Below are 56188 nucleotides of genomic sequence, written 5' to 3' on the forward strand. Positions count from 1 at the left end.
CCGGGCATATGGTTGCCCACCGTCGGGGCGAGACGCAGGATCGTCGCGGCGATGTCGGGCCGCCGGCGCGCCATTCCGCGCAGGTAGCCCTCGACCTCGATCATGTCGCGGGCGAAGGCGCCGGTCGGCCGCCGGCGCGCGCTCATCTCCTCGGTGAACTTCGCGGGGTCCTTCGCGCTCGAGCCGTACACCACCGACGACGAGCGCAGCACGACGCGCCGCACGGACGGGGTCTTCTGGCACACGGCGAACAACTGCATCGCGCCGAGGACGTTCATGTCCTTCATCGCGGCGCGGCTACCGGACTTGGGAGCCTTGGTGAGGGTCGACGCGTGGACGACGGTGTCGACGTCCATGTTCCGGATGACCTTGCCGATGAGGGGGTTGCGGATGTCGGCGAGCACGAACTCGGCGCGGCCCATGCGCCGCAGCATGTCCTTGGTGGGCGACTGGGTGTCGACCGCGATGACGCGCTCGACCGCCGGATGCTGCGCCAGCCGGGTGACCAGGTAGCCACCGAGGAATCGGCTCGCTCCGGTCACCAGGGCCACCCTCGGCGGGTCGATACCGTCGATCTCCGAACTCACCCACATACCCCCTGCCGTCACTCCGGTCTCTCACGATACGGTGACTTTCGCAACAAAGCATTACACCGGAGTAACCGATCACCGGAATGGCCCCTGTGCGGGACCTTCGGCCCCTCGGGCGCACACTCCGCATTCCGGCCGAACCGGACATTCCGCTCGCCGGCCGCCGACGAGCCGGCGGAAACGCTCGATGCCCGCCACCGCGGGGTGACGGGCATCGGGAGATCGATCTACTTGCCGAGTTTACGACGCTGCACTCGGGTGCGGCGGAGCAGCTTGCGGTGCTTCTTCTTCGACATGCGCTTGCGGCGCTTCTTGATCACAGAACCCATCTGGGTTTTCCCTCACGTTCTCTCTAGCGTTCCTGCGCGCACGCCGGTGACGTACGCCTGTTGTCGACGCTGGGCCTCGTGGTGACGAGCTCAGCGCCTCACGACACCGGGTGGCCGGTACGACGACAAGCAATCCTACCGGGGCGGGTTTCGATCGGTGAAACCGAGGTCCGCTCCGGGTTCGATTGCGGTCGTCGACCGCTCAGCCGACGTCGAAGTAGGACGTTTCCAGATAGTCGTGCACAGCCTTGGCGTGCACCCGGAACGAACGCCCCACTCGCACGGCGGGCAGTTCCCCGCTGTGCACCAGCCTGTACACGGTCATCTTCGACACCCGCATCAGCGCCGCCACCTCGGCGACGGTGAGGAACTGGGTGCCGGAGAGAACCGACTGACCGTCCTCGGGTTGACCCTTCGACGGTTTGCTTCCAGATACCATTACACACCTCCGGCACGTCCCGCGCCGCCGGCTTCCCCTCCGGCGGAACAGACACGCACGTGCTCGATCGAGCTTAGCGTGACCAATGGTTCCCGTGCGACGATGCGCGCGACGAATTTCCTCAATCCCCGGACGAACCGAGGGCCGCGGAGCGGTCCCGGGCCGCCGCGAGCGCCTCGTAGAACGCCGTCCGAACGCCGCCGCGCTCGAGTTCCCGGATCGCCGCCGCGGTGGTTCCGCCCGGCGATGTCACCGCTGCACGCAGGTCGGCGGCGTTCTCCCCCGACCGGGCGAGCATGGCCGCCGAACCGGTCATCGTCTGCACCACCAGCTCGGTGGTGGTCGCCCGCGTCAGGCCCAGAGCGACGCCCGCATCGATCATCGCCTCGGCGACGAGGAAGAAGTACGCCGGGCCGGAACCGGACACGGCGGTGACCGCGTCGATCTGGGACTCGGGAACCACCGTCACGGTACCCACGGACTCCAGGATCTCGCGCGCCAGCGCCAGATGGTCGGGCTTGACGTGCCGGCCGGCGGCGATCACGCTCGCACCCTCCCCCACCAGCATCGGGGTGTTGGGCATGACGCGCACGACCGGCGATCCGGCGGGCAGCTTGTTCTCGTACCGCGACGTGGGCACGCCGGCCACCAGCGACATCAGCAGCTTCTCGCGGTCGCTGTCCAGGTCGGCCTTGCCCAGGTCCGCGAGCACCACGTCCACGTCGCCCGGCTTGACCGCGATCACCAGCACGTCGGCGCCTTCGGCCGCGTCGGCGATCGAGTCGGTGACGCGGATCGAGTACTCGGTGGCCAGCTCCTCGGTCCGGGCCGGGAACTTCTCGACAACCACCAGATCCTTGGTCGCGAATCCACTCTGCAGCAGCCCCGAGACCAGCGCCTCGCCGATCCTGCCGCCACCGATCACCGCAATTCTCGTCATGGGCAACAGCCTGCCACGACCGTTGTCGTGCCCCGCATCGCCCCGACGATCAGCGCGGGATCATCGCGAGCTGGCGGCTCTGCACGACGACGGCGCCGGTGGCGTCGACGACGGTGTGGTCCTCCTCGAACCAGGCGTTGCCCAGGACCGTGCTGTCGGCCATGATCCGCAGCCAGCCGGGCGCCGGCAGTCGCCGCAGGTAGGCGGTGAGCTGCACGGTCGGAGCCCAGCCGAACAGGCCGCGGTTCATCGTGACCGGGGCCGAGATGTCCCCGGCCATCAGCGCGAACAGCACGGCGGTGTCGACGTCGGCCTCGTCCACCGGCCACGGCCGCGCCCACATCCGCACCACCGGTTCACCCTGCTCTCCCGCGAGGAAGCGGGCACTGGTCTCGTCCACGACGAGGTCGGCCCCGCCGCACAGGTTCACCACCTGCGCCATGGGATGGCCGGGACCGATGAGGGGCGCGCCGGCGGGCGGCTGCACCGGCAGCCCGGTGACCGGGTGCGGCGCGGTGTATCGCGGCTCGCCCGCGTCGGGCTGCCCGAGCGTCACCGAGGCACGGACCGCGATGCGGTCGCCCTGAGCCAGCTCCACGTCGACCAGACCGACCTGCTTGCCCAGCTTGCGGACGGTGGTGGTCAGCTGCACGTCGCCGGGGTCGGGGGCGGCGACGAACCCGGCACTCACCGCGAGGGGCTGCACGGCCGGATCGGACCCGGCGGCCTGCAGCGCCGACCGGGCCGCCGCGGCGCACACGGCGAGCATGCAACCGCCGTGCACCTTGGGGCCGATCGTCCAGACCGGGGCGATGTGGGCGAGCCAGCGATCGTCGCCGGCGGCGTCGAGTGTCGTCAGGTCGCGGAACGGGTGGTTCTCGGGATCGGGCACGGCGTCGGTCACTGCTGCTCCTGGGAATCGGCGACGGGGCTGTCGGGGGAACCGGGTGGGAAGAACTCGGTGAAGCGGCGGGCGGCAAGGTGCTGGTGCGCGAGGCGGCGCATCGCGGTGAGGACGGGTTCGTACAGGGCCGTGCCGAGGACCGCCGCCTCGACCGTCGCATCCCGGGACCGGGTGGGCAGCAGGTCGAGGTCGAGCTCGGCGATGCCCAGCACGTGCCGTCCGTAGACGTCGATGCGCTCGTCGCTCATCGCAAGGCCGGCGGATTCGAGGGCGGCCAGGGCTCGCTCGAGCTGCGCGACGGCCGCGAACCGCGGGTCGTAGAGCTGGCCGAGCCGCTCGAGGACGCGCCGGGCACGCGGATAGTCGCGGGGTTCGGGCGCGTCGTCGTCGGGCGGGTAGGGCGGCAGCGCGGCGATGGCCCGGCCGAGGGCGACGAACAGCGACTCGTCGGTGCCGTCGAGGAGACGGACGATCTCGCGGATGCGCGGCAGCGGCAGCCCCTGGGCGGCGAGCGCACGGATCAGGGCGAGGCGGCGGACGTGCCGCTCGTCGTACCGGGCCTGCGTGGCGCTGGTCGCCTCGCCCGGCATCAGCAGGCCCTCGCGCAGGTAGTACTTCACGGTCGCCAACGGGACGCCGGTGCGGGCCACCAGTTCCGAGATCCGCATTGCCACCTCCTCTTGACATCGGATAGTACAACTATCCAGTATTGGATATTGCAACTATCCAATTGTCTGCGAGGAGGACCTCGTGCATCCCGTACTCGTCATCGCCCTCGGCGCCACCCTGCTCACCGTCGCCGGGATCGCCTTCGGCGGCACGTTCCTGCTGCGCGTCACCGGCGGGCGGGTGCCGGCCAACGAGCTGCAGAAGGCCTTCTTCCGGGCCGGTCACGCCCACGCCGGCGTCCTCGTCACCCTGGGATTGCTCGTGGCGGTGCTCACCGACGCGGTCGGCGCCTCACCCGGATGGGCCGCGGCCGGCGCGCTCGCCGTGCTCGGCTCGGCGATCCTGATCCCGGCCGGATTCTTCCTGTCCGTGCTCGGCCCCGACCCCCGGCGGCCGGGCGCGATGATCGCCTCGGTGTGGCTCGGCGCCGCCGCCCTCGTCGCCGGGGTGACGATCTCAGGCGTCGTGGTTCTCGGCGCCGGGATCGGCGCCCTGGCCTGACGCGCGAACCTGCTCGATCGCCGTCGAACGCGGATGCTCGGGCCCGGTGGTGATCGCCAGTCGGGGGGCGCGGTGCAGATGCTCGCGCGCGAAGGCCAGCGCCTGGGCCAGCGCCCGTGCCCGCGCGGACCGGGTACGCGCCCCCTGGGTGCTGACCTCCAGGACGACGTGCCCGGAGAAGTCGCTCTCGGCGAGGAGCCGGCACACCTGCTCACACGGCTGGCCCCCCTCGCCCGGGAGCAGATGTTCGTCCGTCGAAGCACCGTGGCCGTCCGCGAGGTGCAGATGGGCCAGACCACCGCCCATGCGCTCGGCGAGCGCCACCGCGTCCATCCCCGCCGTGGCGGTGTGCGAGAGGTCCAGCGTGTAGTGCGCGAAGCCGGTGTCGGTGGGATCGATCGACGGGCTGTAGGCCGACACCGCCCGGCCCGGCCCGCCCCGCTTGCGCATGCGCTGGGCGGTCCGGTCGCGGCCGCCGAAAAACACGTCGGCGCGCATCGGGTACATGTTCTCCACCGCGACGACCACGTGACTGCGGTCCTCGAGGTCCGCCACCTGATCCGCGAAGCCGTCCGCGTAGCGGCGCTGCCACCGGAACGGCGGATGCACCACCACCGACGTGGCACCGAACGATTCCGCCGCCCGCACCGACCGCTCGAGCTTCGCGGCCGGGTCCGAGCCCCACACGCGTTGCGAGATCAGCAGGCACGGCACGTGCACCGCCAGCACCGGTACGCCGTACTTGCGCACCAGCGCCTGCACCGCCCGCACGTCCTGGCTCACCGACTCGGCCCAGATCATCAGCTCCACGCCGTCGTAGCCGAGTTCGGCCGCATAGCGGAAGGCCGCCTCGGTGTTCTCCGGATACACCGAGGCGGTCGACAACCCGACCAGGATCTCTCGCGAAAGGACGCTCATGACGACGTGCGGATCAGCCGGTGGGCAGCAGGAACAACAGCGGACCGAACGTCACGAAGGCGCCCACGGCGAGAGCGATGAGCTGGCTCGTGATGTCGTCGGTGCGGCGGAGGATGCGCACCATCGCCACCAGGCCGACAATGACCAGAAGTGCGAGCGCGAACGCCACCCACGGCAACGCGTCCCACAACTGTTCGAAGCCCTTGAACAGCAGCGCGCCCGCGATGATCGCGACGACGCCCTCGCCGATCAGCCGCACCCACTGACCGATCGCGCCGCGCGGCTCACCGGTGTCGGACGGGGCCTCGTCCGGCTCCGCCGCGGCCGGGGTCTCCGCCGGGGCGGCAGTGCCGCGGCGACGGCGTGACCGCGCGGACCGCTCCTCCGGCTTCTCCTCGTCCGGCTCGTCCGCGGCGACGGGCTCGCCGATCGTCTCGGTGTCGCCGTCGGCGGTGTCGTCACCGTTGCCCCGCAGGTCGCTCGCGGGCCCGGACAGCAGCCTCGGCTCGGGGGCGTCGGCGGGCCGCGCCGGCGCGCTCGCGGTCACCTCGGCGTGGGCCCGCGCCCGCCGCGGCAGGACGGCCGGGCGGATGATCTCGGTCGGCGACTCGACCTTCACCGGCTGCACCCGCTCGGCGGCTGCCGGCTCCTCGCGCGTCCGGGGCGGCGACGGCGGGACCTGGGTCTCCGGCTCGACCTTCGGCGCCTCGAGTGCGAGGGGCTCGACCTTCGGCGTCGCCGGCACCACGGGCCCCGCCTTCGCCGGCACGACGGGCTGCGCCTGTGCCGGCACCACGGGCCCCACCTTCGGCTTCGCCGGCACCACGGGCTCCGCCTTCGCCGGCACGAGGGACTCCGCCTTCGGCGCCGCAGGCGGGGCGGACACGGCCGGCTCGGCCACCGGAGCCTCGGCCTCCGGGGCCTCCGGGGCCTTCGTCTCCGGAGGCTCGGTCGGCTCGGGCTCCGGAATACTGACGGGAATCTCTCCGGTCAGTTCCGCGACCGAGATTCCCCCACTGACGCCGCGGCGGCGACGTCCGCCGGCGCGGGAATTCACCTTCTGGCCGTTCCGGGCCAGCAGCTCCGCGACGGAGATCTGCCCGGTGTCGGTGCTGTGACCGTCCGTCATTGCGAAACCACCATCAATTCGCCCCCCATCTCGGTGTCGAGTTTGCGGAGGATGAGCCCCTCTCGCAGGGCCCAGGGACAGATGTCGAGCGTCTCCACTCCCAGCGCGCGCATGGCGGCCTCCGCGACCAGCGCACCGGCGACGATCTGCTGCGACCGGTCGGAGCTCACGCCCTCGAGCTCGGCACGGTCCGCGGTCGTCATGCGGGAGATGAACGCGATGAGCTGACGCAGCCCGGCGGCGGTCAGGGTGCGCCGCACGCGCGGGCCCGCCGACGACGGGGCGGCACCGGTCAGCCGCGCCAGGGTGCGGAAGGTCTTCGAGCTTCCGACGCACAGGTCGGGAACGCCGGCCGCACGAAGCTCCTGGGCGGGCCGGACGAGCTCGGCGTCGAGCCAGTCCCGCAGCACCGCGACGCGCCGCTTGCCGGGCGGGTCCTCGCTCAGCCAGTCCCGGGTGAGGCGACCGGCGCCGAGCTGCAGCGAGAACGCGCAGTCCGGGTCCTCGTCGCCGCCGAAGGTCAGCTCGAGGGAGCCTCCGCCGATGTCGAGGCACAGGATGCGTCCCGCGCTCCAGCCGTACCAGCGCCGGACCGCCAGGAACGTCAGCCGGGCCTCGTCCACGCCGGAGAGCACCTCGAGTGCGACGCCGGTCTCGGCGCGGACGCGACGGAGAACCGCTTCGGAGTTGTTGGCGTCGCGCACCGCGGAGGTCGCGAAGGCCATCAGCTCCTCGCACCCGGAGGTGCGGGCGATGCCCGCGAAGTCGGCGACCGTCTCGACCAGCCGGTCGGCGCCCTGCGGGGTGATGTCGCCGCGGTCGTCCGTGTTCTCGGACAGGCGCAGGGTGGCCTTCGTCGAACTCATGGGGGTGGGATGGCCACCGCGATGAGCGTCCACCACGAGCAGATGGACGGTGTTGCTTCCGACGTCGAGTACCCCTAGGCGCACATACATACGGTACTGGGTCTACCGTCGGGTCCTGTGACAGCAGGTATGCCCGGCGCCGCACACAAGCAGGTCCCGGCCCCCGAAGTTCCCCTCGACTTCCCGCGCGAATGGGTCGAGTTCACCGACCCGGACAACAGCGAGCACGTCGTCGCCGCCGACCTGACGTGGCTGCTCTCCCGCTGGACCTGCGTGTTCGGCACGCCCGCGTGCCAGGGCATCATCGCCGACCGCCCGGACGACGGATGCTGCTCCCACGGGGCGTTCCTGTCGGACGACGACGATCGCGCCAAGCTGGACGCCGCCGTGAGACATCTCACTCCCGAGGACTGGCAGTTCATGGAGAAGGGACTCGGCAAGAAGGGCTACCTCGAGGAGGACGACCTCGAGGACGAGCCGGCCCTGCGCACCCGCCGCTACAAGGGTGCCTGCATCTTCCTCAACCGGCCCGGTTTCGCCGGTGGTATCGGCTGCTCGCTGCACAAGATGGCGCTGCGGCGCGGCATCGAACCCCTCGAGGTGAAGCCGGACGTGTGCTGGCAGCTGCCGATCCGCCGGACCCAGGACTGGGTCGAGCGCCCCGACGGCACCGAGGTGCTGCGCACCGTCGTCACCGAATACGACCGGCGCGGCTGGGGCGAGGGCGGCCACGACCTGGACTGGTACTGCTCCGGATCGCCGGACGCCCACGTGGGCGCCTCGCCGGTGTGGCAGTCGTACGCGCCGGAACTGCGCGAGCTGATCGGCGATGCCGCCTACGAGGAGCTCGCGCGGCTGTGCCGCCGCCGCGAGGGGCTGGGCCTGATCGCCGTGCACCCCGCGACGACGGCCGCCGCCGAGCGGACGCCGGAGCCCGCCCCCTACCCCTCGAGCTTGTAGCCGAGGCCGCGGACGGTGACCAGGTGCTGCGGCTTGGCGGGATCGGCCTCGATCTTCGAACGCAGCCGCTTGACGTGCACGTCGAGGGTCTTGGTGTCGCCGACGTAGTCGGCACCCCAGACCCGGTCGATGAGCTGGCCGCGCGTGAGCACCCGGCCGGAGTTGCGCAGGAGGTACTCGAGCAGGTCGAACTCCTTGAGCGGCAGGGTGACCGGTTTCCCGCCCACGTGCACGACGTGCCGGTCCACGTCCATCCGCACCGGCCCGGCCTCGAGGATCCCGTCGTCCTGTGCGGACTCGGCGTCGCTCTCCCCGCCGCGGCGCAGCACCGCGCGGATGCGGGCGATGAGTTCACGCGCCGAGTACGGCTTGGTGACGTAGTCGTCCGCTCCCAGCTCGAGGCCGACGACCTTGTCGATCTCGCTGTCGCGAGCGGTCACCATGATCACCGGCACGCCGGACCGGCTGCGCAGCTGCTTGCACACGTCGGTGCCGCTCATGCCGGGCAGCATCAGGTCGAGCAGGACGATGTCCGCGCCGGCCCGGTCGAACTCCGCGAGCGCCGACGGTCCGTCGCCGACGACGGTGGTGTCGAAGCCCTCCTTGCGCAGCAGGAACGCGAGCGGATCCGCCAGCGATTCCTCGTCCTCCACGATCAGCACACGCGTCACTGCTGGTCCTCCGTACCTTCCGTTACCTGGTGCATCCGGCTCGCTTCCGTTTCTCGTCGTGGATGTCGGCGTGGTCGTCACCGCTCCGCCGTCAGCGCCGCCCCGCCCTCGCGGCGAGGGGAGGCGACCTGTGACTCGCGGGGGTCGGCCGAGTGGGCGGGGATGAGGAGCGTGAACGTCGATCCGGTTCCCGGCTGGCTCCACAACCGGATCTCCCCGTTGTGGTTGGCGGCGACGTGCTTGACGATCGCCAGGCCGAGACCGGTGCCGCCGGTGGCGCGGGAACGGGCCTTGTCGACCCGGAAGAACCGTTCGAAGACGCGCTCCTGGTCCTCCTTCTCGATCCCGATGCCGCGGTCGGTCACCGCGATCGCCACCTTGCCCGCGCGCAGGGACCGGCTGACCGAGACCGGCGAGCCTGGGGACGAGTAGGCGACCGCGTTCTCGATGAGATTGGCCAGGGCGGTGACGAGCAGCGTCTGATCGCCGAGGACCTCGTAGCCGCTGGGGGCGTCGGTGGTGACGGTGATCTGCGCGTTCTCGGCGGTCAGGCGGGTGCGGCGCAGCGCCTCCTCGACGACGTCGTCGACCTCGACCACCTCGAGGTTCGGGAGCTTCTCGGCCCCCTGCAGACGCGAGAGCGCGATCAGTTCGGTCACCATGTTGCCGAGCCGGTTGGCCTCGCTCTGCAGCCGGGTTCCGAAGTGCCGCACGGATTCCGGGTCGTCGGCGGATTCGAGCAGGGCCTCGGCGAGCAAGGCCATCGCGCCCACCGGCGTCTTGAGTTCGTGGCTGACGTTGGCGACGAAGTCCCGGCGCGTGGCCTCCATCCGGACCTGCTCGGAGTCGTCGTAGGCGTAGAGCGCGACGAAGCGTGCGTCGTCGTCGAGCAGGCGCCGCGCGACGCAGCGCACCGCGACGCGCTCGCGACCGCGCGGGCTCTTCGCGGTGAGGTCGAGCTCGGCGGGCTCACCGGTCTCGAGGACCCGGGTGGCGGCCGCCCAGGCCGAGTCCTCGACGAGCCGGTTGCGGACGAGGCCGAGTTCCTCGGCGCGCGGGTTGAACAGGATGACGTCGTGGAACCGGTCGACGACGGCGATGCCCGTGTCCGCGCCGTAGACGACGCGGTCGAGCACCTGGGCCATGGTCAGGTCGGCGTCCGTGCGGTCGGTGGCCCGCCCCCGGAGGAGCCGCATCAGCACGATCGCGAACACGGCACCGAGGACGGCGGCCCCGGCGAGCAGCACGGCCTGCACAACAGTCACGTCTCGAATCGTACGTAGGCACGGCGGGACGGTGACAGCGGGTCGGGGCATTCCGCCGCACGTCACGCCGCATGTTCGCGGCATTTGCCGCGTGTTCACCGGCCGTTTCCCGGGGGCCGCGGGACGGCTGCCCGCGGCCCCCGGAGGGACTACCGTCCGCCCTGGCCGGCGACGGCGGCGGCACCGGCCGCGGCCGCCTCGGGATCGAGGTACGTGCCGCCCGGGTTCAGCGGGCGCAGGTTCTCGTCGAGGTCGTAGCGCAGCGGGATGCCGGTGGGGATGTTCAGCCCGGCGATCTCCTCGTCGGAGATCCCGTCGAGGTGCTTGACGAGGGCGCGCAACGAGTTGCCGTGGGCCGTGATCAGAACGGTCCGGCCGGCCCGCAGGTCCTGGGAAATGGTCTCCTCCCAGTACGGGATCAGGCGCTCGACGACGTCCTTCAGGCACTCGGTGAGCGGCACCTCGTCGACGTCCGCGTACCGGACGTCGCTGTCCTGGCTGTACTTGCTGCCGGGCTCGATCGGGGGCGGCGGGGTGTCGTAGCTGCGGCGCCACAGCATGAACTGCTCCTCGCCGAACTCCGCCTTGATCTCCGCCTTGTTCTTGCCCTGCAGCGCACCGTAGTGCCGCTCGTTCAGGCGCCAGTCACGCACGACCGGGATCCAGTGCCGATCCGCGGCGTCGAGCGCGTAGTTGGCGGTGCTGATCGCGCGGCGCAGCAGCGACGTGTACAGCACGTCCGGCAGGAGACCGTGCTCCGCGAGCAGCTCGCCGGCACGCTTGCCCTCGGCGATCCCCTTGTCGGTCAGGTGCACGTCCACCCACCCCGTGAAGAGGTTCATCGCGTTCCATTCGCTCTCGCCGTGGCGGAGCAACACAAGTGTTCCGTTGGTCATGGGCCAATCCTGGCACGCCCGGGCGGCGGTGCCACGTCCGCACCGTTCGGCGAATCCGCCCCGCGGGCCGCACACATCGGATATATGTGACAACGGTTGTTTTCAGAACGACGTCCGGATCGGGGGATTCTCGTGTTCGACACCCGGCTTTCCCGCCGCACCTTCCTCACCGCCCTGGGCGCGGTCGCGGTCGCGCCCACGACCGCTCACGCCGCACCGCGCTCGCCCGCGCTGCGCTCGGGGGGCCGGCGCGTCGCCGTGCTCGGCGGCGGGATAGCGGGCCTGACGGCCGCCCACGAACTGATCGAACGCGGCTTCGAGGTCACCGTCTTCGAACCGACCGCCCTCGGCGGCAAGGCCCGCAGCATCCCGTCGCCGGGCACCGGGTCCGGTGGACGCGCCGACCTGCCCGGCGAGCACGGCTTCCGCTTCTTCCCGGGCTTCTACCGGCACATCCCCGACACGATGCGGCGGATCCCCTTCCAGGGCAACCCGAACGGCGTGTTCGACAACCTCGTCGCCGGATCCGCCTTCCGGATGGCGATCCCCGGCGGGCCCGACCTGACCGCCCCCGCGTCGATCGCGCCGCTGCGCCCCGACGTCCTCGACCCCGCCTCGCTGCAGGAGTCCCTGGCCGCCGCCTTCTCCCTCGGCGGCGCGATCCCCCCGCACGAGCTGGCCGTCTTCACCCGCAAGCTGGTGATGTTCCTGACCAGCAGCCTCGAACGCCGCCACGGCCAGTGGGAGCACCAGACGTGGTCGCAGACGCTCGAGGCCGACGGCAAGTCGCCGGCCTACCGCAACATCCTCGTCTCGGCGCTGACCCGGCAACTGGTGGCCGCCCGGCCCACCGTCGCGTCCACCCGCACCATCGGCATCATGGGCCAGGCGTTCGTGTGGAACGCGATGGGCACCGTCCCCGAGTACGGTCACCTGGACCGGCTCCTCGCCGCCCCCACGAACGAGGCCTGGATCGACCCGTGGGCCGCGCACCTGCGCGCCCTCGGCGTTCGATTCGAAATGGGCTGGGCGGCCGAGGCTCTCGACATCTCCTCGGGCTCGATCACCGGAGTACGGCTGGTGGACGGCGGCGGCACCCGCGCCGTCGCCGAGGCCGACTGGTACGTCGCGGCGATGCCCGTGGAGCGGGCCGTGCCGCTGTGGTCACCGCGGATCGTCGCCGCCGATCCGCGGCTCGGAGCCATGCGGAACCTGCAGACGGACTGGATGGTGGGCATCCAGTACTTCCTGCGCCGGCCCACCCCGATCGCCGACGGGCACGTCGCCTACCTCGGCTCGCCGTGGGCCCTGACCTCCATCAGCCAGGGCCAGTTCTGGCGCGGGGACTTCGCCGCCCGCTACGGCGACGGCAGTGCCCACGACTGCCTGTCGGTGGACATCTCCGACTGGGACACCCCCGGCATCCTCCACGGGAAGACCGCGAAGGAGTGCACCGCCGAGGAGATCGCCCGGGAGACGTGGGCGCAGATGTCGGCGTGCCTCGACGACACCGGCACCGGCGTCCTCGACGAGAACGACGTCGTCTCGTGGTTCCTCGATCCCGGCGTCCGGTGGGACGCCGCGCAGGCCCGCAACACGAACGACACTCCCCTGCTCGTCAACACCGTCGGCTCGTGGGCCGACCGTCCGGACGCGCGCACCGCGATCCCGAACCTCTTCCTCGCCGGCGACTACGTCCGCACCGACATCGATCTCGCGACCATGGAATCGGCCGGCGAATCGGCGCGGGCGGCCGTCGCCGCGCTGCTCGAGGCCGCCGACTCGCCCGCCGCACCGCCGGCGCGGTACCGCCTGCACGAGCCGCCCGAGCTCGAGCCGATGCGGCGGATCGACGCCGACCGCTACCGCGCCGGGCTGCCGCACATCCTCGACGTGTGACGTCGGGCGCGCGCTGCCCGGCGGCGAGAGGGTCCGGAGCGTGGTCCCGTCGGCACGGAAGCAGGATGCGGCGAACGGGCACGCGCCGGAGGCGGATTCGGACATACTTCCCTCGAACGCGACGAAAGGGTATGCCCGATGGGCGAGACCTCGGTCCTGGTGGTCGGCGCCGGCCCGGTCGGACTGACCGCCGCGCTGGAACTGCGCCGGCGCGGCGTCGACGTCGTGATCGTCGATCGGCTCCCGGAGCCGCCGCAGTACGCCAAGGCGGTCGGTATCCAGCCGCGCACGCTCGAGGTGTGGGACGCGATGGGCGTGCTCCGGCCGTCGCTCGACGTGTCCGCGCCGATGCACGGGCAGCTCGTGTACGTCGACGGGCAGGAGGTGATGCGCCTCGAACTCGCACTGCCCGAGGACGTGCCGTACCGATTCGTCTGCATGCCCCAGTACGCCACCGAACGGGTGCTGACGCAGGCCCTGGCCGAGCACGGCACCGTCGTGCGCCGCGGCGTCGAACTGACCGGCTTCGACCGGACCGCGGACGGCGTGGTCGCCGCCCTGCGCGACGGCGAGGACACGACGCGGCTGGCCGCCCGCTATCTGGTCGGCTGCGACGGCGCGCACAGCGCCGTGCGCAAGGGCCTCGGGGTGTCCTTCGACGGCGACGCGTTCCCCGAGGAGTACATGCTCGCCGACGTCGAACTGGACTGGTCGATGCCGGCCGGTTACGGCATCCGCGCGTCGACGCGGACCGACGGCACGACGACGGACATGATGGTGTGCATCCCGCTGCCCGGCGACGGCCGCTACCGCCTGTCGACGTTCGTCGCGCCGGACCTGGCGACGTCCGCGCCCGGCGTCGGAACCGTCGCGCACGGACTCGAGGGCGGGCGCCGGCCCACCCTCGGTCACATCCAGGCGGTGCTCGACCGGCTGGCGCCGGAACCGACGCGGGCGAGTGCCCTGCGCTGGTCGTCGGTGTTCCGGATCAGCCACCGCCTCGCCGGGAACTACGGTGGGAACCGGGTGTTCCTGGCCGGGGACGCCGCGCACATCCATCCGCCCACCGGGGCGCAGGGCATGAACACCGGCATCCAGGACGCCTACAACCTCGGCTGGAAGCTCGCGCTGGCGGTGCAGGGCCGCGCCGCCGACGGCCTGCTCGACAGCTACGACGCCGAGCGCCGGCCCATCGGGGAGGAGGTGGTGGGCCGCACCGTGCGGCACGCCCGGCAGGGCATCGGGGCCGGCGAGACGGACGCGGCGACCGCGATCGCGCGCGAGGCCCAGTTGCTGCTCGGCTACCCCGGCAGCCCGCTCGTGGGCGGCGACGTGCCGGACGGCGGCGGTCCGGCCCCGGGTGATCGCGCCCCGGACGCGACGGGACTGCGACAGGACGCCGTCGCGTCGCCGCTCCGGCTGCACGAGCTGCTGCGCCACCCCGGTCACACGGTGCTGCTGTGGGCGCCGACGGTGCAGGCGCTGGCGTCCCAGCGGGAGCTGGCCGAGCGGGCGGCGGACCGTTTCGGCGACGCGCTGCGGGCGTACGTGCTCGTGGCGGGACCCGCCGGGACGCCGGCCGACGGCAGGGTGCTGCGTGACGACGCGGGCCGCGCCGCGCAGGCGTACGGGTTCGGCGGTGCCGCCGCGGCCGTGGTGGTGCGGCCGGACGGCTACGTCGGGTTCCGGGCGCAGGATCCGACGATCGAGGCGCTCGCGGCGCATCTCGGCCGGATCCTGCGGCCCGGACGGTAACCGGCTACGCCGTCGGCGTGCGCAGATCCTTGCGCAGGATCTTGCCCGCGGCGGACTTCGGAACGATGTCGATGAACTGCACCCGGCGCACCTTCTTGTGCGGCGAGACGCGCTCGGCGACGAACTCGATGACCTCGTCCTCGGTCAGCTCCGCGTTCGGCTGGCGCACGACGAACGCCTTCGGCACCTCCTCGCCCTCGTCGTCGAGCACGCCCACGACCGCGGCGTCGGCGATCTGCGGGTGGGTCAGCAGCAGCGCCTCGAGCTCGGCCGGCGGCACCTGGTAGCCCTTGTACTTGATCAGTTCCTTGAGCCGGTCGACGATCGTGACGTTGCCGGCCGCGTCCACCGTGGCGATGTCGCCGGTGTGCAGGAACCCGTCGGCGTCGAGGGTCTCCGCGGTGGCCTGCGGGTTGCCGAGGTAGCCGACCATCACGTTCGGGCCCTTGCACCACAGCTCACCCGGCTCGGAGACACCCTCGCCGGTCGGGTACGCGACCTCCTCGAGCGTGCCCGGGTCGACCAGCTTGCACTCCATGTTGGCGATCGTCGGGCCGACCGAGTCGAGCGGCACGTCGTCGCCGTCGAACGGGATGGCGTGGCTGACCGGGCTCATCTCCGACATGCCGTAGCCCTGGCGGATCTTGCAGCCGAGCCGCGCGGACACCGCACCGCCGAGTTCCTTGTCCAGGGGCGCGGCACCCGAGAACACGGTGTGCACGCTGGACAGGTCGAACTGGTCGACGAGGGGGTGCTTGGCGAGGGCCACCGCGACGGGCGGCGCGATGAACACGTACGTGCACTTCTGCTCGGCGACGATCCGCAGGAACTCCGGCAGGTCGAACTTCGGCATCGTCACCAGCGACGCCCGGTTGTACAGGGCCGCGTTGAGCAGCACGGTCATGCCGTAGATGTGGAAGAACGGCAGCACGGCGAGGACCTTGTCGGCGGCGCCGATGCCCATGCGCGGGTTGATCTGGCACACGTTGGCGACCAGGTTGGTGTGCGTGAGCATCACACCCTTCGGGCGGCCCGTGGTGCCCGACGAGTACGGCAGCACCGCCAGATGGGTGGCCGGATCGAACGACACCTCGGGGGCGGGCGCGTTCTCGGCGAGCAGGTCGCGCAGGGTCGGGTGCCCCTCGGCGCCGTCGAGCACGACGAGGCGGTCGTCGGCGATGCCCACCTTGGCCGCGGCCTCCTTCGCGTGCGGCAGCAGCGGGGAGACGGTGAACAGGAACGTCGCCTTGGAATCCTCGAGCTGCTTGGCGATGTCCTCGGCGGTGTAGAGGGCATTGATCGTGGTGGCGGTCGCGCCCGCCCGCAGGATGCCGTGGAAGACGGACGCGAAGGCGGGCACGTTCGGCGAGAGCAGGCCGACGACGTCGCCGACCCCCACGCCGCGCGCCGCGAGGGCCCCGGCGATCGCGTCGATCTGCCCGATCAGGGCGCGGTAGTCGGTGACGGCCCCCGACGCGCCCTCGATCAGCGCCGGGCGACCGAGGTCCGCCTCCGCGATCGAACCGAACAGGAAGTCGTAGACACTCAGTGCCGGGATTTCGACGTCGGGAAACGGGCTGCGAAAGCTCATGGGTTCTCCTCGGGAGCAGGACTCTGTGGCACGCCGTGCCAGACGTGCCGGGAGTACGGTACCTGACCGCTGTGAAGGCAGTCACACGCACGCCGGACATTACCGCGTCGGGGGCCGTCGCGTGCCCGGTCGCGCGCGCCCGGACCCAGCCGATCGGGCAGTGTCGGCGCCCGCCCCGGCGCTCTAGGCTCGGCCGGATGACGGACGTCGTGCATTCACTGGACCCGTTCTCCGGCTGCGCCCCCTCGCCGGCGACGGTCTCGACGGACTGGGACGAGATCCGGGCGTGGTCGGACCAGGTGTACATGCCCTATCGCGTGCGGCCGAGCGGGCGCCTGCTGCGCCCGCGATCGAGCATGTTCTCCGCCGCGATCGGCGACATCGTGCTCACCCGGTTCCGGTACGGGATCCCGGTGACCGTCGACCAGCTCTCGGCCGAGGCCGGCAACATCCTGGTGCTGACGACGATCCGCGGTCACGCCCGGCACCGGGTCGCAGCGGGCGAGGTGGAGATCGACTCCGGCGCCACCTTCGTGGCCGACTGCAGCCGGATCGAGCACCGCGTCGACTTCGACGACGAGCATCTCCAGCTCAACCTGACGGTGCCGCACCGGCTCGTCGCCGACCTCGCCGACCGCTGGTTCGGCGTCGTTCCCGACGACCGTCTGTGGCAGCACAAGTGCGTCGTCGGGGCCGGATCGTCGGGCTGGAACGCGCTGCTCGCGTATGCGGTCCGCGCGATCCGCGCCGATCCGGTGCGCATCGCGCAGGGCCCGCCGGGCGCTCACCTGCAGGAGCTGCTCCTCGGTCACCTCGTCACCGAATGGGCCGCCGCAGCGGACGTACGCCGCGCGGAACAGTACATCCGCGAGCACGCCGCGGATCTGCCCACGGTCTCCGAGATCGCCGCCGCCGTGGGCGTCAGCGTGCGCGCACTGTCGGGCGGGTTCCGCCGCCACCTGGACACGACGCCGAACCGGTACCTGAGCGACGTGCGATTGCAGCACATCCGCGACGAACTCGCCGCGGCGTCGGCCGAGTGCACCGTCTCCGCGGTGGCGGCCCGATGGGGCTACGTCAACATGGGCGTCTTCGCCGCCGCCTACCGTCGCCGATTCGGCGAGAACCCGTCGCGGACCCTCGCCCGGGCCCGCGGACGGTGAGTGCCGAAATCCGACAGCGCGTGCCGATCGGAGGTGGCCCACGTCACACCCCTGTCCGTAGCGTCCGCATCCGACGCCGGTGAGCCCACCGGCGGCGGACCCGCGCACAGGAGGAACCGTGACAGACGACTTCGCGAGCACCATGGATGCAGCCCTACGGGAACTCACCCACAGCCCGGGGGGCCTGCCGGGCGTGGTGGCCATGCTCACCGACCGGGACGACGTGGTGTATTCGGGGGTGGCCGGGGAACGGGCTGCCGGGTCCGGCACGGCCATGACCGCCGATACCGTGTTCGCCGCCTTCTCCACGACGAAGGCGATCACCGGCACCGCGGCACTCCAGTGCGTCGAGGAGGGCCTGCTCGACCTCGACGCCCCCGCCGCCCGGTATGTGCCGGAGATCGGCGAACTCCAGGTTCTCGAGGGCTTCGGAACGGACGGCGAGCCCCTGCTGCGCGCGCCGAAACGGGACATCACCACCCGCATGCTGCTGCTCCACACGGCCGGCCTCGGGTACGACTTCTTCGACGAGAACTACCGGCGTCTCGCCGAGGAGCACGGTCAGCCCAGCGTCATCACGGCGTCGAAGGCCGCGCTGCGGACCCCGCTGCTGTTCGATCCGGGCGAGCGGTGGATGTACGGCTCGAACATCGACTGGTGCGGGCTGGTGGTCGAGGCCGTGCGGGGCCGGCGCCTCGGGGAGGTGATGCGCGAACGGATCTTCGAGCCCCTCGGGATGGCGGACACGGCGTTCACCCTCACCGCCGACATGCGCGACCGGCTCGCCGTCGTCCACCAGCGCGGCGAGGACGGGACCGTCGTACCGATGCCCGAGATGGTGCTCCCCCAGGATCCGGAGGTCCACATGGGGGGCCACGGTCTGTACACGACCGTCCCGGACTACCTGAGGTTCCTCCGGATGTGGCTGCGCGACGGGGACGCGCCCGGCGGCCGGGTGCTGGCGGCCGGAACGGTCGCCGACGCGGTGCGCGGCGGTTTGGACGGGCAGCAGATCACCGCCCTGCCGGGCGTGATCCCCGCGCTGTCGAACGATGCGGAGTTCTTCCCCGGGCTACCCAAGAACTGGGCATACACGTTCATGGTCAACGAGGAGCCGGCGCCGACGGGTCGGCCCGCCGGGGCGCTCGGCTGGGCCGGCCTGGCGAACCTGTACTACTGGATCGACCGCCAGAACGGCATCGCCGGTTTCTGGGCCACCCAGATCCTGCCCTTCGCCGACGCCGTCTCGTTCGGGGGATACCTCGACTTCGAGGCCGCCGCCTACCGCCGGTCGGCCGCGTCGCGGATCCGGTGAGAACCCGACGAACCCCGCGTGCGGTGCACGCGGGGTTCGTTCGGCTGCTACGGGCGTGAGCCCGGGCGGTGGGGTCAGAGGTACTGACCGCACACCGGCCACGCACCGACGCCCTGGCCGGCGAGGACGTTCTCGGCGATGGCGATCTGCTGCTCCCGGGTCGCCTGGTCGGCGGTGGGGGCGTACTGCTGGCCGCCGTAGGCGTTCCAGGTGCTCGGCGAGAACTGCAGGCCACCGTGGTAGCCGTTGCCGTTGTTGATGGCCCAGTTCCCACTGCTCTCGCACTGCGCGACGGCGTCCCAGTTGCCGGAGGCGGCGTTGGCGGTGCCGGTGCCGAGTGCGAACGGGGTGACGGCCAGGGCCGCGGTGGCGGCGACGGTGCCGAGGGCGCGCTTGAAGGTGAAGTTTGCCATGATGCGGTTGAATTCCTCTCGCGTCTGCTGGCGAGGCACTGCGGCGGCCGACGATGTCGATCCCGCTGCCCGGATTCGGAGCTGTGCCTCGTCCCTGCCCCTCGATCAGGTATCGAGTTCCGGTCCCGCGGGGCAGAGTCAGCGGCGACGGGCCGGTGTTGCTTGCCCGGTGGTATCGGGCTGATTACGACGCTAGAGACTCATCACGGATCGGTCACGCGCTGTTTTCCGGCACGCCCGTCTCACATTCCAAGATCGGGCGGTAGCGTTTTCCCAGGTGACGTCCGAGTAATCGCCGTTTCGAAACCGTGTAGTTACACGGCCGTTATGTGACCATGCTCACAGTAATATTGTGGCTCGGGTCACCGATATCGCGGCGTTACGGCTGCGCGTCCTCCACCACGAAGGGCCGGCCGTCCTCGATCAGGTGCCGGAAGGGTTCGAGATTGCGGAGCGACTCGCCCCGCGAGACCCGCCACTCCCACTCCCGCTTGATGGAGGTGAGGAATCCGAGTCCGAGAATGACGTTGAAATCGTGGTCGGCGGCCTCGAGCACCTGGCCGAGCACCGTGTCCAGTTCGTCCGGAGTGACCGAGGCCTCCGACATCCGGCCGACGAGGTAGATGTCCCCGATCTTGTCGAGGGTGTACGCGACCCCGTACAGCCGCCGATTGCGGCGGAGCAGGTACCGGTAGACGCCCTCGAAGTTCTCGTCGGGCTTGCGGCACACGAACGCCTCGATGCGCAGGCCGTGGTTGCCGGGACTGAGCAGCGTCGTCGTCTTGAGCTTGTTCTCCCCCGGCAGGTCGACGACGAAGTGCCCACCCTCCTTGCGGGAGAACTCGAGGCCGCGATCGCGCAGCGTCGCCTCGATCGTCTCGCTCAGTCGCTCGCTCACGCCCGTACCCCCGTCGTCCGCCGGATCTTCCACACTCCGCGTTGCCGGCGCAGCGGGAACTCGCCGGTCCCGAGCGAACGGTTCCGCAGCGCACCGGCCTTACGGTAACTGGCGAGCAGACCCTCCGCGGTGTGCTCCCAGGAGAAGTTCTCCGCGTGCAGGGGCGCGGCCGCCGCGAGCGCAGCCCGCCGTCCCGGGTCCGTGACCAGCGCGCGCAGCGCGGCGGCCCAGTCGTCGGTGCGATGGCCGTCGACGAGCAGCCCGGTCTCGCCGTCGCGCACCGCGACGCCGAGGCCACCGACGTTCGCGGCCAGCACGGGGGTCCCGCACGCCTGCGCCTCGATCGCCACCAGGCCGAACGACTCGGAGTAGCTCGGCACCGCCACCACGTCCGAGGCACGGTAGACCTGCACCAGCCGCTCGGGTGGCTGCGGGGGCAGGAACGTCACCCGGGCGGCGATTCCGAGCTCGGCGGCCAGTTCGATCAGCGAGTGCGGCCGCTCGAGTCCCGTGCCGGAGGGCCCGCCGACCACCAGCACGCGCAGGGGTACCTCCGGGTCGGCGGACATCGCCGCCGCAGCGGCCCGCAGCAGCACGTCCGGTGCCTTGAGCGGCTGGATGCGCCCGACGAAGGTCACGATCGTCTCGCGGGGGTCGAGGCCGAGGCCCGCCCGGGCGGCCGCCCGGTCCCCCGGCCGGTAACGGGACAGGTCCGCACCCGGCGCCACCACGTCCACCCGCGACGGGTCGGCGCCGTAGCTGCGTTCGAGCTGCGCCGCCTCGTCGACCGTGTTGGCGACGAGCCGGTCGGACTCGGCGACCACCTGCTGCTCGCCGATCTGCCGGGCCGCCGGCTCGGGCACGTCACCGTCGGCGAGCGAGGCGTTCTTCACGGCGGCGAGCGTGTGCGCGGTGTGCACCAGCGGGACTCCCCACCGGTCCCGGGCGAGCCAGCCCACCTGGCCGGACAGCCAGTAGTGCGAGTGCACGAGGTCGTAGTAGCCCTGCGGGTGACGGGCCTCCTCCCGCAGCACCCCGGCCGCGAACGCGCACAGCTGCGTGGGCAGGTCGTGCTTGTCGAGCCCCTCGTACGGACCGGCCGCGACGTTGCGCACGAGCACGCCGGGTGCCGCCTCCTGCACCACGGGGTCGGCCGACGACGTCGCCCGGGTGAAGATCTCCACCTCGACCCCGCGGCGCGCGAGCTGCACGGCGGTCTGCAGAACGTAGACGTTCATCCCGCCGGCGTCCCCGGTGCCGGGCTGCGCGAGCGGCGAGGTGTGGACCGACAGGACGGCCACGCGGCGGGGACGGCTGTTCGACTTCGACGTCACTTCTCCATACTGCCCTGCCGCACATCCCCGCCCGGCTCCGCCCTCCCCTGCGCTCCGGCGCGCTGCGGCTGCTCGACGCGGCACCCCGGCCGTTCAGGAATGCTCGCCGGCCTCGAAACCCGCGACAGCGCGGCGCACCGCCGCGTGGAAGGGGCTCCACAGGAACCAGGTCCCGAACTCGCGCACCAGCGCGGACGGCCCGTGCACCTGCACGCTGCCGTCGTCGATCGCCTCGGCGAGGGTCCGGGTGCCGGCGAAGACGCGCATCAGGGCCACCGGTTCCCCGGTCACGTACAGGTCGACGTCGAACCCCGGCGGCTTGCGGCACACCGACGGCTCGCCCCGGTCCAGGACGATCCACAGGCGAATCGGGGCGGGACCGGTGTAGTCGAACTCGATCACCACCCGCCGCTGCGGCACCCGGTCGCGGTCCACCCGGCGGTGCATCCACCACGTCAGCGTCACCGGGTCGACCTCGGCGGGCACCGGTTCGGCGAACAACCACTTCACCGCCCACTCCCCGATCGCGACGAGGATCGGGGCGAGTTCGCGGCCGGCCGGGGTCAGTCGGTACTCGCAGCCGCGGGCCTGCGGGACCCGCTCCAGCACGCCCTTGCGTTCGAGGTGCCGCAGCCGGGTGGCCAGCAGGGTGCGGGAGATGCCGGGGAGGCCGCGCTCGATCTCGTTGAAACGGGTACTGCCGTAGACCATTTCGCGCAGGATCAGCGGGGTCCACCGGTCGGCGAGCACTTCGCTGCCGATCGAGACCGGACAGTACTGCCCGTACTCGCGCACATCTCCAGAGTAGGTCCAGAACGTGCACTGGGCGGCATCGATCTGCGCCCCTACCGTCGAGACATGACCACCGTAGACATCACCCAGTCCCCCCGCTCCCGCCCCCGCGAGGAACTCGCCGCCCGCGCCGACGAACTGGGCCGGCGGATCGCCCCGTACGCCCGCGCCCACGACCGCGACGGCACGTTCGTCGCCGAGGCCTACGAGATCCTGCGCTCCGAGGGCCGCCTCGCGCTCGCCGTCCCGCGCGAGCTCGGCGGCGACGGCGCGACCGTGCGCGACGTCGCCACCGTGCAACGCACCCTGGCGCACCACTGCGCGGCCACCGCCCTCGCCTCGTCCATGCACCACCACGTCGTGCTCGCCGCCGCGTGGCGGTACCGGCACGGCGCGCCCGGCGCGGACCGGATGCTGCGCCGCGTCGCCGGGGAGGGACTCGTGCTCGTCTCCACCGGCGGCGCCGACCAGACCCGGCCGCGCGGGACCGCCCGGAAGGTGCCCGGTGGCTACCGCGTCGACGGCCGCAAGGTGTTCTGCAGCCAGGCCCCGGTCGGCGACGTGCTCGCCACCATGTTCCCGTACGACGACCCCGACGAGGGCCGCATCGTGCTCAACATGATGGTCCCGATGAAGGCCGACGGGGTGCGGGTCCTCGACAACTGGGACTCGCTCGGCATGCGCGGGACCGGCAGCCACGACGTCGAGCTGACCGACGTGTTCGTCCCGGACGCGGCCGTGGTCGCCCGCCGCCCGTACGGGGTGATCGACCCGCCGTTCCAGCTGGTGCTCAGCGTCGCCATGCCCGTCGTCGCGGCCGTGTACCTCGGGGTTGCGGAGGCCGCGCACGCGCACGCGACCGCGCTCGTCGCCGGGACGCCGCGGGCCGGCGACCCGAGCGTGCGACGCCAGCTCGGCGTCGCGGCCACCCGCCTGCAGGTCGCGTCGTGGGCCCTCGACGGTGCCCTCGACGTCGTCGGCGACGACCCGGTGCCGTCGATGACCACGGTCGCCGCGGTGATGACCGCCAAGGCCGAGATCGCGCGGACCGCGATCGAGGTGTGCGACCTGGCCCTCGACGTCGCCGGGGGCCGCGGCTTCTACCGGTCGAGCCCGCTCGAGCAGTGCTACCGCGACGTGCGCGGGGTCAAGTTCCACCCGCTCACGCCGGAGGAGACACTGCTGCTCGCCGGGGCGCAGGCGCTCGGGTCGGCAGCGGCTACAGCGATCCCGCGAAGCGCGTGACCTCCGCGGCGAACCGCTGCGGGTCCTCGACGAACGGGCCGTGGTCGGTGCCCTCCCAGAACGAGGTCGTCGCGTTCGGCAGCAGCGACGCCGCGTGCTCGGCGGCCGAGACGTCGACGACCGAGTCGGCCGTGCCGTGCAGGACGAGCACGGGCGTGTCGAGGCCCCGCAGCAGCTCGTCGTTGCGCACCGTCCGCGCGAACATCGCCGCCCGCACGCGGGGCGGGGTGCACAGGCTGGTGCCGAACAGCGCCTGTGCCGCGACGCCCTTGCCCTCCCCGGGCCCGGTGAGGGCCGTGCCGAAGGCGCCCAGGGCGCGGATCGCCGTCGCCGCGTCCTCGGACATCGCGTCGGGGACGGCCGCGCGCATGGCCGCCCCGACCTTGCCGCCCTTCTCGCCCCGGCCGATGCTGGTGATCGCGCCGACCAGCACGATCCCGGCGACGCGGTCGGTGCCGTGGGTCGCGAGGTAGTCGCAGATCACCAGGCCGCCGTAGGACCAGCCGAGCAGCACCGCCCCGTGGGCGCCTTCGGCGTCGAGCACGGCCCGCACGTCCGCGGCCCACAGCTTCGACTCGTCGTATCCGGTCTCCGGGGCCCCGGAGTACCCGTGTCCGCGCAGGTCGACGGCGATCACCCGGTGGGTGCGGGCCAGCTCGTCGAGCACGGCCTCGCCCCAGCACCGCGACGACTGGGCCCAGCCGTGCAGCAGGACCAGCGGGCGGTGGGCGGGATCGCCGGTGACGCGGTAGACGATGGGGGTGCCGTCGGAGCTCTCGACCTCGCGGATTGTCATGCGGGTCACCCTAGCCGGGCGAGCCGGGCCACTCCCACCGCGCACGCGCATCCGACGAGCGCGGCCACCACCGCGACCCCGATGCCCGCGCTCGGCCCGGACCGGTCGATGACCTGACCGACGACGGCGGAGCCGACCGCGACACCGACCCCGAGTCCCGTGACCGTCCAGGTGATGCCCTCGGTGAGCCGGCCCGGCGGCACGATCCGCTCGGTCAGGGAGGTCGCGACGATCATGGTGGGGGCGACGGCCACCCCGGCCGACAGGTAGAGCACCGCGAGGGCCGGCACCGTGTCGGCGAGCAGCAGCGGCCACAGCAGGACCGCGACGGCCGCCGTCGCGCCGAGCAGCTGCCGCGTCAGCGGCGCCCGCAGCCGCACCGCCCCGAAGACGAGGCCGCCGAGCGCGGACCCGGTCGCGAACATCGCCAGCACCACGGTCGCGGCGCCGGGCGCGCCCCGCTCGGCGGTGAAGGCGACCCCGACCACGTCGACGACGCCGAAGATCGTGCCCATCGCCGTCATCGCCACCACCAGCACGACGAGCACCGGGATCCGCAGCACGCTCGCGCCGGGTGCCCCCGCGACGACCGGGCGTGCCGGGGGTTCGGTGCCGCGCTGGGCGGCGAGCGCGACGGTGCCGATCACCAGCAGCACCGCCCCGAGCAACGCGCCCGCCTCCGGGAACGCGGCGACGCTCAGCCCCACCGACAGCACCGGCCCGACGATGAAGCACAGCTCGTCGATCACCGCCTCGAGCGCGAACGCGGTACGCAACCCGTCGGTGCCGCGGAGCAGCTCGGTCCACCGGGCGCGGACCATGGCGCCGATCGTGGGCATCAGTCCCGCCGGGACCGCGCACGCGAACAGCAGCGCCTCGGGCGCCTCCCACCGCACCCCCGCCAGCATCGCGGTGGTCGCGGCCGCGCTGATCGCCGCGGCGACCGGCAGGACCCGGGACTGCCCGTGCCGGTCCGCGGCCCGCGAGACCAGCGGGGTGAGCGCCGCGTACGACAGCGCGAACACCGCGGCCAGGGCGCCACCGAGGCCGTAATCACCCCGCAACTGCGAGAACATCGTCACGATGCCGATGCCGACCATCGCGATCGGCAACCGCGCGACGAACCCCGCCAGGCAGAAGGCGGCGGCGCCCGGCGCGGTGAACAGTGCACGGTAGGAGCGCATTCGTGCCAGCATGCAGTACGTGAGCGTGCTGGTGTGTTTCCATGCCCATCCCGACGACGAGGTGTTCACCACCGGCGGGGTGATGCGCCTCGCCGCGGACGCGGGGCATCGGGTGGTGCTGGTCGTGGCGACGGACGGCGCCGCGGGCGAGGTCCCCGACGGGCTGCTCGGTCCCGGCGAGTCCCTGGTGCAGCGTCGCCGCGCCGAGCTCGAGGCGTCGGCGGAGACGCTGGGAGTCGCCCGCCTGGTGCCGCTGGGCTACGCCGATTCGGGCATGGCCGGGGCGCCGCAGAACGCGGACCCGGCCGCGTTCTGCAACGTCGACGTGGACTCGGCCGCGGCCCGGCTCGCGGCCGTGCTCGCGGAGGAGAGCGCCGACGTCGTCACCATCTACGACCCCAACGGCGGATACGGGCACCCCGACCACGTGCAGGTGCACCGCGTCGGCGCCCGGGCCCAGGAGCTGACCGCGCACCCGTCGGTGTACGAGGCGGCGATGAACCGGGACCACATCCGTCGCCTGCTCGCCGCCAACCCGGACGTGAGCCCGGACGCGTCGCCCCCGGACCTGGACACGTTCGGCCTGCCGGAGGCCGAGATCACCACCACGATCGACGTGTCCGCGACGATCCCCGCGAAACGGGCGGCGATGCTCGCGCACGCCTCGCAGGTCGGTGACTTCGGGCCGATGCTGGCGATGACGCCGGAACAGCTCGCGAGCGCCTTCGGCCTCGAATGGTTCCGCCGGCGCGGCGCGGAGCCGACGCTGCAGGAGAACGCCCTGCCCCTGTGATCGACCCGACCGAAGAGGAGCGCGAATGGGCCACCACGTCGAGCTGAGCCGTTTCGTCGACGCACCACCCGACCGGGTGTGGCGGGTGCTGACCTCCGTCGACTCGGCCCCGCAGATCCTGAGCGGGGTGCAGGGTGTCGAACGGCTCGCGGGCGTCGGCTACGAGGTCGGCACCCGCTGGCGCGAGACCCGCACGATGTTCGGCAGGGCCGCGACCGAGGAGATGACCGTGACGGCCGTGGAGCCGGGGCGGCACACGGCCGTCGAGGCCGAATCCGGCGGTGTGCGCTACCGCACCGAGTTCGACGTGGCCCCCGAGCAGGCCGGCACGACGCTGACCGTGCGGTTCTCGGCCGACGCCGGCCGTCCGGGACGGATCCGGCGGGCGCTGACGGCGCTCGTCGCTCCCCTGGCCCTGCGGGCGACGCGTAAGGCGCTGCACCAGGACCTCGACGACATCGCGGCCGCGGCCCGGGCCGGGATCTGAGCGTCGTGTCGCTGTGCTCGAGCTACCGCGCCACCGGCGCCGACCTGCCCTTCGGTGATCCGCTGGCGGCGCACGACGTCGCGATGGAGGGGTACTTCTGGCGGTTCACCCAGCCCGGGACCGGACGGGTGGTGATCGCGCTGTGCGGCGTCAACCGGGCCGCCGACGGGTCGTGGGCGACCCTCGGCGTGGCGGCGCACCCGGGCGGATTCCTGCGTACGACGGCGCATCCGGAGGGGTTCGCCGACCCGCGGCGGCTCGGCGCGTCGGCGGGCACGGCGTTCCGCGGGGAGCCCGACCGGCTGCGCGTGGACCTCGGCGACGACGCACGCCTCGATGTGCGGGTGACGGCGCCCCGGCCGTGGCCCCGCCGCCGGTTCGGCGGATCCAGCGTCTTCCACGCGGTCCCCGCGCTCAACCAGTACTGGCACCCGTGGCTGCTCGACGGGCGAGCCGAGGGCGAGGCCGTGCTCGGGGGCGAGACGTGGAACCTGGACGGCGCCCAGGTGTACGCGGAGAAGAACTGGGGCCGAGGCGGATTCCCGGAGTCGTGGTGGTGGGGCCAGGCGCACGGCTTCACCGACTCCGCCGCGTGCGTCGCCTTCGCCGGTGGGCAGGTCCACGCCGGACCGCTGCGGACCGAGGTGACGGCGGTGGTGGTCGCCCTGCCGGACGGACCCGTGATCCGGCTGGGCAACCCCGTGGTCTCCCCGGTGCGGGCCCACGTCGCCGACGAGCGGTGGTCGCTGTTCGGGCGCGGGCCGCGGTGGACCGTCGAGATCGAGGCGACCGCCCCGCTGAGCGCCGCGCACGTCCTGCCGGTTCCGCTGCCCCTCGAGCGCCGCAACGTGCCCGGCGCCCTCGAGCACCTCGCGGGCTCGCTGAGCGTGACCGTCCGCGACCGCGGCACGCTGGTCTGGGCGGACGAGTCGCCCCTCGCGGCGCTCGAGCACGGCGGTCTGGCCCGCGCGCGGGCCGAACTGGACCGGCGGGGTGCGCCGGCGGACGCGACGGACGGCCCGCCACTGCACGGCGGCTGACCGGCGGCCCCGCATCCGCGCGCCTCCCGGTCGTCCGCGCGTGAAATCGAATCGTCTGCGCGGATAGCCATTCCGTGCGCGTATCAGACCAGCGCCCGGCGCATCGCGCCCAGCGGATCGGAGTACAGCGAACTCAAGGACACCACGCTCGCGGCGTGCGCCTGCACTCGGTCGCCGAATCCGGTGACCCGGACGTCGGCGCCCGACGGCGACGCGAGCGCGCGCGCGACGTGCGGTGCGGCCTCCGGGTACGCGGTGAACGCCTGGCCGCCGAGGATCACCCGGTCCGGGTTGAACAGGTCCCGGAGCATCGCGACGGACCGCCCCAGCACCTGTGCCCGCTCCACGAGGATCTCGTGGGCCTCGTGAGAACCGTTGCGGGCCAGCGCGTACAACGCGGAGACGGACGTGGCGCCCGCGTCGAGCAGGCCGGCGGCCCGCGCCCGGGTCAGCACCGCACGGTCGGCGACGGTGGCCTCGAGGCATCCGCGGGCACCGCAGGCGCACGGCACGGACGATCCGGTGGGCAGGTGCGACACCGAGCCCGGGCCGCCGCGCGGTGTGTGCACCCGGCCGTCGAATGCGATTGCGATACCGACGGTTTCGCGAGCGTAGAAGTACAGGGTGGCGCCCTCGACATCGGCGGTGTCGCGGTCGGGGGTGAGCAGCAACTCGGAGGCGGCCATCGCCTCGACGTGCGCGGCGACGGAAACCGGCAGGCCCAGGCCCCGGCTCACCATGGCCCCGACGGGCGCATCCTCCCAGCCGAGCCGCGGGTGGTCCACGGTTCCGGTGACCGAATCGACGCGGCCGCCGAGCGCGACGCCCGCCCACAGCGGCGTGCGCCGGTGCCAGCGCGACGCGAAGGCCCTGGCGCTGCTGGTGATCGCCCCGAGCGCCGCCTCCTGGCCGCCGCGCGGAGTGGGGATCTCCACCGCGCCGATCACACGCCCGCGCAGGTCGCTCGCGACGATGCCGGTGACGGCCGCACCGATGTGGATGCCGACGGTCAGGTAGCGCTCGTGGTCGGTCTCGAACGGCACCCGGGGCCGGCCCACGGCACCGGACGCGGTCAGATCCGGCCGCTCCCGGAGCAGGCCCGCGGCGAGCAGCGCCGAGACCTGCCGGTTCACGGTGGCGATGCTCGCGCCCGTCGCCGTCGCCGCCTGGTCGCGGCAGATCGGCCCGCGCGCCGCGGCGACCCGGAACACCGCGGCGGCGGTGCCGTCGGCGACCTTCAGCTCGGGCGGCACGATCTGCACGCGCGTCGTCGATCGCACCCGGGCGGTGGCACTACGGGAACGGACGCCCGATCCGAAGGTCGGGCGAATAACATTGGTGGACAGGACATTTGACGTAGCTACTGCAGTCACTGCGGCTCTTCCTCGAGATCGGGTCCGCAGACCCGGGGCGTGGCAGGGAGGCGCCGATCCGCTCGATCGTGAGGCAGAGACCCACCGGCCGACGGCCGGGGAAAACGAAGCGGGGCGCGAAGGGCGGTGTCAGCGACAACACAGTTCGCGCGCCAGCGGCAGCCGCGAGCCCAGCGCGGCGGTCACGTAGGTGACCCGCGGAGCACGGAGACGGCGAGCTGGCATATCCGCAACCTAGCCGCCGCGCGCCACTGTGTCCAATCCGCACGGCGTCCGATCCGCACGGCGACGCGGCGGCAACGGTCCCGATCACGGTGACGGAAACCCTTACGCCGGCCCGCCGCCGGTGATGAGGTCGACGGCACCAACGTTCGATCTACGAAAGGTCCTCCATGTCCGTGGATTTCGATACCCGCACCGCCTCCGCTCGCGACGTGTCCGTGGTCCGTCTGGGCGGGCACATCGGGGCCCGCGTCGACGGCGTGCGGCTCGGCGGCGATCTCGACGAGGCCACCGTCGAAGCGATCCGGCGCGCCCTGGCCGAGCACAAGGTGATCTTCTTCCGGGAACAGCACCACCTCGACGACGCGTCGCAGTACGCGTTCGCCGAGTTGCTCGGCACGCCGACCACCGCGCACCCGACGGTCACCTCGCGCGGGGCGCACGTGCTGCCGATCGACTCCGACTACGGCAAGGCGAACAGCTGGCACACCGACGTCTCGTTCGTCGACCGCATCCCGAAGGCGTCGATCCTGCGCGCGGTGGAACTGCCCGCCTACGGCGGTTCGACCACGTGGGCTTCCGGGGTGGCGGCCTACGAGGGCCTGCCCGCCCCGCTGAAGACCCTGGCGGAGAACCTGTGGGCCACCCACACCAACCTGTACGACTACGCCGCCGAGAGCGCGGAGCAGCTCCGCGACGGCGCCGACGAGCGGGTCGCCGAGTACCGCGCCGAGTTCCGGTCCGAGTACTTCGAGACCGAGCACCCGGTGGTGCGCGTGCACCCCGAGACCGGGGAGCGGTCGCTGCTGCTCGGCCACTTCGTCAAGGGCTTCGTCGGGCTGAGCGGCCGGCAGTCGCAGGCGCTGTTCCGGCTGCTGCAGGACCACCAGACCCGGCTGGAGTACACCACCCGCTGGAACTGGGCCGCCGGGGACGTGGCGGTGTGGGACAACCGCGCCACCCAGCACTACGCCGTCGCCGACTACGACGGCCTGCACCGTCGCCTGAATCGCATCACCCTCGCCGGGGACGTCCCGGTGAGCGTGCACGGCGAGGCGAGCCGGTCCGTCGCCGGCGACGCGAGCGCCTACTCGGTCGTCGAGGTGCCCCGCCCGCTCGCGTCGTGACGGGCGCCGCGGTCGCGCGGACCCCCGCGCGACCGTATCCGGGGCACCCTAGGATCGCCTGCATGACGATTTCTCCCGATTCCCGCGTGGCCGTCGTCACCGGTGCCTCCTCCGGCATCGGCGAGGCCACCGCCCGAACCCTCGCAGCCCAGGGCTTCCACGTCGTCGTCGGCGCTCGCCGCGTCGACCGGATCGAGAAGCTCGCGGACGAGATCGGGGGCACGGCCCTCGAGCTGGACGTCACGGACGAGGACTCGGTGACCGCCTTCACGACGGTGCTCCCCCGGGTGGACGTGCTGGTCAACAACGCGGGCGGCGCCAAGGGCATGGCCCCGGTCGCCGAGGCGGACCTCGACGACTGGCGCTGGATGTGGGAGACCAACGTCCTCGGCACCCTGCGGATGACGAAGGCCCTGCTGCCGAAGCTCGTCGACTCCGGCGACGGCCTGATCGTCACGATCACGTCGGTGGCGGCGTTCCATGCCTACGACAACGGCGCGGGCTACACCTCCGCCAAGCATGCCCAGGCGGTGCTGCACCGCACGCTGCGCGGTGAGCTGCTCGGCAAGCCGGTGCGCCTGACCGAGATCGCGCCGGGTGCGGTGGAGACCGAGTTCTCCCTCGTGCGGTTCGAGGGGGACGCCGAGCGCGCCGCCAAGGTGTACGAGGGCATCACACCGCTGGTGGCCGAGGACATCGCGGAGATCGTCGGTTTCGTCGCGTCGCGCCCGCCGCACGTGAACCTGGACCAGATCATCGTGCAGCCGCGCGACCAGGCCGGCCCCATGCGCTTCCACCGCACCGCCGAGTAGGAACCGGTGGGCATCGAGAGGGACGCCGGGCAACGCCGCCTCTCCCCGGGGCCGTTGCTCGACGTGCGGGGCCGTCTCGCCGAGGCCGGCTGGGCCGGCACCGAGGTCCGGGCCTACGACCGGTCCCGGGTCGCGGCACCGCGGTGGCGGATCAAGGAGTGGGACTACTACTGCGTGCTCGCCGACGGCGACGACGGCCCGTTCGGTCTCGCGCTGACCGTCGCCGACAACGGCTACATGGGCCTGCTCGGCGTGAGCTGGCTCGACCTGGCCGGCCGTGCGGACACCACCGAGAACGCGATGATCCCGTTTCCGCTCGGACGGTTGCGGTTGCCCGCCTCCGCGGACGCGGGCGATGTGGTGGTCGACCGGCGTGGAATGCGCCTCGAGTTCCGGCACGAGCGCGGCGCCCGGCGGCTGATCGTCCGGCATCCCGGATTCGCGGGCGGGCGGGGCCTGTCGGGCGAGGTGGTGCTCACCCCGCCCGGTGCCGAGCGGATGGTCGTCGCGATCCCGTTCCCCGGCGACGAGCGGGCGTTCTACTACAACCAGAAGATCCCCGGCCTCACCGCCGCCGGCACCATCACGGTCGGCGGCCGCGAGCACACCTTCGACCCCGCCTCCGCGTTCGGGGTGTTCGACTGGGGCCGGGGCGTGTGGACCTACGACAACACCTGGTTCTGGGCGTCCGCATCGGGACGGCACGAGGGGCGTCCCTTCGGGTTCACCGTCGGCCACGGCTTCGGCGACACCGCCGCCGGAAGCGAGAACATGCTCCTGCTCGACGGCATGGCGCACAAGCTGGAACGGGTGCGGTTCCATCTGCCTCACGGCACCTACGACGGCGCGCCGTGGCGGTTCTCGAGCAACGACGGCCGGTTCGAGATGGGGTTCGAGCCGATCCTCGACCGCGCCGCCGACGTGAACGCCCTCGTCCTGCGCTCGACGCAGCATCAGGTCTTCGGCCGGTTCACCGGCCACGTCACGCTCGACGACGGTGCCCGGCTCGAGGTGCGCGAGCTTCTCGGATTCGCCGAGAAGGTGCGCAACCGCTGGTAGTGCGCCTTGCCTACAGCGCGGACATCGACTGCCAGGTGGGCCAGTCGATCGCCCAGTCGTACAGGTCGCCGTCCGCGGCGGACAGCTCGATCGACGTTCCGGACACCTCGACCGGGTCGCCGTACATCGCCGTCGCGAAGTACTCCTGGGCGTCCCCGAGCGAGAGGTTGATGCAGCCGTTGGTGACGTTGGTCGCCCCCTGCTGGCCGAGGGTCGCGGGGTTGGCGTGGATGAACTCGCCGTTGTTGGAGATCCGCACCGCCCAGCGTTCCCGCACGTTCTCGTAGTACGGCGGGTTGGACATCAGGAAGTCCTCGTGCTTCTCGGTGACCACGTGGACGCCGCTGCGGGTGACGTTGCGGGCTTCGTTGCCCTGCCCGTAGCTCACCGGGATGTCCATGATCGTCACCCCGTCACGCACCACCTGCATGCGGTGCGACGTGGCGTCGGCCACGACGACCTGGCTCCGGCCGACGGTGAAGTCGAGGGTGAGGTCCTCCGCCCCGTAGGCGCCGTCGCCGTAGTCGAGGCCGTAGAGCCGCGCGTCGAGGTGCACCGCCGTGCCCGGCGTCCAGTACTGCTGCGGGCGCCAGTGCGCGCGGGCACCGCCGTTGTCGTCGGGCAGCCACGCCCAGCTGCCGACGGTCGGCGGGTCGGTGCCGACCACCATGGCCTCCTCGACGGCGGCCTTGTCGGTGATCGGGCCGTCGAACTGGACGATGATCGGGGCGGCGATCCCGACCGGCTGCGCGTCGGCGATGTTCAGGTTCGCGGAGACGACCCGGTCGGGGTCGACGGTGTCGAAGCTGCCCTCGACGGCCACGGCCGCGCCGTCGGAGCCGACGGCCGTGCCGGACCAGCGGTAGGTCGCGCCGTAGCCGAGCGGTTCGGCGACGGTGTAGCTGCGGCGGTCGGCGGCGAGGGCGCCACGCACGACGGTGCTCGTTCCGACGTTCGTGAGGGCGACGTCGGTGAGCTCGCCGTCGGTGACCGAGACGCGGATCGGGGTGGTGGGGTTCACGTCGGTGGCGCCGTCGGCGGGGTCGGTGACGATCGACACGACGGGCGCGGTGCCGGTGGGAACCGCACTCCCGCCGGGGCCCGACGAGCACGCCGCGAGCACCGCGACGAGTGCGAGCAGCCCGAACCACAACAACCGACGACTTCGTTCACCCAGGTGGAGCACTCCGACGAGGGTACGCCCGCCGCGCGGTCGCGTCGCAGCGCGGCGGCAGGTCCGGCAGACCGGCTCTCAGATGAAGCAACCCACGGTGACCGGCTCCGGCTCGAGCCGCACACCGAACGCGTCCTGCACGCCGTCGCGCACCTCCCGCGCGAGGGCCACCAGATCGGCGGTGGTCGCGGTGCCGCGGTTGGTGAGCGCGAGGGTGTGCTTGGTGGACAGCCGCACCGGCGCGCCGGGGCCGGGGAAGCCCTTGCCGAACCCGGCCCGCTCGATCAGCCATCCCGCGGAGAGCTTGGTGCCGCCACCGGCGGGGAACCGCGGGATCCGCACGTCGGGCCCGACGCGTTCCTCGACGGCCGCGAGCACGCGGGGCAGCTCGTCGTCGGCGAGCACGGGATTGGTGAAGAACGATCCGGCGCTCCAGGTGTCGGGGTCGTCCGGGTCGAGCACCATGCCCTTGCCCCGGCGCAGGGCGAGCACCTGCTCGCGGACCTCCGCGGCCGGGCGTCGCTCGCCCTCCTCGGCGTGCAGGGCCGACGCCAGCTCCCGGTAGCCGATGGGGGCGCTGGCCCCGTCCGGCCGCACGGCCAGGTCGACCTCGAGGACCAGGGCGTCGTCGGAGTGCTTGAGGACACTGGTGCGGTACCCGAGCCCGAGGTCCTCGGGGCCGATCCACCGGACGTCGCCGCTGGTGCGGTCGAGCAGCCGCACGGCCCTCAGAATCGACCCGACCTCGACGCCGTAGGCGCCGACGTTCTGTACCGGGGTCGCACCCGTGGAGCCGGGGATGCCGGACAGGCATTCGAGCCCGCCGAGGCCCGCCTTCACGGTCAGGGCGACGACGTCGTCCCACCCGGCGCCGGCCTCGGCGCGCACGGTGTCCTCCCCCGGCTCGATCCCGGTGGTCGCGATGCGCACGACCACACCGTCGAACCCGGCGTCGCCGATCACCAGGTTGGAGCCGCCGGCCAGGACGAGGGTGGGGACGCGTGCCGCGTCGAGCAGGCGGACGACCTCGACGAGGGTGTCGGTGGTGGTGCACTCGGCGAGCAGCCGGGCCGGACCGCCGAGCCGCAGCGTGGTCAGCGTCGACAGCGGCACGTCCTCGGACACGGCGGCGCCCGCCTCGACGAGTTGGGCCCCAATACGCGGATCAGACACCCGCAAACGGTAGCGTGCCGACCATGGGCAGCCGCATCGACCATTACTCGCACTACGCGTTCCCCGTCGCCACGGTGCACGCGGCGCTCGTCGACGAGAACTACTGGCGGAGCCGCCTGGCGGAGATCGGCGGGCCGGGCGCGACGCTCGAGGACGTGCGCACCGGTGACGGGACGATCGACCTGCACATGACCCAGTCCATCCCGGCCGAGCACCTGCCGAGCTTCGTCACCAACTTCCATCCCGGCGACCTGGTCATCCATCGGCACGAGTCGTGGCAACCGGTGACCGGGGACCGCGCGACGGGCCGCTTCTCCGCGCACGTGGACGGGCTGCCGGGAAAGGTGGACGGCACCTCCACGATGGCGCCGGACGGCGCGGGCACCATCGTCGAGATCGACGGCGAGGCCGAGGTGCGGATCCCGTTCCTCGGCGGCAAGATCGAGGGCATCATCGTCGAGCAGATCGTCGAACTGTTCGACGTGGAGCGCACCTTCACCGCGAAGTGGCTGTCCGAGCCGCACTGACGAGGCCGTTGCGGGACGGTGACGATTTCCGTCGTTCGGTAACGAACCGGTAACCTCGCATGTCATGGCCCGGCGAATCGACTACTCCGCCCGCTATCCGTACAGCCCGGAGCAGGTGTACGAGGCGCTCTCGGACCGCGCGCACTGGGAGGCGCGCATCGTCGAGATGCGCAAGTACTCCGAGAACCACCTCGCGGAGTTCGAGGTGTCGGACGACGGCATCGACCTGGTACTGCACCACGTCCTGCCGCGCACGGAACTGCCCGAGATCGCCCAGACGGTGATGAAGAAGGACATGGTCATCACCCGTAAGGAGACGTACACCCCCTTCGGCGACACCATCACCGGCAGCTACCAGGCCTCGGTCCCCGCAGGTCCCGGCAGCCTCACCGGCACGATGGAACTGTTCGCCTCGGGCGGCGGCAGCACCCTGCGCACCACCTCGGAGGCCAAGGTCTTCCTGCCGTTCATCGGCGGCAAGCTCGAGCAGCTCATGCTCGTCAACCTCGTCGACCTGTTCCGCACCGAGGCGGAGATCACCGCCGGCTGGCTCGCGCGCCGGTTCGGGTAGTCCCCTGTGCGCGCCCCGCGCCCGGAAGGTGTCGTCACCCGCGGCACCACGGGCATCAACCGCCTGCGCCGCAGCGACCGCTGGCTGATGCACCACCCCGACGTCGCCCGCGTCCTGCACTCCCGGGACGACGCGCTCGTCGTCGACCTCGGCTACGGCGCGATGCCGGTGACCACCCTCGAGCTGGCCGCGCGGCTGCGCACGGTGCATCGCCGCCTGCGGGTGGTGGGTCTCGAGATCGATCCCGACCGGGTGGTGCCGGGGCGGGACGGCGTGGAGTTCGCCCGCGGGGGCTTCGAGCTGGCCGGGCTCCGGCCGGTGCTGATCCGCGCGTTCAACGTGCTGCGCCAGTACCCGGAGGAGGCGGTGGCGCCGGCGTGGGATCGGCTGCGGTCCGGGCTCGCGCCCGGCGGGTTGCTGCTCGACGGCACGTGCGACGAACTGGGCCGGCGGTGCGCGTGGGTGCTGCTCGACGAGCACGGCCCGCGCACGCTCACGCTGGCGTGGAGCCCGTTCCACTCGGACACCCCGTCGGACCTGGCCGAGCGTCTGCCGAAGGCGCTGATCCACCGCAACGTGCCGGGGGAACGGATCCACGAGCTGCTGCAGGCGGCGGATCGGGCCTGGGCGTCGGCGGCACCGCACGCGGCGTTCGGACCGCGCGTGCGCTGGCGCGCGACGCTGGACCTGTTGCGCGCCCAGGGCGTGCCGGCGGCATCGCAACGCCGGCGGCTGCGGGACTGCGTGCTGACCGTGCCGTGGGACTTCGTCGCCCCGACGCAGGCTCAGCCGGCCGCGAGCAGTGCCAGCTCGATGCGGTCCGCGACGGCCGCGGGCTGATCGGCGACCGCGGCGTGCAGCTGCGCCGAGGTCACCCGCCCGATGGCGATGGCGTCGCCGACGAGTTCGTCGAGGACCTCCTGGGAGACCCCACCCGCGGCGAGGTCGACGGCGGTCCGCGCGGGGGTGGTGATGCGGAAGCACCCGACCTGCTCGCAGTCCTGTGCGCGCAGCTGCCGGTGGTGCAGGGCGAGCCGGTTGCTCGGCACGGTTCTCTGGTCGGCCGTCGACAGGTGCAGGAAGCGGGGTTGCAGGTGCCCCATGCCGTGCAGGTCGGCGGCGCTCTGGTGCGAGACCACCGCCGCGCCCTCGTACCAGGCGCACCACTGCGCGAACTCGTCGAACTTCGTGTGCGGGCTGTCGCCGAGCCGGAACAGGTCCGATTCGATCCGGACCCAGTGCCCGGCCGCGATCCGGCCGACGAAGTCGATCGTGGCGATGCCGTGGGCAATGGCCTGGCGCGCGGTGAAGAAGCCCGCCTGCGCGAGCGCGGTATGTCGCAGGGCCTCGTCCGGATCCACCCGGCCGGAGGCGTCGTGTTCAGGTTCCGTCCAGCCCGTCATGCCGCCACAGTACCCGAACAACTGTGTCCCACCTCACACTTTCTGGTAGTGGGACCGCATCTTCACAGACCTTCCTCAGAGTTCTTCGGAACAATCCCGAACCATGACGAACCGGAAGCGCATCCCCTTCGCCGCCATCGGCATCGCCCTCGCCGTCGCGCTGGTCGCGGTGCTCGTCGGCGCCGAGGTGTACGTCCGCAACCGTGCCACCAACTGCCTCGCGCAGTCGTTCGAGAGCGAACTCGGCACGAACGTCGACGTGGATCTCGGGTGGAAGCCGGTGCTGCTCTCGCTCGTGGACAAGCAGGTCTCGTCCGTCACGCTCGACAGCGACGACACGGCGTTCGGCCCCGCCCAGGAGATGCAGGTGCACGCCGTGGTCCGCGACGTGGATCTGCGGGAGAGCGCCGCCGGGGCCGGGACCATCGGCAGCTCGAGCGCCGACGTGGTGTGGCCGTCGTCGGGCATCCTCGCGACGGTGCAGACCCTGCCGCTCGGCTCGCTGATCACCGACGTCACCCCGGACGCGAACGCCGGCACCCTCCGCTTCACCGTGGGCGGCGCGGACCTGGTGGAGCTGACCGTGCGGCCGGAGGCCCGGAACGGGGCGATCGCCGTCGAGACGGTGGACGCGTCGCTGTTCGGCATCGGGTTGCCCACGGCACTGGTCGACGGCATCGTCCAGATCCTCACCGAGAGCCTGCAGCAGTACCCGCTGGACATGCAGGCGACGGCGGTGTCGGTCACCGACTCCGGTATCGCGGTGACGCTCGAGGGCGGCGCCTACACGATGCCGGAGGCCCCGGCCGGACAGCAGTCGCAGAACCAGCTCGACTGCTGAGGCCGCGGCCCGATACTCGCTGAGGCCGCGGCCCGGTGCTCACTCCGGCAGGTCGTCGAGCACCGCGCGGGTGCCGGACAGGCCGAGCCGGGTGGCGCCGGCCTCGATCATGGCCAGCGCCGCCTCGGCCGTGCGGATGCCGCCGCTGGCCTTGACGCCGAGCCGGCCGCCCACCGTCTCGGCCATCAGCCGCACCGCGTGCACCGACGCACCCCCGGCGGGATGGAACCCGGTGGACGTCTTGACGAAGTTCGCGCCGGCCCGCTCGGCGGACCGGCACGCCTCGACGATCGCCTCGTCCGACAGCGCCGCCGACTCGATGATCACCTTGAGCACGGGCTCGAACCCGATCGCCTCCCGGACGGTGAGGATGTCGGCGAGCACGGCGTTGAAGTCCCCGGCGACGGCCGCTCCGATGTCGATCACCATGTCGATCTCGGCGGCGCCCTGATCCACGGCGAGCCGGGCCTCGGCGCCCTTGATCAGCGAATGGTGCTTGCCCGACGGGAAGCCCGCCACGGTGGCGACGACGAGTCCGTCCGCCCGCAGCGGCAGCATCGACGGCGACACGCACACCGACCAGACGCCGAGCTCGCGGGCCTCGTCGACGAGCGCGCGCACGTCGGCCCCCGACGCCTCGGGCTTGAGCAGGGTGTGGTCGACCATCGCGGCGACCCGGGCACGGGTGAGGGTGGTCTCCGGCATACCCGTCAGCTTTCCACAGCGATATTCCGTTGCCCGGCCCGACGCCGGTGTCCACACTGCTCTCGTGTTCATCCGACGAGAACTTCCCGCCGACGTCCCCGCGATCGGCGACGTGCACCGCGCCGCATTCGCGCCGCTCACCCCCGCCGGCGCGGAGCCGGTCGAGCCCGGCCTGGTCGAGGCGCTGCGCGCCGGCCCGGCGTGGCTGCCCCGGCTGTCACTGGTCGCAACGGACGCCGAGGGCACGGTCGTCGGGCACGTGTGCGTCACCCGCGGCACGGTCGACGGCGAGCCGGCGCTGGCCCTCGGGCCGATCGGGGTGCTGCCGGAGTTGCAGCGCGCCGGCGTCGGGGGCGCTCTGATGCACGCGGTGCTCGGCGCGGCGGACGCCCTCGACGAACCGCTCGTGGTGCTGCTCGGGCACCTGGACTACTACCCCCGTTTCGGGTTCGTCCCGGCCGCCGAGCTCGGTGTCGAACCCGATGTGCCCGAATGGGCGTCACACCTGCAGGCCCGCGCGCTCACCGCCCATCGGCCGCAGCTGCGCGGGGTCTTCCGCTACGCGCCTCCGTTCTACGAGATCGGCTAGCCCGAGCGGGCCGTCGGGGCGGCAATCGCGGTGTCGCGATGCGCTCGATTCGGCGCTGCCCGGGGTGGGAGGACTCACGTGTTCTCCGGTGTTGCGGACGGCTGTGGTGCTGTGTGCAGCCGATCGAGGAAGTGGGCGAGGGCGGGGCTGATGCTGCGGCCGTGTCGTTCCGAACCGACCCGCCGAACGAGTTCTCGCACAACGGGTCCGGTATCGAGCACCGGCTGAACCAAACCCGACCGTGCACACTGCTCGAGGACGGGCAGTAACACCCGTTCCGCTTCCGGGAGTGAGCCGACCGTGACAAGGCACTCGGTCAGCAACAAGCGGACATAGAGGGATGCTCTGGGCCGGTCGGTGGCGCTGATCGACTCGGTGAGGATTCGGGCGCGCCGGCACGCGTGTGTCCGGTCACTGTCGGAGCCGGCGGCGAGCAGCAGCCGGATTGCCGCCTCTTCCGTGGTCTCGGCCGTGACCTGGGCGATCCCGTCAGGAACGTCGCTCGGAAGCCCGGGAGGAAAGGTGTCCGGGGAGACCTGCGATATCCCGATGCCCGTCCGGATGCGCTCGTTGGTGATGTACACCGCCAGGCGGGGCAGTTGCAGTGACAGCGCCAGCCGTTCCCCTTCAGCCAGTCGCTCGGCGGCCTGTTCGTGCTGCCCCAGGCGATGCTTCAGGCGAGCGCCGATGACGTACGTGGCGAGCATGAACTCGACGGTTCCGCCTTCGGCGCCGAGGCTGTAGCTCTCGTCGAGCAGGCCTTCGGCCTCGGCGAGGTTTCCCTGTTCGTACAGCAATTCCCCGAGGAGGGCACCGGTGAGCCGGGAGCTGTAGGAATTGTCTTCGTCGGAAGCGGTGGCCAGGTGCATGGCGTGGCGCAGGCTCGTCTCGGCGCCGTCGAGATCGAGTTGTTCCCGTGCGGCCACTGCATCGAGGCAATAGCCGTAGATGACACTGAACGGCCCGGAGGCGCGGCGGTGATGCGGGCGTGCCCATTGCTGCCAGCGCCGGGCCTCGTCGAAGTCGAACCGCTGGATCTCGCGGAACGAGGCCACATCCGCGACACCGCACAGAATCCACGGGCGGAGTCTGTCGGCGCGGGCGATACACGCCTCGAGTGCCTCGTCGAGGTGGTCGAGACGGTCGTCGAAGACGGTGATGGTGGCCCGGATGAGATCGGCCTCGGCTCGGGCGTCAGCCTCTTCGTCGCCGGGCACGGTCGGCAGCACTGCCTCTAGGCGGCTGAGGGCGTCGTTGGCCGCAGCGCGGTGGTGCAGCAGCGCGTGTGCCCAGGCCACCGCCAGCTGCAGGCGTGGCCGCATCGCGCCGGCGGTCGTCGGTAGCTTGGTCTCCAACCCGAGCAGAGTGTTCATCCGGGATTGTTCGAGCAGTGGGATTGCTTCCCGCTCGACCACGTCGATCGCCGCGTCGTCGTCGCCGGCGGCGTGGAAATGATCGACCGCCGCGCTCAACAGGTGTTGATCGGCGAACCATCGGGCCGCGGTCCGGTGCAGTTCGTGCAGGCGTTCCGGGTCGCCTCGTTCGAGCCGGCGGCGTAGATAGTCGGTGAACAGGTGGTGGTAGCGGAACCACTGTCCCTCCTCGTCGAGCCGGGTGAGGAACAGGTCCCGTTCTTCGATGTCTTCGAGCACGGCCTGGGCGTCCCGGCGGCCGGTCAGGGCGGTGGCCAGGGCTGCGCACGTGCGTTCGCTGACCGCGGTGGCCAGCAGGAAGTCGAGCAGGTCCGGTTCGAGGCTGTCGAGGACGTTCTCGGCGAGGTACTCGCCGAGAGCGCGATGCCGGCCCGACAGCTGGCGGATGACCGTCCGGGGGTCACGGTGTTCGCGTATTGCCAGCGAGGCCAGCTGCAGGGCCGCCGCCCACCCGTCGGTTGTTTCCTCGAGCTCGGCAACGTCCTTGTCCTCCATGGTCAATCCGGTGGTACCGGTGAGCAGCTGGCGGGACTCGTCGACGTCGAAGCGCAGTGCGGCGGCGTCGATCTCGATCAACTCGTTGTGCACGCGCAGGCCGCTCAGCGGCAGACCCTGCCGGGCCCGGCTGGTGACGACCAGCTGCAGGTGGTGGCACCCTTGCTCGAGCAGGAACCGGGCGATGGCCCGGCTGGCAGGGTTGGTCACCCGGTGCCAGTCGTCGAGGACCACCGCGATGTGCTGCCCGCCCGTGTGTGTCCGGTTGATGAGGGTGGTCAGCACGAACCGCTCGGCGCCCTCCCCGTGTGCCTCCAGGACACGGGTCAGCTCTCTGCCGAGCCGGGGCAGGGTCACCGTGACCGCATCGACGAGATGCGCGAGAAACCAGGCGGGGGTGTTGTCGTCTTCGTCGATCGACAACCAAGCGGTCTTGCCGCCGTCGTGCTCGAGCATCCGCACGTACTGGGTGGCCACGGTGGTCTTGCCGTATCCGGCCGGGCCGTGGATCAAGATCAGCCGTGCCCGGGTCGCGGTACTGAGCCGGTCGAGCAGCCGGGTGCGCTGCACCATCGCGTGAGCCGCGACCGGGGGGCGGTACTTGGTCGCCACGGCGGGCGGGCGAGCAGGCACGGACGCACCGGCCGAAGGGTCGAGGCGCAGATACGCCGCGGTCGCGGGGGATTCGCGACTTTCCGGCTGCGGTGGGCTCTCCTCGTCCCAGACCAACGGCAACGGCAGGTCGGCAACGGTGTAACCGAGGTCCGCCCCGGCGCTGCGCAGCGCCTCCCCCAACCCCGCCGCCGTGCCGAAGCGGTGGGCGGGCTCACGGGCCATCGCCTGCTCGATCACCGCACACACACCCTCCGGAACATCCCGCTCGCGCAGATCCGGGATCGGTTCGGTGCTGATCCGCAGCAGCTGCGCCACCAGTTCCTCCCCGCGGCGCCGCGCGTAGGCCGGCCGGCCGGCCAGCGCGGTGAACAAGGTGGCGCCGAGTCCGTAGACGTCCGAGGCGACCGACGGAGACTGCCCGTGCAGCAGCTCCGGCGCGGTGTAGGCGGGAGAGCCCACCACCAAGCCTCGCGTGGTGTCCTGCCGATCCGACAGCCGGGCGATCCCGAAATCGGTCAGTTGCGGTTCGCCGTACTCGGAGATCAGGATGTTCGCCGGTTTGACGTCGCGGTGCAGGACACCCGCCCGGTGTGCCGTCTCGAGCGCCCCGGCCATCTTGATGCCGATGTCGAGAACTTCGGCAACCGTGCGGGCCCCGCGCCGGTTGATCCAGGCCTCGAGGGAGTCCCGGCGGTGGAACGGCATCACGATGTAGGGACGCCCGGTACGGGTGACGCCGGCCTCGAGCACGTGCACGATGTTCGGATGCCCCGACAGCCGGCCCATCGCCTGCTGCTCGCGCAGAAACCGCACCCGGTCGGTCTCGTCCGGACTGGGGCTCATCACCTTGACCGCGACCACCCGGTCGAGGGCGGGCTGACGACAGCGGTAGACGATGCCGAAACCTCCCTGCCCTGCCACCCGCGGCTCGACGAAACCGGCCGCGCTCAACTCGTCCGCAAGCTCCCTCGGAGGCGGATCAGCGGGACGTTCGGCGGCGTCACCGGACACCGTGCACCCGGTCTTCGGACCGAGTCCGGCACGGCAGTAGGTGCACCACGGCACTCCCGGGAGCCGGTTCTGCCGGCCGGTGCTCTGCGGACTTGATCATGACGCCACCTCGGATTGCTTCCGATTCTAGGCGCCACCCGCAGAAATTCACTGGCGGTGGGGAACGCGAGGGCCTGGGCGCACTGCCCATCGGGAGAGGCCGATCTGATCGTTCGGCCAGTTCGTCGGCAAGTCGGCGGACTTTACGGTGGATCCGGCAACGACCGTTGACGGTCGGGCAGGACCAGCTGTGTTCGATGAAGATGCGAGGGACCACGTGTGCGATCGGAAGGCCTACCGCGGTGCGCGTTCCTGTGGTGCAGGCTCACGCCCAGGGGTATTCGGGTCGGGGACACGTGCAGTGAGCCGACCGACGGTACGAGCCTGACGTGAGTGAGGGTTTTCGGATCGACCGCGTCTGCGTTCGACGAGCACGGCCCCCGGGGCCGTTCTTCGCCGATCCCGGAGAAACGAACGTCTGGCTGGTCGGCGACGACCGGGACGTGGTGGTCGTCGATGCGGGTGGTCGAGCCACCGACATCGCCGACGCGGTCGGTGACCGATGTGTCACCGCGGTGATCTGCACCCAGGGTGGCCGGGCCCACGTCTCGGCCGCGGTCGACGTGGGCGTGGGACTGTGTGCTCCGATCCTGCTGCATCCGGCCGACCACGCGTTGTGGCAGGCGGTGCACGGGCAGCGTCGCTATTGGCGACTCGACGACGGGCAGCGCATCGCCGTCGCCGGTGACGAGATCCGGGTGCTGCACACTCCGGTCGCCACGCCCGGGTCGGTGTCGTTGCATCTTCCGCACCTGGGCGTGGTGTTCACCGGCGACGTCCTCCGGCACGGGTGTGAAGCGCCCGGACACACCCCGACGCCGAGCACGGCGCCCGGGCCACTGTCGGCGTTACCGGCCGACACCCGAGTTCACCCCGGCCACGGCGACAGTTTCCTTCTCGGCGAGGCGTTCTCGTCGACCGATCGATGGGTGCGACACAGCGCATGACGAACACCACGGACCGGCACGTCTTCGACGAGAACGACATCCAGATCACCGACCCCAAGTCCTACGCGGCCGGGGTGCCCGCGGTGCTGGTGTCGCTGCGTCGTGGTCTCGAGCAGATGGGCCCGCTTCGCACCGCCCGCACCCTGGCCCGGCTGAACCAGCGGCACGGCTTCGACTGCCCGGGGTGCGCCTGGCCGGAGACCCCGGGGCATCGCAAGGCCGCGGAGTTCTGCGAGAACGGCGCCAAGGCCGTCGCCGAGGAGGCCACCACCCGGAAAGTCGGCCCGGAGTTCTTCGCCGCCCATTCGATTCCGGAGTTGCTCGCGCAGACGGACTTCTGGCTCGGGCAGCAGGGCCGGCTGACGCATCCGATGATCATCCGACCGGGCAGGGCGCACTACGAGCCGATCGGCTGGGACGAAGCCTATGCGGTGATTGCCGAGCACCTGCGTGCCCTGCCGAATCCGGACGAGGCGATCTTCTACACCTCCGGCCGCACCTCCAACGAGGCGGCATTCGTCTACCAGCTGATGATCCGGTCCTTCGGCACCAACAACATGCCGGACTGTTCGAACATGTGCCACGAATCCTCCGGCACCGCCCTGACCGAGACCATCGGCATCGGCAAGGGCTCGGTGTCGGTCACCGACCTCGAAGACGCCGACCTGATCCTCATCGCCGGCCAGAATCCCGGCACCAACCATCCCCGCATGCTCTCCGTGCTCGAGAAGGCCAAGGCCAACGGCGCCACGGTGATCGCGATCAACCCCCTGCCCGAGGCCGGGTTGCTGCGGTTCAAGGACCCGCAGAAGGTGAACGGCGTGCTCGGTGACGGCGCACAGATCGCGGACGAGTTCCTGCAGATCCGCATCGGCGGGGATCAGGCCCTGTTCCAAGGGCTGGCCAAGCTGCTGCTCGAGGAGGAGGACCGTCGGCCGGGCACCGTGCTCGACCGCGAGTTCCTCGACAGCCGGTGTGCCGGGTTCGAGCAGTGGGCCGAGCACATCCGGGCCGTCGACCTCGCCACGGTGCTCGAGGCGACCGGCCTGACGCGCGAGCAGATCGAACAGACCGCCCGCGCCCTGATCGCCTCGAACGCCACCATCGTGTGCTGGGCGATGGGCCTGACCCAGCAGACCCACGGTGTGGCCACCATCCAGGACGCCGTGGCCTTGTTGCTCATGCGGGGGATGATCGGCAAACCCGGAGCGGGGGTGTGCCCGGTGCGCGGGCACTCCAACGTCCAAGGCGACCGGACGATGGGGATCTGGGAGAAGATGCCCGAGTCCTTCCTGCAGGCTCTGGACGACGAGTTCGGCATCCGCAGTCCCCGCAGGCACGGCCTCGACGCGGTCGATTCGATCCGCGCCATGCGCGACGGCGCCGCGCACGTGTTCATGGCGATGGGTGGCAACTTCCTCTCCGCGACCCCGGACACCGATGTGACCGCCGCCGCGCTGCGCAACTGCGCGCTGACGGTGCAGATCTCGACCAAACTCAACCGCAGCCACCTCGTGCACGGGCGCACCGGGATCATCCTGCCCTCGCTCGGCCGCACCGACAAGGACGTCCGCAACGGCCGCAAACAACTGGTGTCGGTGGAGGATTCGATGTCGGTGGTGCATCTGTCCCGCGGTGGCCTGACGCCGGCCGGCGAACAGTTGCGCAGCGAGGTCGCCATCGTCTGCGAGCTCGCGCAGGCGTTGTTCGGGCCGGATCACCCGGTGCCGTGGCGCGCGTTCGCCGACGACTACGACGCCATCCGCGACGCCATCGCCCGCGTCGTGCCCGGGTTCGACGACTTCAACACCCGGGTCCGCCGACCGGACGGGTTCGTCCTGCCGCACCCACCCCGCGACGAGCGCCGCTTCCACACCGCCACCGGAAAGGCGAACTTCGTCGTCAACGACCTCGACTGGGTACCGGTGCCCGAGGGCCGGCTGATCCTGCAGACCCTGCGCTCCCACGATCAGTACAACACCACCATCTACGGCCTCGACGACCGCTACCGCGGCGTCAAGGGCGGCCGGCGGGTGCTGTTCGTCAACGACCGCGACCTCGAGTCGTTCGGCTTCGCAGCGGGCGACCGGGTGGACCTGATCTCCGAATGGCCCCGCCCCGACGGCACCGTCGAAGCGCGCCGCGCCGACGACTTCCGGCTCGTCCCCTACCCCACCCCGGTCGGCAACGTCGCCGCCTACTACCCCGAAACCAACCCCCTGATCCCGCTCGACCACGTCGCCCGCAAGTCCAACACCCCCGTGTCCAAGGCCGTCACCATCCGCCTCGAAGCCCACACCCCTCGGCGCGAGGGCGCCGCGGCACCGGGCACGGCGCCCGGCCGGCCTTCCCCCGGATCACCCGGGCGAGGCGAACTGGTGCACCGGAGCGTCGCATGGGACGAGTAACCACCCGCACCCGCATCACCCGCATCCACGCGAACCGACAGTCGACACGCCCGGATACCGTGGTCGTCGAAGAGCCCCTCGAACTCAGGGTGAACGGCACCGCGCTGGCGGTGACCATGCGCACCCCCGGCTCCGACATCGAACTCGCCCAAGGCTTCCTGCTCACCGAAGGCATCGTCGGCGACCGCGGCGACATCGCCGCGATCCGCTACTGCCACAGCACCGACGAGAACGGCCGCAACACCTACAACGTCCTCGACATCGACCTCGCCCCCGGCGTCGCACTGCCCGAGACCGGCATCGAGCGCAACTTCTACACCACCTCCTCCTGCGGAGTGTGCGGCAAGGCCTCCCTCGACGCGATCCGCCAACGCACCCGCCACGCCCCCGCCGACGACCCCGTCGTCGTCGACCCCACCGCCCTGTCGGGCATGCCGCACACCCTGCGCGAGGCGCAGAAGGTGTTCGACCGCACCGGCGGCCTGCACGCCGCCGGCCTGTTCACTGCCACCGGTGACCTGCTCGCCCTGCGCGAGGACGTCGGCCGGCACAACGCCGTGGACAAGATCGTCGGCTGGGCCACCGAAAACCACCGCATCCCCGCCCGGGGAACGGTCCTGCTCGTCAGCGGCCGCGCCTCCTTCGAACTCGCCCAGAAGACGGTCATGGCCGGCATCCCCGTCCTCGCCGCCGTCTCCGCACCGTCCTCACTCGCCATCGACCTGGCTGACGAATCCGGGCTGACCCTGGTCGGTTTCCTGCGCGAGGACACCATGAACATCTACACCCACCCTCATCGAATCGGGGTGTGAGCAATCCGCAGGGTGCCCGTCCCCTCCGGCGAGCACGTGAAGGCCGCCGCGCCGCGCTCGTCGCACGGGCGCGAGCGGGCTGTTGTGGTGGCGAGCGGGCGGTTCCTGAGCCCTCCCCTCGCGGTTCGCCGCGAAATCCACCGCTCGACGCGGGATGTACCCGCTCGACGTCCCGGGTGCTCGCCATTCAGCATTCGGAACTGAAACGTTCGGAACTGCAATAGGGTATCGGCTGCACTCCCGCTGGGCATCCGAGGTTCCGTCCTCGGATTCGAGAACCCGAGGACGAGGCATGACCGACGCAGTGGACGAGACGGCACGGCTCGCGAGCACCTTCGACGACGCGAGCGGCGACTTCGACCGGCTCACCCCGACGGTGTGGGGCCCGGCGGGGCAGGCGCTGGTCTTCCAGCTCGGGCCCGGTCCCGGCGCGACGGTGCTGGACGTGTGCTGCGGCGCCGGCGCCTCGGCGCTGCCCGCCGCCGCGGCGGTGGGACCGACCGGCCGGGTCCACGCGATCGACGTCGCCGACGAACTGCTCGAGCTCGGCCGGCTCGTCGCCGCCGAGCGGGCGCTGCAGAACATCGACTTCGTGTGCGCCGACGCCACCACGTGGGAACCGCCGTCCGCGGTCCCGGAGGCCGGGTACGACGCGCTCGCCATCTCCTACGGCGTGTTCCTGCTGCCCCACATGGACGCCACATTCGACCGCCTGGTCGGCCTGGTCCGGCACGGCGGCCGGATCGGCGTCACCGTGTGGCGGGCCGGGGCGATGGAGGAGATCAGCGCGACGCTGTTCGACGTCGTCGGCCGCCGCAACCCGGCGGTGGCGGGCCGGCCGTCGCTGCGCGACCGGACACCGCTGCACGCGATCGATCTGCCGCGCACCCTCGAGGCGTGGCTCGCGGCCGCCGGCACCCACTCGGTGGAGGTACGCACCCTGTCGAATCTGCTGCCCGCCACCGAGGAACTGTGCTGGACGTTGGTGACCGCGACGGGCCTGCGGGCAGCCCTGGCCGGGCTCGACGCCGACGCGGTCGCCGCGGTGCGCGCCGAGTTCCTGGCGGCCGTCACCGAGCGCGGCATCCACACGATCGACGCGACCACCCTCGTCGGGACCGCCACCGTCCGGCGGCCCCCGGCGACGGTGTGACCGGCCGGAACGACCCGGATGCACACCTGAGACACTGGACGGCATGACCTCCGCTGCCTCGTCCGACGACCGTCGGTATGTACTGTCACTGGGCTGCCCCGACGCCACCGGCATCGTCGCCCGCATCTCGACCTTCCTCGCGGACGTGGGCGGCTCGATCGTCGAAGCCGGCTACCACGCGGACCCCGACAGCGGCTGGTTCTTCACTCGTCAGGCGGTGCGCGCCTCCTCCATCCCGCTCGGCCTCGACGAACTGCGTGAGCGGTTCGCGACCGTCGCGGCGGAGCTGGGCCCGGAGACCGAGTGGACGCTGCAGGACACCGGCGAGACCAAGCGGGTGGTGCTCCTCGTCAGCAAGGAGGGCCACTGCCTGCACGACATCCTCGGCCGGGTGGCCGCCGGCGAGCTGAACGCGGAGATCTGCGCGGTCGTGGGGAACCACCCCGACCTCGAGCGGGTGACCCGCCGGCACGGCATCGACTTCCACTACGTGTCCTTCCCCAAGGACCCGGAACAGCGCGGGCCCGCGTTCGAGCAGGTGCGCAAGCTCGTCGACGTGCACGATCCGCACGCCGTCGTGTTGGCGCGGTTCATGCAGATCCTGCCGCCCGAGCTGTGCGAGCACTGGGCGGGCCGGGCGATCAACATCCACCACAGCTTCCTGCCGTCGTTCATCGGCGCACGCCCCTACCATCAGGCCTTCGCGCGCGGCGTGAAGCTGATCGGCGCGACGTGCCACTACGTGACCCCCGAGCTGGACGCCGGCCCGATCATCGAGCAGGACGTGGTGCGCGTCGGTCACGCCGACACGGTCGGCGACATGGTGCGCCTCGGCCGCGACGTCGAGAAGCTGGTGCTGGCCCGCGGTCTGCGCTGGCACCTCGAGGACCGGGTGCTGGTGCACGGCAGCAAGACCGTCGTCTTCAGCTGACGTCCCGTTCCGGGGCTCGCCCGTCACCCGACCGTGACGGTGCGGCTGTGCCAGCCGGTGGCGCCGTCGGGGACGGGCGGGCGACGCTGCTCGTCCTGCACCCGGCCCTCGCCGTCCGTCGCGCGCACCTCGAGCACGTGCGTACCGGGCGTCGCGTCCCACCGCCACGTCCACTGCCGCCACGTGTCGAGGGAGTACTCCTCGGCGAGCACGGCGTCGTTCCAGGGGCCGCCGTCGACCCGGACCTCGACGCGGTCGATGCCGCGGTGCTGCGCCCACGCGGTACCGGCGACGATCACGGGCCCGGGTTCGAGCCGGCCGAACGCGGCGGGGACGTCGATGCGCGAGGCCGTCCGGACGGGGGCCTTCTCCGCCCAGCCGCGCCGCGTCCAGTAGGCCTCGGCCCGGTCGAAGCGGGTCAGTTCCCAGTCGACGACCCACTTGGTGGCGGAGACGTACCCGTACAGGCCCGGCACCACCTGCCGGGCCGGGTATCCGTGTTCGAACGGCAGCGGCTCGCCGTTCATCGCGACGGCGAGCAGGGCATCGCGGCCGTCGAGGACCGCGTCGACGGGGGTGCCGCAGGTGAAGCCGTCGACGCTGGTGGACAGGAGCATGTCGGCGTCGGGGCGGACCCCGGCGCGCGCGAGCAGGTCGCTCATCCGGTATCCGATCCAGCGGGCGTTGCCGGCCAGGTCGCCGCCCACCTCGTTGGACACGCAGGTGAGCGTGAGGATCCGTTCGACGGGTTCGAACGCGGCCAGATCGTCCCAGGTGAGCGTCACCTCCCGTTCCACCATCCCGTGGATGCGCAGGCGCCAGTCGGCGGTGCGCAACCGCGGCACCCGGAGCGCGGTGTCGATGCGGTAGAACTCCGCCGGTGAGGTGAGGAAAGGGGTGGCCCCGGGGACCGTCACCTCGGTGCCGGCCGGCACGGATGCGGCGGGCCGGGCGGGCCGCGGGATCAGGAACCGGGCGCGGTCCTCGACGGCCCGCGTCAGCCGGTCGGTGAGGTATCGGCCGGTCGCGCCGGCGGCCACGGCCACGGCGGCCGCGGAGCCGACCACCGTGAGGAACCGCCGGCGCGGCCACCCCGACGCCGGGGTCTCCGGCACGCCGTCGCGGACGTCGGATCGGGCGAGCAGCCGGATGGAGTACTGCAGCAGCGCCGCGCCCGCGAGGGCGCCGACGACCGTCGGCAGCGCGGCGACGGCCGTGGCGCCCGGCCGGCTCAGCGCCGCGTACACGCCCACCGCGGCCAGGGCGAGGATCACGAGGCCACCGCGCGGGCGGCCGGGCTGCTCGAGCAGCCCCGCCCCCACGGCGAGTACGGCCAGGATCACCGACATGCCGATGAACAGCGCCGGCTTGTCGGACGTGCCGAAGGTGTCGATCGCGAACTCGCGGGCCCACGCCGGGGCTCGGTCGACCGTGGTGGCGCCGACGGCGTAGAACGGCGACGACGCGGGCCCGATCAGCACGGCCAGCAGTTCTCCGACGCCGAGGACCACTCCGAACGCGATGAGGCCGGCGAGGGCGCGGGCCGCGCGGTGGCGCGCCACTGTCATGGGTCTCCTCCCGGTGGACTACACCGAGGGTTCGGCGCCGCGCCCGCCGCGGATGGGACCCTCAGGCGCCGGCCGGCATGCGATCGCGTTCGGCCAGGTGCAGCAGTTCGTCGTCGAAGGCGTCGATCGCCTCGACCGAGCTCATGTGCCCGATCCCGTCGAGCACCACGAGCCGCTCGAGGTGCCCGCAGGTCTTCAGGGTCTCGGCGAGCTTGCGGGCGTGCACCGGCGGTGTGAGCCGGTCCGCGGTGCCGACGAGCACGGTCGTCGGCACCGTGAGGTGGTCGAGCCCGTCGCGGATGTCGAAGGCGCTCAGCGCGGTGCCCCAGTTGCCGCGGGCCCGCGGCGTGCAGCCGAGCACGATCTTCTCGCAGAAGGCGACCTCGGCGGTGCTCGAACCGGGCGCGAGCGCGACGTACTTCAGGGCCCGGGTGGTGACGGGTGAGGCGACGAGCGGAAGGGCGGCGCCGAGGAGCCGGCGCGCGACGGGCTCCTGCACCCGCCCCAGCCGGGACGGCAGCAGCGCGGCCTCGGCGAGCAGGCTGTCGGTGCCGGTGCTCGCGAGCAGCACCCCGGAGGCCTTCTCCCGCACCTGATCGGGGTGGCGGCCGGCCCACGCGATGATGCTCATGCCGCCCATGCTGTGACCGGCGAGGACTGCCTTGCGGCCGGCCGGCACCGTCGCCTCGAGGACCGCGGCGAGGTCGTCGGCGAGGACGTCGGGGCCGAAGGTCCGGGTACCGAGGTCGCTGCGGCCGTGTCCGCGCTGGTCGTAGGTGATCACCCGGTAGCGGCCGGCGAGGGCGTTGATCTGCGGGATCCAGTAGTCGGCGTTGCAGGTCCATCCGTGGCTGAGCACGATCGGGTCGGCGTCCGGGTCGCCGTAGGCTCGGACGTTGAGATGGGCACCGTCGTCGGTGGTGAGGTCGATGACGTCGGGTTCCACCGTCGGCGGCGCGAGCAGCGCGTGCGGTGGCCGGTCGGCGGCGCGCACCACGGCGCGGCGTCGGCGGGCGCGGTAGGCCACGAGGCCGGCAACGGCAGCGGCGCCGGCCACCCCGGCGATCGCCAGGGTGGTCCTGCGGGACGGCTTCTTCACCTGTGTTGTTCTCCTGGTTGCTGGAACGACGGCCGTCGCGACGTGCGGCGGCCGGGGGACGGTCGCGCGGTCACAGGACGTGGGCGCGGCGGAGCAGCAGGGTGGACGGTCCCCCGATCAGGCCGACGTCGTCGAGGAACTCGATCGTCCGTCGTGCGCCCTCGCGGAGCCGGTCGTGGTAGTGGGTGTTGGTGCGGACCGCGGCGGTGGCCTCGGCGACGTCGAGTCCCGCGGCGGCGTAGACGTCGTCGTGGACCAGGCTCGTGACGACGAAGTACGCGGAGATGCCCAGCTGCAGCCGGACGCGTGCGCGGTCGACGCGGGAGAGGTGGCGCGTGCGGCGGATGATCTCCTCACGCGCGTACCGGATGTGGCGGGACTCCTCGATCACATGGATGCGGCTGACGGTGCGGGTGACGGGCTGGACCCGCTCGTCGCGCATGAAGTCGCGCTGCATCATGTCGAGGATCTCCTCGGCGAACAGGGTGCCGCCGAAGGCGAGCGCTCCGCTCGCGGTGGCCTTGAACAGCCGGCCGCTCTCCCGGATCCAGCGCTTCGGCCGGTAGGACGGGATCCCGAAGTGCTGTGCCGCGCGCGCGAACATCGTCGAGTGCCGGCACTCGTCGGCGATCTCGGTGAGCCCGAACTGGACGTAGGGGGTGGCGGGGTCGCGGCGGTAGAGGTCGCGCACGAGCATCTGCATCAGGATCATCTCGAACCAGATGCCGGTGCCGGCGATGCTGGCGGCCTCGTGCTGGGTCAGTACGATCCGCTGCCGCTCGGTCATCGACTCCCACAGGGCGGTGCCGTAGAGGCTGCTCCACTCGGGGGTCATGCCGTACTTGTCGGCAGGGACGGGGGCGTCCCAGTCGATCTCGAGGGCCGGGTCGTAGGAGGAGCGCGCCGCGGACGCCAGCAGGCGTTCGGCGGTGTCCTGACGGTCGGCGGTGCGGAAGGTCCGGGTGAGCGCCATCGTCGATCACCTCGTCTCGGTTGTTACCCGTTACTCGAAGTGTCACCAACCTGTCGGCGCTTGTCAAGGCTCCCGGGGAGAGCTACCACCGGCGCCGTTGCACCTCGTCCACCCGCGGCCGCACGTCGACGAGGTACACGCACACGGCGATGACCGCGATGATCCCGAGCATCATGAAGGTGCCCCAGAAGACGAAGATCACCAGCAGCGAGGCGGCGAGGATGCCGAGCCACACCGGCTTGGTGAGCTTGTCGACCGCGGGGAACGCCTCGGCCGGCTGCCGCACGGCATGCAGCAGCGCGAAGCCCGCCCCGGCGAGCGCGACGATCTGCAGAGCGAAGATGATCAGGGCGGCGAGAGAATCGACGTTGGGCACGTCCCCATGGTACGAGCAACGGCCCCCACGCGGAGGTCGCGTGGGGGCCGTCGGCGGTTCTACCGACCGGTCGAGATCAGGCGCCGGTGGTCTTGCGCGGCGCGGCCTTCTTGGCGGGCGCCTTGGCCGGAGTCTTGGCCGGAGCCTTGGCCGCAGCCGGGGCGGGCGCCTTGGCCGGGGTCTTCGGCGCGGCGGCCTTCTCCGCGGCCTCCTCGACCTTGGTGGCGGCCTCGTCGAGCTCGAGCGCGGCGGTCTCGACCCGGTCGGCGGCCTCCTCGGCGGCCTCCTGGGCCTGGCCACCGAGATCGAGCACCCGCATACCGGCCTCCTCACCGGCACCGGAGATGGCCTCGCCGACATCGCCGGCGGTCTCCTCGATCCGGCCGGCGGCGCGACCGGCGAGCTTGGCGGCCTGCTCGCCCACGGCGCGGGTCTGCCGCGCCACGGTGCCGAGAGCATCCTCGGTGAGCTCGACGGCGTCACCGAACGCGGCCTCGGCGCGGCCGATGCTCTCCTCGACGACCGGCTGCTTGCGCAGCCGCTCGATGGTCTCCTCGCCGCGCTCGGCGAGCGCGGTGTAGATGTCGGAGGCCACCTTCAGGTATGCCTCGGCCACCTTGCGCAGCTCCTCGGCAGTGAACTTCTCGCGCAGCTCGGCGAGATCCTCGGGCAGCTCGGCCGGCAGGCCCGCGAGACGCTCGCGCAGGGACTCGACGTTCTCGGTCAGGTCCTCCTGGAAGTCGGCGAGACGGCCCCGGGCGCTGTCGACCCGGTCGGTGACGTCGGTCTGGGTGGTCTCGGCGCGACGGCGGGTCCGGGCCACCACGTCGGCCACGGCCTGGACCACGGCGTCGCCGGCGCCGACGGCGGCATACAGCGGGGTGGCGAAGGTCTTCGGATCGGTCATGTCAGTTCTCCTGTTGGTCGGGGTCGGTCGCGCCCTTCGGGGCGGCGGCCTCGGATGCGGACGTCTCGGATGCGGATGCCTCGGGGGCAGATGTCCCCGGTGCGGATGCCGCCCCGGACGGGCGGGAACCGTTCTCGCGGCAGAACGATTCGTAGATGTCGAGCAGGACCTGCTTCTGCCGTTCGGTGAGGACGGCGTCGGCGAGCAGCGCGTCGCGCACCGCGCTCTGCGGACGTTGCTCCAGGATCCCGGCCCGGACGTAGAGGACCTCCGCGGACATCCGGAGACCCTTGGCAATCTGACCGAGCACCTCGGCCGAGGGCTTGCGCAGCCCTCGCTCGATCTGGCTCAGGTAGGGATTGCTGACGCCGGCGAGCTGGGACAGCTGACGCAGGGACACCTGCGCCGCCTCGCGTTGCGAGCGGATGAAACTGCCGATGTCCTGGGCGGCAGTGCTGACTACCCGGGTAGCGATCTCGGTGGCGCCGGACGCGTCGTCCTTGTCACCGTCCCCCCCGTCGGCGGGTTCACCCGATTCCTTCGTGGACACAACCTCAGCGTACGCGCAAGTGCTAGCTGTAGCAAGCACTCTGCTAGCAGGTGTGGCACGTCACGCGAACAGCAGGTTCGACAGGGTGTAGATGGCCAGGCCGGCGAGCGATCCGACCACCGTGCCGTTGATGCGGATGAACTGCAGATCGCGTCCCACCTGCAGCTCGATCTTGCGGCTCGCCTCCTCGGCGTCCCAGCGCTCGACCGTCTCCCGGATCACCGCGGTGATCTCGTCGGCGTAGTTGGCGGCGATGTACCGGGCCCCATCCAGCAGCCAGCGGTCGAACTTGCCGCGTAGCTCGTGGTCCTCCATCAGCCGCACGCCGAAGTGGATGACGTTCTCGGTGACCTTCGTCCGCAGCGTGCTGTGCGGATCGTCGACCGACTCGAGGATCATCCGCTTGGCCGCCCGCCACGTCGCGGAAGCCAGCTGCGTGACCTCCTCGCGGCCCATGATCTCCGCCTTGACCTTCTCCGCCTTGGCGATGGTGACCGGGTCGTGCTGCAGGTCCCGCGCATAGTCGGCGAGGAACCGGTTCGCGGCCACGCGCACCTCGTGGTCGGGGTTGGAGCGCACCTTCCAGGTGAACTCGACGAGCTCGCGATGGATCCGCTCCCCGAGCAGCAGGTCCACGAACTTCGGCGACCACGACGGCGAGTCGCGGCTGATGATGCGGTCGATCGTCTCCTGGCTGCCGAGGGCCCATTGATGGGCCCGCTCGGCCAGCATGTCGATCAGCGGCATCTGCCGGTTCTCGGCGAGGAGCTCGGACAGCACCCGGCCGATGGGCGGCCCCCACTCCGGCTCGGCGATGCGCTTGACGATGGTGTTGTCGATGATCTGCTGGATGTCCTCCTCGCGCAGGACCGTCACGAGGCCCCGCAGCACCGTCGACGTCTCCTGCGCGATCCGCTCGGCGTGGTCGGGCTCGGCCATCCAGGTGCCCAGCCGCAGCGGGATCCGGGCGTTCTCGACCTTCTCCGACACCACCTCGGGGGCGAGGAAGTTGGCGCCGACGAACGAACTCAGGCTCGCCCCGAGCTGATCCTTCTTCCGCTTGATGATGGCCGTGTGCGGAATGGGGATCCCGAGCGGATGCCGGAACAGCGCGGTGACGGCGAACCAGTCCGCGAGCGCGCCGACCATCCCGGCCTCGGCGGCCGCCCGCACGTACCCCACCCATTCGCCGGCACCGCGCGACTCCTGCCAGCGGCAGAACAGGTAGACCGCGGTCGCCGCGAGCAGAAAGCCGGTGGCGACCGCCTTCATCCGCCGCAGATCCCTGCGCTTGGCGTCATCGTCGATGCTCATCAGCTGCACCTCCACCATTGTGCCGAACCCGCCACCCGCAGGGGCGGGACGCAGGTTCGGCACACCGTCCCCCCTGGGAACGGGACATCCGCACGGGGTGCGGCACACCCCCTTATAAACTGGGCGGACGATCGACAGC

At 71.8% G+C, this 56188-nt stretch carries 55 protein-coding genes (1 of these 55 running past the window's edge); 23 read left to right on the plus strand and 32 right to left on the minus strand.

Features of this window, described 5'->3' with window-relative positions; all coding sequences use genetic code 11:
* The 6 genes from KZJ41_RS20530 to KZJ41_RS20555 form a co-directional block, all read right to left on the minus strand.
* On the minus strand, positions 1–593 hold the 5' portion of the coding sequence (locus tag KZJ41_RS20530; RefSeq protein WP_044475927.1) for an NAD-dependent epimerase/dehydratase family protein. The gene continues 484 nt to the left of window position 1, outside the view; the window shows 593 of its 1077 coding nt (coding positions 1–593); its start codon is at positions 591–593; its stop codon lies beyond the left edge, outside the window.
* Positions 594–817: 224 nt separating this feature from the next.
* Complete coding sequence (locus tag KZJ41_RS20535; RefSeq protein ID WP_003402602.1) at positions 818–919, minus strand: 30S ribosomal protein bS22; 102 nt, start codon at positions 917–919, stop codon at positions 818–820.
* A 202-nt stretch (positions 920–1121) separates the two neighbouring features.
* The gene (locus KZJ41_RS20540; protein ID WP_003937551.1) at positions 1122–1358 is read right to left on the minus strand and encodes a helix-turn-helix domain-containing protein; all 237 of its coding nucleotides are present in this window, start codon (positions 1356–1358) and stop codon (positions 1122–1124) included.
* A gap of 121 nt (positions 1359–1479) precedes the next feature.
* Positions 1480–2298: a pyrroline-5-carboxylate reductase gene (gene proC, locus KZJ41_RS20545; RefSeq protein ID WP_029545142.1), complete on the minus strand. Its 819-nt coding sequence runs from the start codon at positions 2296–2298 to the stop codon at positions 1480–1482.
* Positions 2299–2347: 49 nt separating this feature from the next.
* The gene (locus KZJ41_RS20550) at positions 2348–3202 is read right to left on the minus strand and encodes a thioesterase family protein (protein WP_251549482.1); all 855 of its coding nucleotides are present in this window, start codon (positions 3200–3202) and stop codon (positions 2348–2350) included.
* A complete protein-coding gene (locus KZJ41_RS20555; RefSeq protein ID WP_029545146.1) occupies positions 3199–3870 on the minus strand; it encodes a MerR family transcriptional regulator in 672 nt (223 codons plus the stop codon). Before KZJ41_RS20555 ends, KZJ41_RS20550 begins: the two co-directional genes overlap by 4 nt.
* An 82-nt stretch (positions 3871–3952) precedes the next feature.
* Between KZJ41_RS20555 and KZJ41_RS20560 the strand changes: the two genes are divergently transcribed.
* The gene (locus KZJ41_RS20560) at positions 3953–4372 is read left to right on the plus strand and encodes a hypothetical protein (protein WP_006935984.1); all 420 of its coding nucleotides are present in this window, start codon (positions 3953–3955) and stop codon (positions 4370–4372) included.
* On the opposite strand, the gene KZJ41_RS20565 is transcribed toward KZJ41_RS20560, so the two are convergent.
* From KZJ41_RS20565 to KZJ41_RS20575, 3 genes are read right to left on the minus strand one after another with little or no spacing between them, the layout of a single operon-like run.
* On the minus strand, positions 4328–5290 hold the full coding sequence (locus KZJ41_RS20565) for a sugar phosphate isomerase/epimerase (protein ID WP_006935986.1): 963 nt from the start codon (positions 5288–5290) through the stop codon (positions 4328–4330). The genes KZJ41_RS20560 and KZJ41_RS20565 overlap by 45 nt on opposite strands.
* Positions 5291–5303: 13 nt before the next feature.
* The gene (locus tag KZJ41_RS20570; RefSeq protein ID WP_251549484.1) at positions 5304–6419 is read right to left on the minus strand and encodes a hypothetical protein; all 1116 of its coding nucleotides are present in this window, start codon (positions 6417–6419) and stop codon (positions 5304–5306) included.
* Positions 6416–7369 carry a Ppx/GppA phosphatase family protein gene (locus KZJ41_RS20575; RefSeq protein ID WP_029545150.1) on the minus strand — a complete coding sequence of 318 codons (954 nt, stop codon included), beginning with the start codon at positions 7367–7369 and terminating at the stop codon, positions 6416–6418. Before KZJ41_RS20575 ends, KZJ41_RS20570 begins: the two co-directional genes overlap by 4 nt.
* Positions 7370–7414: 45 nt before the next feature.
* Between KZJ41_RS20575 and KZJ41_RS20580 the strand changes: the two genes are divergently transcribed.
* On the plus strand, positions 7415–8245 hold the full coding sequence (locus KZJ41_RS20580) for a hypothetical protein (RefSeq protein WP_006935994.1): 831 nt from the start codon (positions 7415–7417) through the stop codon (positions 8243–8245).
* On the opposite strand, the gene KZJ41_RS20585 is transcribed toward KZJ41_RS20580, so the two are convergent.
* The 3 genes from KZJ41_RS20585 to KZJ41_RS20595 all read right to left on the minus strand — a co-directional run bounded on the left by KZJ41_RS20585 (position 8227) and on the right by KZJ41_RS20595 (position 11077).
* Positions 8227–8916: a response regulator transcription factor gene (locus KZJ41_RS20585; protein WP_029545153.1), complete on the minus strand. Its 690-nt coding sequence runs from the start codon at positions 8914–8916 to the stop codon at positions 8227–8229. The two genes, KZJ41_RS20580 and KZJ41_RS20585, sit on opposite strands and share 19 nt — an antisense overlap.
* A 77-nt stretch (positions 8917–8993) precedes the next feature.
* Positions 8994–10112: a cell wall metabolism sensor histidine kinase WalK gene (locus tag KZJ41_RS20590; RefSeq protein WP_231386031.1), complete on the minus strand. Its 1119-nt coding sequence runs from the start codon at positions 10110–10112 to the stop codon at positions 8994–8996.
* A 218-nt stretch (positions 10113–10330) separates the two neighbouring features.
* Positions 10331–11077 (minus strand): phosphoglyceromutase, encoded by a 747-nt coding sequence (locus KZJ41_RS20595; RefSeq protein ID WP_006936001.1) that lies wholly within the window; start codon positions 11075–11077, stop codon positions 10331–10333.
* A 132-nt stretch (positions 11078–11209) separates the two neighbouring features.
* On the opposite strand from KZJ41_RS20595, the gene KZJ41_RS20600 reads away from it, so the two are divergent.
* Both KZJ41_RS20600 and KZJ41_RS20605 read left to right on the plus strand, forming a co-directional pair.
* The gene (locus KZJ41_RS20600) at positions 11210–12976 is read left to right on the plus strand and encodes an FAD-dependent oxidoreductase (protein ID WP_251549486.1); all 1767 of its coding nucleotides are present in this window, start codon (positions 11210–11212) and stop codon (positions 12974–12976) included.
* A 138-nt stretch (positions 12977–13114) separates the two neighbouring features.
* Positions 13115–14731: an FAD-dependent oxidoreductase gene (locus tag KZJ41_RS20605; RefSeq protein WP_251549488.1), complete on the plus strand. Its 1617-nt coding sequence runs from the start codon at positions 13115–13117 to the stop codon at positions 14729–14731.
* 4 nt (positions 14732–14735) lie between these two features.
* On the opposite strand, the gene KZJ41_RS20610 is transcribed toward KZJ41_RS20605, so the two are convergent.
* Positions 14736–16322, minus strand: a complete 1587-nt coding sequence (locus KZJ41_RS20610) for an AMP-binding protein (protein WP_251549491.1) — start codon at positions 16320–16322, stop codon at positions 14736–14738.
* A 197-nt stretch (positions 16323–16519) separates the two neighbouring features.
* On the opposite strand from KZJ41_RS20610, the gene KZJ41_RS20615 reads away from it, so the two are divergent.
* On the plus strand, positions 16520–17485 hold the full coding sequence (locus KZJ41_RS20615) for an AraC family transcriptional regulator (protein ID WP_251549493.1): 966 nt from the start codon (positions 16520–16522) through the stop codon (positions 17483–17485).
* Positions 17486–17603: 118 nt separating this feature from the next.
* Positions 17604–18800 carry a serine hydrolase gene (locus KZJ41_RS20620; RefSeq protein WP_161995272.1) on the plus strand — a complete coding sequence of 399 codons (1197 nt, stop codon included), beginning with the start codon at positions 17604–17606 and terminating at the stop codon, positions 18798–18800.
* A 74-nt stretch (positions 18801–18874) separates the two neighbouring features.
* On the opposite strand, the gene KZJ41_RS20625 is transcribed toward KZJ41_RS20620, so the two are convergent.
* The 4 genes from KZJ41_RS20625 to KZJ41_RS20640 all read right to left on the minus strand — a co-directional run bounded on the left by KZJ41_RS20625 (position 18875) and on the right by KZJ41_RS20640 (position 22240).
* Positions 18875–19213 (minus strand): transglycosylase family protein, encoded by a 339-nt coding sequence (locus KZJ41_RS20625; RefSeq protein ID WP_006936011.1) that lies wholly within the window; start codon positions 19211–19213, stop codon positions 18875–18877.
* 379 nt (positions 19214–19592) lie between these two features.
* A complete protein-coding gene (locus KZJ41_RS20630; RefSeq protein ID WP_006936013.1) occupies positions 19593–20111 on the minus strand; it encodes a YbjN domain-containing protein in 519 nt (172 codons plus the stop codon).
* Entirely contained in the window at positions 20108–21445 is a 1338-nt protein-coding gene (gene mshA / locus KZJ41_RS20635; RefSeq protein WP_006936015.1) for a D-inositol-3-phosphate glycosyltransferase, read from the minus strand. Before mshA ends, KZJ41_RS20630 begins: the two co-directional genes overlap by 4 nt.
* Positions 21446–21538: 93 nt before the next feature.
* Positions 21539–22240: a helix-turn-helix domain-containing protein gene (locus KZJ41_RS20640; protein WP_029545165.1), complete on the minus strand. Its 702-nt coding sequence runs from the start codon at positions 22238–22240 to the stop codon at positions 21539–21541.
* A gap of 63 nt (positions 22241–22303) precedes the next feature.
* Here KZJ41_RS20640 and KZJ41_RS20645 point away from each other — a divergent pair, with 63 nt between their 5' ends.
* Complete coding sequence (locus KZJ41_RS20645; protein ID WP_050035625.1) at positions 22304–23482, plus strand: acyl-CoA dehydrogenase family protein; 1179 nt, start codon at positions 22304–22306, stop codon at positions 23480–23482.
* Here KZJ41_RS20645 and KZJ41_RS20650 read toward each other — a convergent pair.
* Positions 23457–24278: an alpha/beta fold hydrolase gene (locus KZJ41_RS20650; protein ID WP_251549495.1), complete on the minus strand. Its 822-nt coding sequence runs from the start codon at positions 24276–24278 to the stop codon at positions 23457–23459. The genes KZJ41_RS20645 and KZJ41_RS20650 overlap by 26 nt on opposite strands.
* 5 nt (positions 24279–24283) lie before the next feature.
* Positions 24284–25474, minus strand: a complete 1191-nt coding sequence (locus KZJ41_RS20655; RefSeq protein WP_251549497.1) for an MFS transporter — start codon at positions 25472–25474, stop codon at positions 24284–24286.
* On the opposite strand from KZJ41_RS20655, the gene KZJ41_RS20660 reads away from it, so the two are divergent.
* The 3 genes from KZJ41_RS20660 to KZJ41_RS20670 are packed head-to-tail and all read left to right on the plus strand — an operon-like array spanning position 25473 to position 27782.
* Positions 25473–26255, plus strand: a complete 783-nt coding sequence (locus KZJ41_RS20660; RefSeq protein ID WP_006942308.1) for a PIG-L family deacetylase — start codon at positions 25473–25475, stop codon at positions 26253–26255. The two genes, KZJ41_RS20655 and KZJ41_RS20660, sit on opposite strands and share 2 nt — an antisense overlap.
* A gap of 25 nt (positions 26256–26280) precedes the next feature.
* On the plus strand, positions 26281–26742 hold the full coding sequence (locus KZJ41_RS20665) for an SRPBCC family protein (protein ID WP_102800053.1): 462 nt from the start codon (positions 26281–26283) through the stop codon (positions 26740–26742).
* 5 nt (positions 26743–26747) lie between these two features.
* The gene (locus KZJ41_RS20670; protein WP_251549499.1) at positions 26748–27782 is read left to right on the plus strand and encodes a tocopherol cyclase family protein; all 1035 of its coding nucleotides are present in this window, start codon (positions 26748–26750) and stop codon (positions 27780–27782) included.
* Positions 27783–27865: 83 nt separating this feature from the next.
* On the opposite strand, the gene KZJ41_RS20675 is transcribed toward KZJ41_RS20670, so the two are convergent.
* Entirely contained in the window at positions 27866–29128 is a 1263-nt protein-coding gene (locus KZJ41_RS20675) for an ROK family protein (RefSeq protein WP_251550991.1), read from the minus strand.
* A gap of 419 nt (positions 29129–29547) precedes the next feature.
* On the opposite strand from KZJ41_RS20675, the gene KZJ41_RS20680 reads away from it, so the two are divergent.
* The 3 genes from KZJ41_RS20680 (at position 29548) to KZJ41_RS20690 (ending at position 32375) form a co-directional block, all read left to right on the plus strand.
* Positions 29548–30504, plus strand: a complete 957-nt coding sequence (locus tag KZJ41_RS20680) for a TauD/TfdA family dioxygenase (protein WP_043803264.1) — start codon at positions 29548–29550, stop codon at positions 30502–30504.
* Positions 30505–30566: 62 nt separating this feature from the next.
* Complete coding sequence (locus KZJ41_RS20685; RefSeq protein ID WP_006946542.1) at positions 30567–31316, plus strand: SDR family NAD(P)-dependent oxidoreductase; 750 nt, start codon at positions 30567–30569, stop codon at positions 31314–31316.
* A 6-nt stretch (positions 31317–31322) separates the two neighbouring features.
* Positions 31323–32375 carry a DUF2804 domain-containing protein gene (locus tag KZJ41_RS20690; RefSeq protein ID WP_185712917.1) on the plus strand — a complete coding sequence of 351 codons (1053 nt, stop codon included), beginning with the start codon at positions 31323–31325 and terminating at the stop codon, positions 32373–32375.
* Between the two features lie 10 nt (positions 32376–32385).
* Here the strand turns inward: KZJ41_RS20690 and KZJ41_RS20695 are convergent, their stop codons facing one another.
* Complete coding sequence (locus tag KZJ41_RS20695) at positions 32386–33561, minus strand: Ig-like domain-containing protein (RefSeq protein ID WP_373566443.1); 1176 nt, start codon at positions 33559–33561, stop codon at positions 32386–32388.
* A 66-nt stretch (positions 33562–33627) separates the two neighbouring features.
* A complete protein-coding gene (locus tag KZJ41_RS20700; protein WP_072635775.1) occupies positions 33628–34674 on the minus strand; it encodes a UDP-N-acetylmuramate dehydrogenase in 1047 nt (348 codons plus the stop codon).
* A 71-nt stretch (positions 34675–34745) separates the two neighbouring features.
* On the opposite strand from KZJ41_RS20700, the gene KZJ41_RS20705 reads away from it, so the two are divergent.
* The 3 genes from KZJ41_RS20705 to KZJ41_RS20715 all read left to right on the plus strand — a co-directional run bounded on the left by KZJ41_RS20705 (position 34746) and on the right by KZJ41_RS20715 (position 36660).
* Positions 34746–35249 carry a DUF2505 domain-containing protein gene (locus KZJ41_RS20705; protein ID WP_006946535.1) on the plus strand — a complete coding sequence of 168 codons (504 nt, stop codon included), beginning with the start codon at positions 34746–34748 and terminating at the stop codon, positions 35247–35249.
* Between the two features lie 64 nt (positions 35250–35313).
* The gene (locus KZJ41_RS20710; protein WP_251549502.1) at positions 35314–35820 is read left to right on the plus strand and encodes a DUF2505 domain-containing protein; all 507 of its coding nucleotides are present in this window, start codon (positions 35314–35316) and stop codon (positions 35818–35820) included.
* Positions 35821–35826: 6 nt separating this feature from the next.
* On the plus strand, positions 35827–36660 hold the full coding sequence (locus KZJ41_RS20715; protein ID WP_006946527.1) for a hypothetical protein: 834 nt from the start codon (positions 35827–35829) through the stop codon (positions 36658–36660).
* On the opposite strand, the gene KZJ41_RS20720 is transcribed toward KZJ41_RS20715, so the two are convergent.
* Positions 36606–37223, minus strand: a complete 618-nt coding sequence (locus KZJ41_RS20720) for a type IV toxin-antitoxin system AbiEi family antitoxin (RefSeq protein WP_029545192.1) — start codon at positions 37221–37223, stop codon at positions 36606–36608. The genes KZJ41_RS20715 and KZJ41_RS20720 overlap by 55 nt on opposite strands.
* A gap of 103 nt (positions 37224–37326) precedes the next feature.
* Between KZJ41_RS20720 and KZJ41_RS20725 the strand changes: the two genes are divergently transcribed.
* Positions 37327–38064 (plus strand): DUF2993 domain-containing protein, encoded by a 738-nt coding sequence (locus KZJ41_RS20725; RefSeq protein WP_006946526.1) that lies wholly within the window; start codon positions 37327–37329, stop codon positions 38062–38064.
* 39 nt (positions 38065–38103) lie between these two features.
* Here the strand turns inward: KZJ41_RS20725 and deoC are convergent, their stop codons facing one another.
* Positions 38104–38769 carry a deoxyribose-phosphate aldolase gene (deoC, locus tag KZJ41_RS20730; RefSeq protein ID WP_006946525.1) on the minus strand — a complete coding sequence of 222 codons (666 nt, stop codon included), beginning with the start codon at positions 38767–38769 and terminating at the stop codon, positions 38104–38106.
* Positions 38770–38833: 64 nt separating this feature from the next.
* On the opposite strand from deoC, the gene KZJ41_RS20735 reads away from it, so the two are divergent.
* Positions 38834–39358: a GNAT family N-acetyltransferase gene (locus KZJ41_RS20735; protein WP_072635778.1), complete on the plus strand. Its 525-nt coding sequence runs from the start codon at positions 38834–38836 to the stop codon at positions 39356–39358.
* A gap of 74 nt (positions 39359–39432) precedes the next feature.
* Here the strand turns inward: KZJ41_RS20735 and KZJ41_RS20740 are convergent, their stop codons facing one another.
* A complete protein-coding gene (locus KZJ41_RS20740) occupies positions 39433–42852 on the minus strand; it encodes a serine/threonine-protein kinase (RefSeq protein WP_251549504.1) in 3420 nt (1139 codons plus the stop codon).
* Between the two features lie 488 nt (positions 42853–43340).
* Here KZJ41_RS20740 and KZJ41_RS20745 point away from each other — a divergent pair, with 488 nt between their 5' ends.
* From KZJ41_RS20745 to purU, 5 genes are all read left to right on the plus strand, one after another.
* Entirely contained in the window at positions 43341–43958 is a 618-nt protein-coding gene (locus tag KZJ41_RS20745) for an MBL fold metallo-hydrolase (RefSeq protein ID WP_006946520.1), read from the plus strand.
* Positions 43955–46366 (plus strand): FdhF/YdeP family oxidoreductase, encoded by a 2412-nt coding sequence (locus KZJ41_RS20750; protein ID WP_232334172.1) that lies wholly within the window; start codon positions 43955–43957, stop codon positions 46364–46366. Before KZJ41_RS20745 ends, KZJ41_RS20750 begins: the two co-directional genes overlap by 4 nt.
* Positions 46354–47178, plus strand: coding sequence for a formate dehydrogenase accessory sulfurtransferase FdhD (fdhD, locus tag KZJ41_RS20755; protein WP_006946513.1), 825 nt, complete (start codon positions 46354–46356; stop codon positions 47176–47178). The genes KZJ41_RS20750 and fdhD overlap by 13 nt, the downstream gene beginning before the upstream one ends.
* A gap of 292 nt (positions 47179–47470) precedes the next feature.
* On the plus strand, positions 47471–48331 hold the full coding sequence (locus KZJ41_RS20760; protein ID WP_006946511.1) for a class I SAM-dependent methyltransferase: 861 nt from the start codon (positions 47471–47473) through the stop codon (positions 48329–48331).
* A gap of 43 nt (positions 48332–48374) precedes the next feature.
* The gene (gene purU / locus KZJ41_RS20765) at positions 48375–49262 is read left to right on the plus strand and encodes a formyltetrahydrofolate deformylase (protein WP_006946510.1); all 888 of its coding nucleotides are present in this window, start codon (positions 48375–48377) and stop codon (positions 49260–49262) included.
* A 23-nt stretch (positions 49263–49285) separates the two neighbouring features.
* Here purU and KZJ41_RS20770 read toward each other — a convergent pair whose 3' ends face one another.
* From KZJ41_RS20770 to KZJ41_RS20800, 7 genes are all read right to left on the minus strand, one after another.
* Positions 49286–50830 (minus strand): molybdopterin-dependent oxidoreductase, encoded by a 1545-nt coding sequence (locus KZJ41_RS20770; RefSeq protein WP_044476521.1) that lies wholly within the window; start codon positions 50828–50830, stop codon positions 49286–49288.
* 61 nt (positions 50831–50891) lie between these two features.
* A complete protein-coding gene (locus tag KZJ41_RS20775; protein ID WP_006946508.1) occupies positions 50892–51929 on the minus strand; it encodes an alpha/beta fold hydrolase in 1038 nt (345 codons plus the stop codon).
* Between the two features lie 70 nt (positions 51930–51999).
* On the minus strand, positions 52000–52902 hold the full coding sequence (locus KZJ41_RS20780; RefSeq protein ID WP_006946507.1) for a diiron oxygenase: 903 nt from the start codon (positions 52900–52902) through the stop codon (positions 52000–52002).
* 82 nt (positions 52903–52984) lie between these two features.
* A complete protein-coding gene (locus tag KZJ41_RS20785; protein WP_006946506.1) occupies positions 52985–53278 on the minus strand; it encodes a DUF2516 family protein in 294 nt (97 codons plus the stop codon).
* Positions 53279–53354: 76 nt separating this feature from the next.
* Positions 53355–54185 carry a hypothetical protein gene (locus KZJ41_RS20790; protein WP_006946505.1) on the minus strand — a complete coding sequence of 277 codons (831 nt, stop codon included), beginning with the start codon at positions 54183–54185 and terminating at the stop codon, positions 53355–53357.
* 1 nt (position 54186) lies between these two features.
* Entirely contained in the window at positions 54187–54735 is a 549-nt protein-coding gene (locus tag KZJ41_RS20795; protein WP_006946504.1) for a helix-turn-helix transcriptional regulator, read from the minus strand.
* A 60-nt stretch (positions 54736–54795) separates the two neighbouring features.
* Complete coding sequence (locus tag KZJ41_RS20800; protein WP_373566444.1) at positions 54796–56049, minus strand: DUF445 domain-containing protein; 1254 nt, start codon at positions 56047–56049, stop codon at positions 54796–54798.
* Between the last annotated feature and the right edge of the window lie 139 nt (positions 56050–56188).

The organism is Rhodococcus sp. 11-3 (assembly GCF_023704055.1).
GTDB lineage: Bacteria > Actinomycetota > Actinomycetes > Mycobacteriales > Mycobacteriaceae > Rhodococcus > Rhodococcus aetherivorans.

Bases quoted from the DNA above. Each gene is read 5' to 3' on its own strand.
- KZJ41_RS20535 (WP_003402602.1), bottom strand. From the start codon at position 919: ATGGGTTCTGTGATCAAGAAGCGCCGCAAGCGCATGTCGAAGAAGAAG.
- KZJ41_RS20540 (WP_003937551.1), bottom strand. From the start codon at position 1,358: ATGGTATCTGGAAGCAAACCGTCGAAGGGTCAACCCGAGGACGGTCAG.
- proC (WP_029545142.1), bottom strand. From the start codon at position 2,298: ATGACGAGAATTGCGGTGATCGGTGGCGGCAGGATCGGCGAGGCGCTG.
- KZJ41_RS20555 (WP_029545146.1), bottom strand. From the start codon at position 3,870: ATGCGGATCTCGGAACTGGTGGCCCGCACCGGCGTCCCGTTGGCGACC.
- KZJ41_RS20565 (WP_006935986.1), bottom strand. From the start codon at position 5,290: ATGAGCGTCCTTTCGCGAGAGATCCTGGTCGGGTTGTCGACCGCCTCG.
- KZJ41_RS20570 (WP_251549484.1), bottom strand. From the start codon at position 6,419: ATGACGGACGGTCACAGCACCGACACCGGGCAGATCTCCGTCGCGGAG.
- KZJ41_RS20580 (WP_006935994.1), top strand. From the start codon at position 7,415: ATGCCCGGCGCCGCACACAAGCAGGTCCCGGCCCCCGAAGTTCCCCTC.
- KZJ41_RS20590 (WP_231386031.1), bottom strand. From the start codon at position 10,112: ATGCGGCTCCTCCGGGGGCGGGCCACCGACCGCACGGACGCCGACCTG.
- KZJ41_RS20595 (WP_006936001.1), bottom strand. From the start codon at position 11,077: ATGACCAACGGAACACTTGTGTTGCTCCGCCACGGCGAGAGCGAATGG.
- KZJ41_RS20605 (WP_251549488.1), top strand. From the start codon at position 13,115: ATGGGCGAGACCTCGGTCCTGGTGGTCGGCGCCGGCCCGGTCGGACTG.
- KZJ41_RS20610 (WP_251549491.1), bottom strand. From the start codon at position 16,322: ATGAGCTTTCGCAGCCCGTTTCCCGACGTCGAAATCCCGGCACTGAGT.
- KZJ41_RS20615 (WP_251549493.1), top strand. From the start codon at position 16,520: ATGACGGACGTCGTGCATTCACTGGACCCGTTCTCCGGCTGCGCCCCC.
- KZJ41_RS20625 (WP_006936011.1), bottom strand. From the start codon at position 19,213: ATGGCAAACTTCACCTTCAAGCGCGCCCTCGGCACCGTCGCCGCCACC.
- KZJ41_RS20645 (WP_050035625.1), top strand. From the start codon at position 22,304: ATGACCACCGTAGACATCACCCAGTCCCCCCGCTCCCGCCCCCGCGAG.
- KZJ41_RS20650 (WP_251549495.1), bottom strand. From the start codon at position 24,278: ATGACAATCCGCGAGGTCGAGAGCTCCGACGGCACCCCCATCGTCTAC.
- KZJ41_RS20660 (WP_006942308.1), top strand. From the start codon at position 25,473: ATGCAGTACGTGAGCGTGCTGGTGTGTTTCCATGCCCATCCCGACGAC.
- KZJ41_RS20655 (WP_251549497.1), bottom strand. From the start codon at position 25,474: ATGCTGGCACGAATGCGCTCCTACCGTGCACTGTTCACCGCGCCGGGC.
- KZJ41_RS20665 (WP_102800053.1), top strand. From the start codon at position 26,281: ATGGGCCACCACGTCGAGCTGAGCCGTTTCGTCGACGCACCACCCGAC.
- KZJ41_RS20680 (WP_043803264.1), top strand. From the start codon at position 29,548: ATGTCCGTGGATTTCGATACCCGCACCGCCTCCGCTCGCGACGTGTCC.
- KZJ41_RS20685 (WP_006946542.1), top strand. From the start codon at position 30,567: ATGACGATTTCTCCCGATTCCCGCGTGGCCGTCGTCACCGGTGCCTCC.
- KZJ41_RS20705 (WP_006946535.1), top strand. From the start codon at position 34,746: ATGGGCAGCCGCATCGACCATTACTCGCACTACGCGTTCCCCGTCGCC.
- KZJ41_RS20710 (WP_251549502.1), top strand. From the start codon at position 35,314: ATGGCCCGGCGAATCGACTACTCCGCCCGCTATCCGTACAGCCCGGAG.
- KZJ41_RS20720 (WP_029545192.1), bottom strand. From the start codon at position 37,223: ATGACGGGCTGGACGGAACCTGAACACGACGCCTCCGGCCGGGTGGAT.
- KZJ41_RS20725 (WP_006946526.1), top strand. From the start codon at position 37,327: ATGACGAACCGGAAGCGCATCCCCTTCGCCGCCATCGGCATCGCCCTC.
- deoC (WP_006946525.1), bottom strand. From the start codon at position 38,769: ATGCCGGAGACCACCCTCACCCGTGCCCGGGTCGCCGCGATGGTCGAC.
- KZJ41_RS20750 (WP_232334172.1), top strand. From the start codon at position 43,955: ATGACGAACACCACGGACCGGCACGTCTTCGACGAGAACGACATCCAG.
- fdhD (WP_006946513.1), top strand. From the start codon at position 46,354: ATGGGACGAGTAACCACCCGCACCCGCATCACCCGCATCCACGCGAAC.
- KZJ41_RS20760 (WP_006946511.1), top strand. From the start codon at position 47,471: ATGACCGACGCAGTGGACGAGACGGCACGGCTCGCGAGCACCTTCGAC.
- purU (WP_006946510.1), top strand. From the start codon at position 48,375: ATGACCTCCGCTGCCTCGTCCGACGACCGTCGGTATGTACTGTCACTG.
- KZJ41_RS20770 (WP_044476521.1), bottom strand. From the start codon at position 50,830: ATGACAGTGGCGCGCCACCGCGCGGCCCGCGCCCTCGCCGGCCTCATC.
- KZJ41_RS20780 (WP_006946507.1), bottom strand. From the start codon at position 52,902: ATGGCGCTCACCCGGACCTTCCGCACCGCCGACCGTCAGGACACCGCC.
- KZJ41_RS20790 (WP_006946505.1), bottom strand. From the start codon at position 54,185: ATGACCGATCCGAAGACCTTCGCCACCCCGCTGTATGCCGCCGTCGGC.
- KZJ41_RS20800 (WP_373566444.1), bottom strand. From the start codon at position 56,049: ATGAGCATCGACGATGACGCCAAGCGCAGGGATCTGCGGCGGATGAAG.